This window comes from Winogradskyella sp. (assembly GCF_013213835.1).
Classification (GTDB): domain Bacteria; phylum Bacteroidota; class Bacteroidia; order Flavobacteriales; family Flavobacteriaceae; genus Winogradskyella.
In genome coordinates, this window is record NZ_JABSSU010000003.1 from 1 (window position 1) to 57,671 (window position 57,671).

Consider the following 57,671-nt stretch of genomic DNA (forward strand, 5'->3'; position numbering starts at 1 on the left):
AAAGAGTTAGCCTTATTAAGAACCTATGGTCTAGGTACACCAAAGATTTTATTGTCCGTATTATTAGAAGGTGTTTTTATATCTATCATCGGATTTATCTTAGGTTGGATTTTAGGTAGAATTGGAATTTGGTTTGTGTCTGAGTATATGCAAGGGACTAATGGCTATTATTTAGAGCTATTATCTCCAGATAAATTTGAGTTAATGTTCTTCGGCATTATCTTTGTAATAACTCTCGTAGCCACACTACTGGCTTCAGTATCAATTTTTAAATTAAACGTTGCTAAAACTTTATCAGATGCTTAGTAAAAAAATAGTCTTAGTTCTATCAATCATTTTTTTTAGTAGTTCGATAGTGACTGCTCAAGAAGAAATGACATGGTATGATTTATCTGATGTTAAATTCAATAGAGTTTATAATGAAGAATACGGTACATTTTTTTTGGTACCAGAATTCGGAGAAACCATAAGAAGTCTTGATGGTAAAAAAGTAAGAATAGTTGGTTATTTTTTAGATATAGCAGGTAATGGAGAAGTGCTTTTACTCTCTAAACAGCCTATGGCTTCTTGTTTTTTTTGTGGAGGTGCTGGCCCTGAAACTGTTATAGAAGTTAATTTTAAAGAAAAACCAGACTTTAAAACAGATCAGGTCATTGTTATTACTGGTACACTAAAATTAAATGCTGATGATGTTGACCAATGTAATTATATTATGAATGATGTTACTGGAGAACTTATAGACTATTAAAAACAAATTATATCTACATAAAAAAATCCGATTGCCTAAACAATCGGATTTTTTTATGTCTACAAGTAAAAGGAATTAACCCAATACTTCTGCAACTTTTTTACCTATTTCAGCAGGTGAATCAACAACATGGATACCACAATCTCTCATAATAGCTTTCTTAGCTTGAGCAGTATCATCACTACCACCAACAATAGCACCAGCATGTCCCATTGTGCGTCCTGCAGGTGCAGTTTCACCAGCAATAAAACCTACAACAGGTTTAGAGCTACCACTTTCTTGATACCATTTTGCAGCATCAGCTTCTAACTGACCACCGATTTCACCTATCATTACAACAGCTTCAGTTTCTGGGTCATTAATTAATAACTCAACAGCTTCTTTAGTCGTTGTACCAATAATAGGGTCACCGCCAATACCAATTGCAGTTGTAATTCCTAAACCTTGTTTCACAACTTGGTCAGCAGCTTCATATGTTAATGTACCTGATTTTGACACAATACCTACTTTACCTTGCTTAAAAACAAAACCTGGCATAATACCAACTTTTGCTTCACCTGGTGTAATTACTCCAGGACAGTTAGGACCTACCAATCTACATCCTTTGTCTTTAATGTAGTCGGCAGCTTTAATCATATCAGCTACAGGAATACCTTCTGTAATAGTAATAATAACTTTTATTCCAGCATCAGCAGCTTCCATAATAGCGTCTGCAGCAAATGCCGGTGGAACAAAAATAATAGTTGTATCTGCACCTACTTTTTCAACAGCTTCAGAAACTGTATTGAAAACTGGTTTATCTAAGTGAGTCTGACCACCTTTCCCTGGTGTTACACCACCAACTACATTGGTGCCATACTCAATCATTTGACCCGCATGAAACGTTCCTTCGCTTCCTGTAAATCCTTGAACAATTATTTTTGAATCTTTATTAACTAATACACTCATGGTATTTTTTATAGTTTTAAATTAATACTGTGCAAAAATAACAAGTTTTACACTCATTATTTCTGTTTTTATTTAAATAAATATTAAACTTTTTTTTGTTCAAATGAACTAAGGCTTGCTTCACTATCATCTGCCAGTTGGCTTATCTCATGACCACTAAAAAGCTTACCATCTTTTAATTCCCATATCGTTATAAAATGCGCAATAGGGTTTTCTGTGTCTGGTGTTTCAATAGTACTACCATACAAAGTATAACGTGTTGTTACAAAATTACCATCTTGTAACATGTGGCTTATTTCGGGTCTAAAAGATTCGTATGTATTATAAACATCCTTAAACATTGACTTAATTTCGGTAGCCACATATTCATTATAACCTTTACTACTATGCCAATGAATTTTGCAATCTTTATGAAGAAAATCATTTATAGCTTCTGCAGTATTTGCGAAATCTGTCTCATAGTATTTTTTTACAATGTTTTTTAAATCCATTTATTGTTTTTCTTTTAACAATCTTAAAATTTCGGGTATTTGCTTAATATTAGCAATCTCTTTATACTTAGTTCTGAAATCTTCTGCCGGAATCCCAAAATAATGTTTGTTTCCTTCTAAGGATTTACTAACTCCTGATTTAGCAGAAATGACTGTTTTGTCACCTATAGTAATACCACTCGTAATACCAACTTGACCCCAAATGGTCACTTCGTTGCCAATTACAACACAACCAGCTATACCAACTTGCGAAGCGATTAAACATTTTTCCCCAACTATAGTATCATGTCCTATTTGCACCAAATTATCAATCTTGGTACCTCTTTTAATGGTAGTATCGGCAGTAACACCTTTATCTATTGTGCAAGATGCCCCAATACCAACATTATCTTCTATGACTACTCTACCACCAGAAAGTAATTGATCAAAACCTTCTGGACGTTTTTTATAATAAAATGCGCTTCCCCCAAGAACAGTACCAGCATGAATAATAACATTATCGCCAATAATGGTATTATCATAAACACTTACATTTGAGTGGATGACACAGTTGTCACCTATAACAACGTTATGCCCTATAAAACAATTAGGTTGTATTACTGTATTATGTCCAATCTTAGCCGAGTCAGATATAGAAACACTTGAAGATTTAAAAGGCTGAAAGTGTTTAGTTAGCTTATTAAAATCTCTAAATGGATCTTCACTAACTAAAAGCGCTTTTCCTTCAGGACAGTCAACTTCCTTATTGATTAGCACAATAGTTGCGGCAGACTTTAACGCTTTATCATAATATTTTGGGTGATCTACAAAGACTATATCACCAGGTTCTACAACATGAATTTCATTCATGCCATGCACAGGGAAGTTGGCTGGACCTACAAATTCAGAACCGATTATTTTAGCTATGTCCTTAAGCTTATATGGTTTAGGAAATTTCATCTATTCCTTAATACGCTCTTTATAAGTCCCTTTTTCCGTTTCTATTTTAATTTTATCTCCTTCGTTAATAAATAAAGGAACGTTAACCGTGGCACCTGTTTCTACAGTAGCAGGTTTAGTTGCATTTGTAGCAGTATTTCCCTTTACACCAGGCTCTGTGTGAGTTACTTCCAATATAACACTAGCAGGCATATCAACAGAAAGTGGCATATTGTCTTCAGAGTTTATTTGAATGGTTACCACTTCACCTTCTTTCATCAAATCTGGTCTATCTAAAGCACCTTCGGTAAGTTGAATTTGAGAATAATCAGCTTCATTCATAAAATGGTAGTATTCACCATCGTTATACAAATATTGAAATTTATGTGTTTCTACTCTCACATCATCAATTTTGTGACCTGCAGAAAATGTATTATCAATAACTTTTCCAGTAGTAACACTCTTTAATTTTGTTCTTACAAATGCAGGACCTTTACCTGGCTTTACATGAAGAAATTCTATAATTTTATAAATATCATGGTTATATTTTATACATAAACCATTTCTAATATCTGAAGTACTTGCCATAATTCGTTTTTCGTAGTTTAATTTTATTTTTTAGTTTGATTTGAAATAGCCTTTCATAATTCCGCGGTGAGAATTCTTAATGAATTGAAGAATTTCATCACGTTCCGGTGTAGCTTCCATTTCAGCTTCAATAATCTCTGAAGCTTGAGTATTGTTGTAATTTTTTTGATACAGAATTCTATAAATGTTTTGAATTTCTCTAATCTTTTCTGTAGAAAAACCTCGGCGTCTCAAGCCAACAGAATTGATACCAACATAAGATAAAGGCTCGCGTGCAGCTTTTACATAAGGTGGTACATCCTTTCTAACCAGTGAACCACCAGTAACAAAAGCATGATTACCAACAGAAGCGAACTGATGCACAGCAACCATACCAGCCAAAACCACATTGTCACCAATTGTTACATGACCGGCTAGAGTTGTATTATTAGAAAAAATACAATAATCACCGACAATACAATCATGAGCTATATGACTATAAGCCATAATTAAACAATTGTTACCAACAACAGTTTTCATTTTGTCTGTAGTACCTCGGTTAATCGTCACACATTCTCTAATGGTAACATTATCACCTATTTCAACCGTAGTCTCTTCGTCGTTATATTTTAAATCTTGTGGAATTGCTGAGATTACAGCACCTGGGAAAATGTTACAGTTCTTCCCGATTCTGGCACCTTCCATGATAGTAACGTTACTACCAATCCAAGTACCTTCACCAATTACTACATTACTGTGAATGGTTGTAAACGGCTCAATAACTACATTTTTTGCAATTTTTGCTCCCGGATGTACGTATGCTAATGGTTGGTTCATGTTACTTTACTTTACTTATTTGCGCCATTAATTCGGCTTCTGCACATAATTTACCGTTTGCATAGGCGTAACCTTGCATATGGCAAATGCCTCTTCTTATTGGTGTTATTAACTCACACTTAAAGATTAGTGTATCACCAGGAACGACTTTTTGCTTAAACTTAACTTTATCAATCTTCATAAAGAACGTTAAGTAATTTTCAGGATCCGGGACTGTACTTAATACTAATATTCCCCCGGTTTGTGCCATTGCCTCAACTATTAAAACACCTGGCATTACTGGTGCACCTGGAAAATGACCTCTAAAGAACTCTTCGTTCATTGTGACATTTTTCATGCCGATTACATGATTATCAGTAAGCTCGTAGACTTTATCTAATAACAGAAATGGCTGTCTATGCGGTAGCATATTCATGATTTGATTTACATCCATTAAAGGTGCAGAATTCAAATCTATTTGCGGTACATTATTACGTCTCTCATTCTTAATGATTTTAGACATTTTCTTTGCAAATTGGGTATTTACAAAGTGTCCAGGTTTATTCGCAATAACTTTACCTCGTATTTTTGTTCCGATAAGCGCTAAATCACCAACGACATCTAATAGTTTATGTCTAGCCGCTTCATTAGGGTGATGCAACGTAAGGTTGTCTAAAATACCGTTAGGTTTGACAGCAATATTTTCTTTATTAAAGGCATCGCGTAGTTTATCCATTGTTTCAGCAGATAATTCTTTATCTACATACACAATAGCATTGTTTAAATCACCACCTTTAATTAAACCATGCTCAAGTAGCATTTCTAGTTCATGTAAAAAACTAAAAGTTCTTGAATCTGATATTTCATCCTTAAACTCTGAAATAGAATTCATAGTTGCATTTTGAGTACCTAGAACTTTGGTTCCAAAATCTACCATCGTTGTCACTTTATATGTGTTTGAAGGCATTAAAATAATTTCGCTACCAGTAGATTCATCGGTATAAGAAACCACATCTTTTACTACATACTCTTCTGTGAATGCATCTTGTTCTACAACTCCAGCTTCTTCTAATGCTTCGACAAAAAACTTTGACGAACCATCCATAATGGGTGGCTCTGATGCATTTAATTCAATTAACACATTATCTATATCTAAACCAACTAAAGCAGCTAATACATGCTCACACGTTTGAATGGTAACACCGTTTTTCTCTAAGCAAGTACCACGTTGCGTATTGGTCACATAGTTTGCGTCAGCCTCAATCTTTGGGCTTCCTTCTAAATCAATTCTTTCAAAAATAAAACCAGAGTTTTCTGCACCTGGTTTAAACACTAAAGTAACTTCTGTTCCGGTATGTAATCCTACACCTTTTAGAGTTATTTCTTTTTCAATGGTCTTCTGTTTATTTTCAGTTTTAATTATCGCCATTTACTTTCTTTTCAATTTCGTTTATATTTTTCACAATCTTAGGTAAATTTTTAAAGTATACATAAGATTTGTTGTAATCTCCATAAGTAAGCGCTGGTGAGCCTTGTAATACCTCATTATCTTTCACATTTCTGCCGATACCAGATTGCGCTTGAATTTTTACATTATTGCCAATAGAAATATGACCTACAATTCCTACTTGACCACCAATTTGACAATTCTCTCCAATTTTAGTAGATCCCGCAATTCCGGTTTGAGCTGCAATTACAGTATTTTTTCCTATTTCTACGTTATGGGCAATTTGAATTTGATTATCAAGCTTAACACCTTTTCTAATAACCGTAGAACCTAAAGTAGCTCTGTCTATTGTGGTTCCGGCACCTATATCTACATTGTCTTCAAGTATAACATTACCAATTTGGGGGACTTTTGAGTATTCACCTTTTTCATTTGGAGCAAAACCAAATCCATCTGCACCAATAATTGCACCTGAATTAATCACACAATTATTTCCCACTATACAATCTGAATAAATTTTCCCACCAGAAAATACTATAGTATTATCACCTATTGTAACGTTATCACCAATATATGAACTTGGGAAAATCTTTACATTCTTACCTATTGTAACATTATCACCTATATAAGTAAACGCACCAATGTAGATGTTATCGCCAATGGTGGCAGATTCTGAAACAAAACTAGGTTGTTCAACACCAGACTTGTTTAATTTTATTTGGTTGTAATATTCTAATAGCTTAGTGAATGCACCATATGCATCATCAACCTTAATTAATGTAGTTGATAATTCTTCCTCAGGTTCAAAATCAGAATTAACTATTGTGATAGATGCTTTAGTTTTATATATATATGACTTGTACTTTGGATTAGCCAAAAAGGTCAATGAACCATTCGTGCCTTCTTCGATTTTTGCGAGTTTAGATACTTCTGCATTAGAATCACCTACTACAGTTCCTTCTAAAATACCTGCAATTTGTTCTGCTGTAAACTTCAATGAATTGATTTTAAGTTAGAGCTTGATTTTCGCAAAAATAGAAAAAATGTATCACATTTTCTTTTTAGGATAACATATATAATATTTCGTTATTGGTTTAGAAAAAGCTTTTGAACTTAATTGATCTGAAGCCTTTACTATATCCTTGATTTTGCCTGACTTATACAATATTTTTATATGTTCTTTATTATTCTGGTATGCTTGGTTTGTTATTTTTCCATCAAACACAAAATATTCTGCCTCATTCTTCGAGATATCGTACTTTTCTATTAATTCTGTTTCATGAGTTTTTAACTCAGATCTTTTAATAGGCTTATTTCTGAATTTAATACGCAACAAATCTCTATTGATAATCATATCGCAGAGATTACTTAAAACAAAATCTTTATGAAATTGCCAATCTTTCAATGCAGAAACAAGGTCATAGTCGTCTAGATACGAGAAGGTCTTTAAAGTTTCCACATCAAAAGAACTCTGGTTAATATCACCTTTAAGAAAATAGTTTAAGGCATCACTACATTTTAAATTCACACCTTGATTTACCAATTCATTAGCTCTTTTTAGTACTCGAGTTATTAATTGCTCGGCAACCAAGCTAGTCTTGTGTAAGTAAACTTGCCAATACATAAATCGTCTTGCTACCAAAAACTTTTCTACGCTGTAAATTCCTTTTTCTTCTATTACTAATTCGTCATTTATAACATTTAACATAGTTATTAGGCGCTCACTATTAATATTTCCTTCGGCAACTCCTGTGTAAAAGCTATCTCGTTTTAAGTAATCTGCCCTATCCATATCTAATTGACTAGATATTAACTGACACATAAATTTTCTCGGGTATTCTCCTTTAAACATTTGAATAGCTAAAGTTAAACTTCCGTTAAACTCATCATTCAATTCTTCCATAAATCGAAGTGAAATCTCCTCGTGCGAAATGCCATTTACAATACTATGTTCCATGGCATGTGAAAATGGACCATGACCGATGTCATGCAATAGAATGGCAATAAGCAATCCATTTTCTTCTTCCTCAGAGATGCTAACATCTTTAAAACGAAGCACATTAATCGCATTTTGCATTAAATACATACTACCGAGTGCATGATGAAATCTTGTATGATGCGCACCAGGATACACCAAATATGATAATCCCATTTGGGTTATTCTACGTAATCTCTGAAAGTATTTATGCTGAATGAGGTCGAAAATTAATGAATTGGGAATCGTAATAAATCCGTAAATTGGATCGTTAAATATTTTGAGCTTATTCTTTGTAGGCAAAACTTTATAAATTCATTAATTAAAAAACAAATATACGTAACATGATAAACATTCTTTGGGTAGACGATGAAATAGATTTATTAAAACCGCACATCATTTTTTTAGAGAAAAAAGAATATCATGTTACAACGTGTCAAAGTGGTACTGAGGCTTTAGAAATTATTAATAACACTAACTTTGATATAGTATTTTTAGATGAAAATATGCCTGGACTTACAGGTCTTGAAACCTTAAATGAAATAAAGGAGAAACGTGCTAATCTTCCTGTGGTAATGATTACCAAAAGTGAAGAAGAATATATAATGGAAGAAGCTATTGGTAGTAAGATAGCAGATTATCTCATTAAACCTGTAAACCCAAATCAGATATTATTAAGCTTGAAGAAAAACCTTGATCATTCAAGATTAATTTCAGAAAAAACAACGTCTAACTATCAACAAGAATTTAGGAAAATCGCCATGGATTTATCTATGGTTAATTCTTATGATGAATGGGTAGAACTGTATCAAAAACTAATTTATTGGGAATTACAGTTAGAAAATATTGAAGACATTGGAATGACAGATATCTTAGAATCGCAAAAGACAGAAGCAAATATTCAATTTGGTAAGTTTATAGAAAAAAATTACGAAGATTGGTTTCAGCCTAATACCGATTCACCAGTAATGTCACATACACTTTTTAAGGAAAAAGTAGTACCAGAATTGAGTGATCAACAACCGACAGTTTTAGTTGTAATCGACAATCTAAGATATGATCAATGGAAAGCCTTCGAACCAATTGTTAACAATTATTATAAGAAGTCATCAGAAATATCATTCTACAGTATTTTACCAACAGCGACGCAATATGCCAGAAATGCTATATTCTCAGGTCTAATGCCTGCAGATATGGAGAGTCTTTTTCCTCAATATTGGAAAAACGATATAGATGAAGGAGGAAAGAACATGCATGAAGATGATTTTCTTAGAGAGCAACTTAAGCGTTTAGGATTGAATCATATTAACTACGAATATCATAAAATCACTAATTTAAAATCTGGAAAGAAACTCGTAGATAACTTCCGAGGACTCAAAAATAATGATCTAAGTGTTATCGTATATAATTTTGTAGATATGTTATCACATTCTAAGACAGAAATGGAAGTTGTAAAAGAATTAGCATCCAATAACAAAGCATATCGTTCACTAACTGTAAGTTGGTTTAAGAACTCTCCTCTACTTGAAATGATTCAGCTTTCTCAACAGTTAGGCTTCAAACTTATTTTAACCACAGATCACGGTACCATAAATGTAAAAGCGCCATCTAAGGTGATCGGAGATAGAGATACAAGCCTGAATTTGAGATATAAAACAGGCCGTAGTCTTACTTATCAAGATAAAGATGTGCTCGCCATAAAAAATCCTAAGTCCATACATCTACCGTCATTATCTATGAGCAGCTCGTTTATTTTTGCTAAAGGTGATATGTTTTTAGCCTATCCAAACAACTTTAATCATTATGTAAGTTATTACAGAAACACCTATCAACATGGTGGAGTCTCACTTGAAGAAATGATAATACCGTTTGTTGTTTTAGATCCTAAATAGTATAAAAAAGGGTTAACATTTGATAATCTTGAAATTGACAAACATCTTTAAAGTGTATTAAAAAACCGACGAAATGCACTTTTTTCTAGGTTTTATCATTTTTTATTTATAATATTGTTCTTCCAAATTATAATAATGACCCTTGCAAAACCTAAAATTCACATATCATTTAGATGAAATACATGAAGTAGCAAAGAAGGTCTTGAAAAATTTCACTTCAAAGACCATATTATTTCATGGTGATATTGGTGCTGGTAAAACCACATTTATCAATGCATTATTAGATGTTATGGGAAGTACTGATAGCGCTACAAGTCCTACATTTTCAATTGTAAATGAGTATGAAGTTTTGAATGACAAAGTATATCACTTTGATTTTTATAGAATTGAATCAATTGAAGAGGCTTATAATTTTGGAATTGAAGAATACTTAAATTCAAGTCAATGGATATTTGCAGAATGGCCAGAAAATGTTGAAGAACTTTTACCTGCCGATGCTCAATCAATTGAAATTAAAGTTATTGAAGAAAATAAAAGATCCCTCAAATTAACCATAGATCAAGAACGTTTAACCCTTAATACAGCCGAAACAGAAGTAAATTTATAGACAAATTTTCAAATAACATCTCTACGAGTAGATAGATGTGTTACGGGAAAACCGTAATTAAAATCTACAGTTTCATCGGATTTTAACAATTGTTGATTTCTAACCTATTATCTAACAAGATAACTTTGTGTTATAATTAATTAATTTAAATCCCTTGAATTATGAAAACTAAAAAATTAGTATTAGCAATTGCTATTTTCGGTGGAATGTTATTTACTGCACAGGCAACAAATATCATTGACTTAGATGGACAAAGTAAAGCACAAGTTGACAAAAGAAAACTCAAAGTTCCAACTTGGGGATAAGAAGTTTTACAACAAAAGAATTTTAATGGGGAGTTTAGTGGCTACAATGGTAGCCGCTACTCCTTTTTTGTTTTATCTATATGAATATGTACCAGATGAACAAGAATGGAACACAATCTTCGGTACATATAAAAGTGAGGGATATGGAAGTGCCAATGTTGCATTTTGGGTCCTATCCATGAAAATCATTCCCTTATTACTATCTTTAATTTGGTTTTTTACATGTAAGCATTGGTGGTATCATGTTTTAATCATACCAATTACAATGTTTTCTTTTCAATGCATTGGAGCCATAAACGATGATATTGTATTTATGGATGAATTTCAAATCATTTATCTATTACCAATCATGGCAATAGTATTTCCTTCAATATATCTTATTAGAGCGCGAATGTTTAATAAGATCAATGACCATGACAAAACCATGGAAGAATTAGAAGAAGAATTTATGATTAAACCTAAAACTGTTTGGGGAAAAGTAAAACAATACTTCTAATAAATTTGATCTAGAATAGAATAAACTGTGAAAGTGTTTTGCTATCTTGCAGATGACTTAATATTATCTAGCTAAATGAGTAAGCCGTTATCACCATTTACAAAAGCTCAATTATTACCACAAGAAGAGACACTTGAGATTCTTAGACAAAAAGGAGAACTTTTTATAGGTATTCCTAAAGAAACACATTTTCAAGAAAGAAGAGTTTGTTTAACTCCGGATGCGGTTTCTGCACTTACTGCTAACGGACACCGTGTACTTCTAGAATCTGGTGCTGGTGATGGTGCAAATTTTAAGGATAAAGATTATAGTGAAGCTGGTGCAGAGGTCACAAAAGATACTGCTAAAGTATACTCATGCCCTATTATATTAAAAGTTGAACCTCCATCATTAGATGAAATTGCACTTATAAATCCGCAAACCATATTAATCTCTGCCTTGCAGATAAAAACTCAGAGTAAAGATTATTTTGAAGCATTAGCTAAGAAAAGAGTTACTGCTTTAGCTTTTGAATACATTAAAGACGATGATGGTGCTTATCCAGCTGTGCGATCTTTGAGTGAAATAGCAGGGACTGCTTCTATTTTAATTGCCTCAGAGATACTATCTAATGTCAATGGCGGTAATGGACTTATGATGGGAAATATCAATGGTGTTCCACCTACTGAAGTAGTTATATTAGGCGCAGGAACTGTAGGTGAATTTGCTGCGAGATCAGCTATCGGTTTAGGTGCTAACGTAAAAATGTTTGATAGTTCTATCACGAAATTAAGATGTGTTCAAAATAATCTTGGTAGAAATATTTACACCTCCACGATGCAACCAAAAAGTTTATTGAAATCTTTGAAAAGATGTGATGTCGCAATTGGTGCTGTAAGAGGAAGTAATCGTTCACCAATCGTTGTTACAGAAGCTATGGTAGATCACATGAAACCTGGATCTGTAGTTATTGATGTAAGCATTGATATGGGTGGATGTTTTGAGACGAGTGAGGTTACCACACACGACCACCCAACATTTGAATATAATGGCGTTACCCATTATTGTGTTCCAAACATTCCTGCAAGATACTCTAGAACTGCCTCGGTATCAATAAGTAATATATTCACACCATACTTGTTAGAAATTGGTGAACATGGTGGATTAGAAAACGCTTTAAGATTTGATAGAGGTCTGAAAAATGGTTTGTATTTTTACCATGGTATATTAACAAATAAGTCTGTATCAGAATGGTTTGGCTTAGATTATAATGATGCCAATTTATTAATTTTCTAAAGCTACAATGAAATTTACTCAACGTCTTGCCTATTATTTAGGCGGTTTTTCAATTGGACTTATAATTCTAATGTTTTTTCTTAATGGAAAAGAAGCGTCATGTGACTACAGTCCGAATGCCCGAACCACCAAAAACATTTCCTCAAAACCAATTTTATATACTGATAAGACTTCAAAATTTGTTGACGAAAATGATTTAGATTCAGTCGCTATAGTTAATTTAATTAAATATGGAAATGTAGATTTTTCAAGAAGTAATACTAATTTAGATTCCTGTAAAATTTATGTTGTAGAAAATAGCTATAAATCTCAGAATCTTGAACTTAAACTAAGAAATTGTGATTCTACTGCGACACTTATAGACATAAAACATACGTTCAACTGATTTTATAAAATAATAGCTTTTAAAATTTAGTAGTGTCAATCTAAATTCACATATTTGAAAGCTATTTAATTAATGCTATTAACATGAAAATATTAGTAACTGGTGCAGCTGGTTTTATCGGATTTTTCACTTCAAAAGTACTTATTCAAAAAGGACATACTGTCGTAGGACTAGATAATATTAATGATTACTATGATGTCAATCTGAAATATTCAAGATTAAATGAACTAGGAATAAACAGAAATGATGCTGAAGTATTCAATGCTAAGTGTCAAAGCACAGATACTGGATTTTCGTTCATAAGACTGAATCTTGAAGACCGAGAAAATTTACCAAAGCTTTTTGAACAGGAAACATTTGATGTGGTATGTAATTTAGCAGCACAAGCAGGAGTTAGATATAGCTTAGAAAATCCTGAAACTTATGTAGATGCTAATCTAGTTGGTTTTCTTAATATTTTAGAATGCTGTCGACATAATAAAATTAAACACTTAGTATATGCAAGTAGCTCGAGTGTTTATGGTTTAAATAAAAAGATTCCGTTCTCTACAGATGATAATGTAGATCACCCAATCAGTCTTTATGCTGCTACAAAAAAGAGTAATGAATTAATGGCGCATACTTATAGTCACTTATTTAATATTCCAACAACTGGCTTAAGATTCTTTACGGTTTATGGACCATGGGGAAGACCAGATATGGCAATGTTTCTGTTTACAGACGCCATTGTAAATGACAGACCAATAAAAGTATTTAATCATGGTAAGATGGAGCGTGATTTTACTTATGTAGATGATATTGTAGAAGGTGTGGTGAGAATTTGTGAGGAAGACTCAGAAGTTCGCTTAACAAATAAAAAATTATATAAAGTTTATAATATAGGAAATAACAATTCTGTTAAGTTATTAGATTTTATTAAAGAAATAGAATTAAATCTTGGTAAGGAAGCTGAGAAAAATATGATGGATATTCAACCAGGTGATGTTGAAAAGACATGGGCTGATGTCGACGAGCTTATTAAAGATTATAATTACAGACCAAACACGTCAATTCAAAAAGGTGTAAAGTCATTTATAGATTGGTTTAAAGATTATTATTCTACCAATTAATAATTTTATCTTTACACAACTAGGAAAATTCAAAAACTTAAATTATAAAATAATCCAAGTCCCTAATTTTTAGATTATGAAGATTACAAAAATATGCTGTATAGGTGCAGGTTACGTTGGTGGTCCAACTATGGCAGTTATAGCTAAAAAGAATCCAAACATACAAGTAACTATTGTAGACATTAATGCTGAGCGCATTGCGGCATGGAACAATGAAGATGTTTCTCAACTACCAATCTATGAGCCAGGTTTAGCTGAGATTGTAAAAGAAACGAGAGGAAAGAATTTACATTTCTCTACTGAAATAGATAAGTCTATTGATGAATCAGAAATGATTTTTATCTCTGTAAATACACCTACTAAAACCTATGGAAAAGGAAAAGGTATGGCTGCGGATTTAAAATATGTTGAATTGTGTGCCAGAAATATCGCAGAAGTCGCTACAACAGATAAAATTGTTGTTGAAAAATCAACGTTGCCTGTAAGAACTGCTCAAGCAATTAAAAGTATTTTAAATAATACTGGCAATGATGTTAAGTTTGATATATTATCTAACCCAGAATTTTTGGCAGAAGGTACCGCTATAGAAGATCTATTAAGTCCAGATAGAGTTTTAATTGGTGGCGAGTCTGAGGAAGCTATTGAATCTTTAGCTAAAGTTTATGGTGCTTGGGTTGATGATGAAAGAATATTAAGAACTAATGTTTGGTCATCAGAGCTCTCTAAACTCACGGCTAACGCCTTTTTAGCACAAAGAATTTCTTCAATAAATGCAATCTCTGAATTATGTGAAAAAACAGAAGCTGATGTTAATGAGGTAGCTCGAGCTATTGGTATGGACTCAAGAATTGGACCGAAATTCTTAAGTGCTTCTATTGGATTTGGTGGTTCTTGTTTCCAAAAAGACATCTTGAATTTAGTTTACATAGCTAGATCTTACGGTTTGACTGAGGTTGCTGAATATTGGGAGCAAGTTATTACACTTAATGATCATCAAAAACGAAGATTTTCAGATAATTTAATCAGCACATTATATAATACTGTTTCTGGTAAAAAGATCGCTATGCTTGGCTGGGCGTTTAAAAAAGACACAAATGACACTAGAGAATCAGCTGCAATCTACGTCGCAGACCATTTATTAAGTGAACAAGCTCAAATCGCTGTTTATGACCCTAAAGTGTCTGAGCAAAGAATTCAAGCAGATTTAAATTACCTTAATACACGTTCTGAAGAGGAAAACCAAGAACTTGTAGATACGTTTAATAATCCTTATGAGGCGGTAAAAGATGCTCACGCAATCGCGATTATGACAGAATGGGATGAGTTTAAGACTTATGATTGGAAAAAAATCTACGATTCAATGAAAAAGCCAGCGTTCATTTTTGACGGTAGAAACATATTGAATGAAGAAGAGACTACTAAATTAGGTTTTGAGTATTCAGGTATTGGCAAATAAAATAACTTTTATCGCTTACATTAAATAAGAGCCAATGTGTGGTATATATTTAACTAATATTCCTTTTGAAAAAAATACTATAGAAGAAAAGCTTGACTCTATATCTTATAGAGGACCTGACTATACTGGTATCGAAAATATTAAGAATCTCACTTTTGGGCATTTGAGATTGGCGATTCTAGATTTAGACCCTAGATCTAATCAACCAATGACCTATGATGGCTTGACCATAGTTTTTAATGGTGAAATCTATAATTACAAAGAGATTAAAAGAGAACTTCTTGAACTTGGTTATGAATTTAAAACCGAAAGTGACACAGAGGTTCTTTTAATTGGTTATAAGCATTGGGGTAAATCTATTCTCGATAAGGCTAACGGTATGTTTGCCTTTAGCATCTACAACGTAGAAACGAATAAACTATTTTCAGCTAGAGATAGATTGGGGCAGAAACCATTTTATTATTCATGGAATGGAAAGGAAATTGAGATATGTAGTCAACTAAAGCCATTGTTAAGAGGGAAAAAGATAAACAAAGATGCTGTTTCTATTTTTTTAGACTGTATGTTTGTTCCAAGTCCATATACAATTGTTGAGGAAGTTTTTAAGCTTCCTCCTGGTAATTATATGGAATTAGATTTTAACACTAACGAATTACTAATAGAAGAGTATTGGAATTTAAAAAAAGTTGAAATTCAAGACATATCTTATGAAGAAGCTAAAAATAAATTACATGAATTACTTTGTGATGCAGTTAAAATAAGACTTCAGTCTGATGTCCCGATCGGATCTTTTCTTTCCGGCGGTATCGATTCCGCATTAATATCTAGTATTGCTTCTAAAGTTTCAGATAAAAAAATAAATACTTTTTCTATCGGTTTTAATGAATCAAAATTTGATGAGAGTAAAATAGCTGAGAAATATGCAGAAATAATTACTTCAAATCACAAAACAACGATTTGTAAACCAGATGACTTTTTAGATCTCATCCCTAAACTCGTAGAAGTGTATGATGAACCATTTGCTGATAGTTCTGCTTTACCTTCATTATTACTGAATAAAGTGACAAAACAATATGTCACAGTAGCATTATCAGGTGATGGTGGTGATGAGAGTTTTATCGGCTATGGGCACTTTGACTCTCTTGTTAAGAATAAACGCATTATGGACTTACCATATTGGTTTAGGAGATTAGTTGTAGCTTCTGGTGTATTAAAAGTATTCAAGATGGATTCTCACCGCATTATTAATGCTTTAAATACTAAAACAAGAAACGATTTTATAGAAAACATTTTTTCACGAAAAGGAATGTTATTAAAGAATAAAAATCAGACTTGGATGAAATATTACCAAGGTTATAAGTATTGGTCTAATATTTTTCTGCAAAAAGCAGCTGATTTAAACATAAAACTTTGGTTAGAGAATGACAGTAATGTTAAAGTTGATAGAGCCAGCATGGCTTATTCTGTTGAAGTAAGAAGTCCATTCCTTGATTATAGAATTGTAGAATTCGCTCGTATACTACCTATGCATTTTAAATATGAAAGTGGGAGGCAAAAAAGAATACTTAGAGACATTCTTAAAGATTATATACCAGAAAGCGTATTTAATCAACCCAAAAGAGGTTTTGCTGTTCCAATTGAGAAATGGATGCGTAAAGAATTAAAAGAAGAGTTTCTAAAAGCATTAAATGATGAATTTTTAAATTCTGTTCCTAATTTAAATGTTAAGAAATTTAAAACAATGCTAGATGAACACATGAATCACAATATAGACCATACTGCCAACATTTGGAAGTTATATGTACTTAGTAAATGGTATGTTGAGTTTAATTCAATAAATGAATTAAAATAGATTATTGTATAATTAATCGTTTAGACAATTCTCTATTAATATCTTCTAGCTTGATAAAGTAAAACCCTGGCTGTAAACCACTAATGTTCATTCTTGTCGTAGATGTAATATTCAGACTCTCATTAGAAATACGTTTATATTGAATTAACTTTCCTGTCATATCGTAAAGATAAACTCTACTTAATTCTACACTACCTGACAACTTTACATCAACATATTCAGAAGCAGGATTAGGAAAAACATCAAATGAAAAGTCCAATGTCTCACCAGGTATTACAGGATCCTCAACTTCAGTTTCACAGTCTGTGTCAACTGTTACGATAACACTATCTTCGTCAAAATCTAATGCATTAAAAACAGTAACAGTATATTCTGTCGTTTCAGATGGAGAAACAAAAATAGTTTGAGAAGTTTCACCGGTACTCCATACATATTCATCACCACCGCTAGCAGTTAATTGAACTGTCTCACCTTCACAAATTTCAACATCTTCACCTGCATCAGCCACCACTTCAGGAATGACGTTAACTGTAACTTGTTTATCATCATAACAATCTCCAACAAAACCTCTAACTTCGTAAGTTGTAGTTATAGATGGACTAACAGCAATATTTGGTTGGGTCGCACCACTATTCCAAAGATAAGTATTAGCTCCACTAGCTGATAATGTTACAAAATCTCCATCCATTATATTAACACTTTCACCATTTAATACGACAACTTCAGGATTAGGATTTACAAAAACGGTAACTTCGTCGGTATCTTCTTGAATACCCTGCGTTATTGTTACACTATAGGTAGTTGTCGATACTGGATTTACTGTAATAGATTGTGATGTTTCACCAGTACTCCATAGATAACTATCACCATTGTTGGCCGTAAGGACAATATTGGTATTATAACCTTCACAAACATCTTCGTCAACACCAGCATTAGCCACAAAAACGTCTTCAACTATTATAGTTACTTCGGACTCGCTTGAACATCCGTTAATTGTTCCTGTCACAATATATGTAGTAGTTTCTGATGGATTTACTGTAATTGAATTTCCGGTCATACCATTACTCCAAGTATAAGTATTTGCTCCCTCTGCGGTTAATGTTGCACTATTTCCTTCTACTATAGTAAAATCATCGGTAACTGTTATAATTGGTAACTCATTAACTGTCACTACAACAGAATCAGTGTCTGTATAGCCATATGCATCTTCAACGGTAACACTATACGTAGTTGTTATTGTTGGGTTAACAGTAATACTCGAAGTAGTTTCACCAGTATCCCAAAGATAAGTTCCACCTCCACTTGCTGTGAGCGTAATACTTTCGCCATTACAAATTGAAATATCGTCACCAGCATCGGCTATTACTTCTGGAATGATAATGACAGTAACTTGCTCTATGTCTACACAACCACCAGGGGCAGTCGATACAACCGTATAGGTGGTTGTTACCTCTGGTGAAACCTGAATCGATGCTGTCGACTCCCCATTACTCCACAAATAGTTATCACCACCAGTAGCAATTAACGTAGCGGTTTGACCTAAAAGTATAGCAACATCATCAGATACCGAAATATCTGGAGTTTCATTTACTGTAACGGTAACACTATCTGAATCTGAATTACCATAAGCATCTTGAGCTGCAACAGTATATGTTGTTGTTACAAATGGGTTCACTTCAATACTCGAGGTGGTATCACCTGTACTCCATAGATATGTTTCTCCGCCTGAAGCAGTTAAGGTAACTGTTTCTCCTGCACAAACTGTAGTATCTAATCCTGCATCTGCAATTACTTCTGGCACAACTGTAACTGTTATATTTAAGTCTGTGACACATCCATTAATTGAAGTCGAAGATACTGAATAAGTTGTTGTTTCATTTGGCGTTACGGTTATAAAAGGTGTTGTTTCACCTGTACTCCATAGATAATTATCACCACCGTTAACACCTAAAGTTGTTGAATCACCTACAATGATTACTATATCACCGCTAGAAGTAATATCTGGTGATTCATTTACAAAAACAGTAACTTCATCCAAACTAGAGCAATTTCCAGTGAAAACCTCTACTGTATATGTAGTAACCGAACTCGGTATTACTTCTATATTTGCAGTTGTTTCACCTGTATTCCATAAATAAGTATCACCACCACTAGCTGTTAAAGTAACGGTTTCGCCTTCACATATTGTTTGATCTTCTCCTGCATTAGCTATAGGCACAGGGTTTACAATTACTGTTACACTTGCCTGATCTGATTCTCCATTATCATTAGACACGGTTACAGTATATGTTGTAGTTGTATTAGGTGACACATCAATTGATGCAGTAGTTTCACCATTATCCCATAAATAGTATGTACCACCAGAAGCAGTTAGATTAATAGTTTGGCCTACACAAATTTCTTGGTCTTCACCTGCGCTTGCAACAAGCGCTTCAGCCAAAACCGTTATGACTGCCGAATCTGTAAAACCACCATCGTTAGATGTAAATGTTATTGTTACAACACCTTCCGAAACAGGATTCACAATACCATTTTCATCTACTGTAGCAATTGATTCATCACTACTGGTCCATATTCCCGTTTGGTTAGTTGCATCACTGGGTGTGAAAATTACATCTAAATCTATAGTTTCAGGAATTTGAATTTGACCTGCTTGAGGTGTCACTTCTACTCCAGTGACGTTAATTTCAGGAATACTATTTACATAATCCACTTGATTTAGATATTCCTCCAACCAAGTATATCCGCTTGGTGCAATATCATTATGATCTTGTCCAGCGGGTACATTAGTTTGAAACCAAACTTCAGGGATGTGCGGGTTTGAAATATAAAAATTACCAGATCTAGTATTTTCAGGGATAACAGCATAAGGGATTGAACTTCTGTCTGGATAGAAATTTCCAGCGGTTATATAGTCTGGTCTAGGTACAAATGAATCATTTATAATCTGATCTAAACTATTTACATCATTGGTGTCTCTGTATATATTTATCGTACCATCTGCATTTAAAGTTCTATATGCACCCACATCTCCATTTACTACTAAATTAGTATATGTTTCGTTAGCAGTTTTAATAGTAAAAGCCTCACCAACTAGAGCAAACTGAGTATTTGAAAAATATTGACTTGCTACAGGCGCATTAATAGTAAATTCTCCCGAAGAACCGTAAAAATAAGTCCACATATCACTATCATCAGTTAGAGGTGTTTCTCTTTGACCTGTAATAATATTACCAGAAGTGTGAACTAATGGGGAATCTCCTGTTTGCAGTTGCATTTTATGTAACTGAGAAATAACACCATCACCATACCATTCAGGCAATCTCAAACCACCATAAGATGGTTTGTAATAATTATTTATTACATTATGGTTTCCAGACTGAACAGTTCTCACCAATCTATTATTAAAGTTGTAGGCTACATTATTTATTACATCTGTCCTACCATTACCTTGAATATTTGGAAACCTATGTGAGATGTTACTAAAAACATTATTAATAAACGTATAATTACCTAGATCTGGTCCTGGAAATGATTCTCCCCTAGTGTCTATTCCAACAATTACTCCCGTTTTACTATCTTGAAGAAAGCAATTTTGAATTGTTACATTACCAGATTCACCTTGAGAGGTTGCCATGTCAAATGCTTCATCTTGTCCATGACTAAAAGTACAATGATCAAAAATAACATTACTACAACCAAAGAACCATCCACCATCACCATTATTATATGTGAGAGAGTTTCTAAATCTCACATATCTAACAATTATATTGTCTACATCCCAAAATTGAAACCATGACACTTTTAATGTAATACCACCATTTGGTGCTGTTTGACCAGCTATTGTGAGATTATCATATTGACTTCCTTGCAACAGCACAGACCATTCTGTTTCTTGTGTTGCATCAATCTCACCACTTACATCAAAAACTATTGTTCTGGTACCAGGAGTAGTAAGTGCATCTCTAAGTCCTCCAGATGCATCCCAATCTAACGTTGTGACATGGATAACTTGTCCTCCCCTTCCACCTGATGTGTAGGCGCCTGCACCTTTTGCAGTAGGAAAGGCTAATTGTTGCGAATAGATATTCGTACAGAGAGATAATAATAATATAATAGCACCTAATGGCGCTAAAGTAGGCTTAAGGGTTAACATGGTTAAGTCTTACTAATAGATTTGGAATATCAATATTAAGAAAAAATAGGTTAAAGAGCTAATAAAATCGTTTATCGGTTTATATTTGTTTAAATATTCGACGTAATGTTTTTTGATGTAAGAAAATAATGTCATAGCAAATTTAAAATTTTTTAAATATACGACTGTCATTGAATTTTGGATTTCAAAAAAACTCGTTATTTATCAACAAATAATTGTTGAAAAGCATAATACCATAGAAAAGACCTTAAATAGATAATAAATATTTAAAAAATAATTATAAGAATATTCTTTCGGAATTAATAAAAAAAAGCAGTTACAGTGGGTTTAGACAGTATTTGAAGAAAAATTAATTTTTGAAAGTGAATCGTGCATAAAATATAATTTTAAATAAGAATAATTAATAATTTAAGCATAATATTGCAATGCTTTAAAATATTTAAGGCGCGTAAAAATGATAAAGTCCTACACTAAAATACTTGCTAATAAACTTAATGAAGCACTAAGAAATCCAGTGTTGAAAAGTATGTTGATTGTTGGTGCTATTACTTTCTTAGTAAAAGCTTTAGCATTTTTTAAGGAAACAATTGTAGCTGGTAAGTTTGGACTAAATGAAGTTATAGATACTTTTATAATTGCTGCTCTAATTCCAACCTTTGTCAATAGTGTATTTATAAGTTCTGTTACAAATTTATTTATACCTAATTACATTGTAGAATTAAAGAATAAAGGAAATAAATCCAGTTTTCAGAGTATTGTCTTTATAATTGTTATACTCATTTCTTTAGTCTCATCAGTATTTATACTATTGTCCATAGATTACATTTTAGACATAATCTATCCTAATCAACCTCAAGAGAATTATCTATTAGTAAAAAACCAATTATTTATAATATTACCTTGCTTGTTTTTTTGGGGAATAGATGCAGTACTTGCAGGGTTATTAGAAGTAGAAAACCGGTTTTTAGTTTCTACTTCTGCTGGATTATTTCCTTTAATCACCATGATTGTTTTCCTATTTTGTTTCATTGATCAATTTGGTGAAATGGTATTAGCATATGGAACTTTAGCTGGTGCCATTGCCAGTTTTTTATATTTAATGTTCTTTTCTTTTAAATATAAATATGTTGCTATAGGAAAACCTATATTCAATAAGAACTCTAGACAAATGATTAGGCAGTTACCACCTAAAGTATCTTCTGGGTTTTTGTCAGTTATGAATAATTTTGTAGATCAATTTTTTGCTGGTCAACTTGTTGTAGGTTCACTGGCTGCTTTAAATTACGGAAATAGAATACCTGCTTTTTTTGTCGCCATAGTTATTATGTCTTTAGGAAATGTTTTGTTGCCTCATTTTTCTAGACTTGTTAGTGAAGATCTTAAATCCGCATATAATTATCTCTTTAAAGTGCTAAAATGGGTATTTATTTCTGTCTTAATTGTAAGTGTTATTGTAGGTTTCTTTTCTGAGTTTATTATAGAACTGTGGTTAGAAAGAGATCAGTTTACAAGTGACGACACCAATAAAGTCTCATTTATACAACAAATTTTGTTAGTGCATGTGCCTTTCTATTTATGCACATTAATACTTGTAAAATTTCTAACAAGTATTAATAAAAATAACTTTATGGCTTGGATATCTTTAGCCAACTTAATATTGAATATATTGCTAAATATAATTTTGATTAAATACTACGACGTCTTTGGATTAGCTATGAGTACATCATTGGTTTTAATAATTAGTAGTTGCTTCTATTTTGGTTACACATATAGACAATATAAAAAATTGAGTAGATGAAATTAGATTTTTTAGTTAATTCTCTTATGTCTGGCGGTGCAGAACGTGTACTGGTTCTTTTGGCCAATTACTTCAACAAAAAAGGACATGAGGTTTCTATCATTACTTTCAATGAACCAGATATCTGGAAACCAGATGAAGGCATAAAAAGAGTAAGGCTTCATGATGGAAAAATTAAAAACCATATGATTAGAAGTCTATTTAATCTTTTTAAATATTACAAAAAGAAAGAAAATAGACCAGATATTTTATTGCCATTTATTATTCATACAAACTTAATAGGAATAATTATAGGTAAACTATATAAAATAAAAACAGTAGCCGCTGAGCACAATAATCATCTTGAAAAAACTGATAAAATAGGCAAGTTTACTAGAAAATATGGTTATAGGTTTGGAAGTGCTTTAACTGTACTAACAAACTTTGATAAACCTTATTATAAGAAAAGAAAAGTAAATGTACACACAATGCCTAATCCTTGTGCATTTGATATCTACAAAGAAGAAAACAGAAATAGAAAAAAGCAAATTATCGCTGTTGGCTCATTAGACAGATACCATCATAAGGGGTTTGATAATTTGATTAAAATTGTATCACCTGTATTAAAAAATCATCCAGATTGGAAGTTACGAATTGTAGGTGGTGGAGAAAAAGGCTTAGATGTATTAAAAGATATAGCAGAGCAAGAAGGGGCTACAGACCATATAGTTTTTGAAGGATTTTCAAGTAAGGTCTCTGCAATTATGAGAGCGTCAGAAATTTTTATCATGACTTCTAGATTTGAAGGCTTACCTATGGTTTTAATAGAAGCAATGTCGCAAGGTATGGCTTGTATCTCTTACGATTGTATCTCAGGACCTTCAGACATAATAACTCACAATGTAAACGGTATTTTGGTAGAAAATCAAGATTCTGAAAAGATGAAAATTGCATTAGAAGAATTAATAAAGAATCCAGAGCAAAGAATAAAATTTGCGAAAGAAAGTATTAATTCGTTAGATAAATTTAATATTGAAGAAATTTACAATAAGTTTATAAACTTGTTTAAGTCGTTATAATACATGAATAAAAGATTGCTTATACATCTTTGTTTGTTAATACCTTTATTCTTTACAGTTTTAAACCTTCAGGTTTTAATATCTATTTTTATTAATGATACCATAGCTCAAGTTATAGCATACATGAACTTAGGTCTTATTTTAGCAGGAATAGGACTAATAATTAATATTAAAGGTGAATTATCAAAAACCGCTAGACTTTGGATAATTTTTTATACACTTTATTTTGTAATTGCTATTGCAGCAGGAGTGTTTCACAGAAATAGTTCTAGTGTTGTAGCTAGCATGATACCTCTATTCTATACCGTAGGTTTTTTTTATTACCTAAGTATTCTAGAAAATACAAAGATATTTGTTAGAGTTCTTATGATTTCTCTTTTTATCTCGTGTGTATTATGTATTTATTTTGATAGTATAAATTTTGATTTAGACAGAGGAGGCGTTCATATATATACAGTAGACAGAGCTCAAGGAGTGTATGGTGATGCCAATAATATGGCATTGGTTTGTAACCTAACATTCTTGTTTTTCTATAAATTTTTCAACCTAAAAAATAAATTCTTCAAAGTTTTGCGACTAGCAGTATTAGCTACTATTGCGCTTAGTTTGTTTAAAACATTCTCAACTACCGGACTTTCAGTTTTTATACTATGTCTAGTAATGCTTAACTATAAGTTTTTTACTGGTATAAGACTTATTCTAGGGTTAATCCTAATACCAATATTTTATGTGTTCTTGTTGAATTTAAATACTATTACAGCAGACATGAATTTAGTCGGTCAACAAAGAGATAAGGTTAATAATTTAGTTAATGTATTATCCTTTAATTTTGATAAAGTCGATGATTCAGGACGAGGAGATTTAGCTGCTGAAACACTACATTATATTTACAAGAATCCATTTTTCGGAAATGGTGTTGACTTCGGTGCATTACACGAAGTACATAATACCTATTTAGGTATTTGGGCAGATGCAGGAATATTTGTATTTATGTTTTTTATTATCATGCTGATTATGAATTTTTTAAGAGGATTTACCTGTATTGAAGAATATAAGTACTTTATTTGGGCTGTTTTAATTTCAATGAGTGTTTTTATGCTAAGCCTGCACAGTGTTATAAATCAGCCATATCTTATGGCAATATTTATATACATCGCTTATCAGATAGATAGCAGAAAACCGAAAATCGAATAAATTTCATGATTAATGAAAATTAACGCAGATAAAAGTATATAACTGTAATTTGCAGATAGTTTTTGATTATAAAATATAGATGCAACATATTTACACTACGATATCATAACATTAGATAACCATACTAAATCAACCTTAAATGCTATTTAATTCGTTAGAATTTTTCATTTTTCTTCCAGTTGTTTTTGTTTTATTTTGGTTCTTATTTAAGAAAAAACTTAAACTTCAAAATCTACTAATAGTTGTTGCTAGCTATGTTTTTTATGGTTGGTGGGATTGGCGTTTTTTATCTCTGATAGTGTTTAGTTCTTTTGTAGACTATACCATTGGTGTTTTACTTAAAAATGAAGAAGAAGAACGTAAACGTAAAATTTTATTATGGACAAGTATTTGTGTTAATATTGGTTTTTTAGGATTCTTTAAATACTATAATTTCTTTGTAGAGAGCTTTATAGATACATTTTCTCTTATAGGTGTAGAATTACATTCAAGTACACTAAATATTATACTACCAGTCGGTATCAGCTTCTACACATTTCAAACTTTGAGCTATACCATAGATGTCTACAATAAAAAATTAGAGCCTACTAAAGATATTATTGCGTTTTTTGCGTTTGTAAGCTTCTTTCCACAGTTGGTTGCTGGGCCAATAGAGCGTGCTACTAACCTACTTCCACAATTTTATAAAACACGAAAGTTTGCATACGAAAATGCAGTAGACGGATTTCGACAAGTATTATGGGGTTTTTTTAAGAAAGTTGTTATTGCAGATAATTGCGCTAAATATGCAAATCAAATTTTTAATGGTACGGAAGAATACTCTGGTAGCACTTTATTAATTGGTGCATTTTTCTTTGCATTTCAAATTTATGGAGACTTTTCTGGATATTCAGATATCGCTATTGGTATATCTCGTTTTTTTGGATTTAACCTTAAGCAAAACTTTGCTTTTCCATATTTCTCTAGAGATATTGCAGAGTTTTGGAGAAGATGGCATATGTCACTTTCCACATGGTTTAGAGACTATATTTACATTCCACTTGGAGGAAGTCGTGGTAGCTTAAGCCTAAAAATTAGAAATGTCTTTGTAATCTTTTTAGTTAGTGGTTTTTGGCATGGTGCTAATTGGACATTTATAGTTTGGGGCGCACTTAATGCTTTGTATTTTTTACCATTATTGCTTGCAAAGAAAAATAGAGTGAATACAGATTTGGTGGCTGAAGGTAAATACTTTCCAAAATTAAAAGAGTTATGGCAAATGTCATTTACATTTTTTATTACACTACTAGCTTGGGTGTTTTTTAGAGCAGATTCAGTAGCGCATGCGTTTAAATATCTTAAAGGTATATTTGACAGTTCGTTATTTTCTTTGCCAGAAGTATTACCATATACTGTTTTAGCTTTAGTAGCGCTTTTTGTCAGTGTTGAATGGCTAGGAAGACACGGACAATATGCTATAGAACGTATAGATTTTATTAAAAAACCTCTTAGATGGTCATTTTATCTTGTATTAATTATGCTTATGTTTTTATTCACAGGTGAAGACCAAGTATTCATATACTTTCAGTTTTAGTAGAAATGAAGAAATTCTTAAAAAAAATTATTATTGGATTATTAGTTTTTATAGCTGTTAACGCAATAATTATGGGTGTTTATGAATATCCATCATATAAAGCTATTCAAAATAAAACCCATAGAAACTATCTAAAATGGGACGCAATTCATAGTCCATCAAACTCGTTTGATATGATTATTATTGGTACAAGTAGATGTTATGCAGCTTTTAATCCTGTAGTTTTTGATTCTATATTGGATACAAACTCATACAACATGAGTACTTCTGCGCAAGATATTGCAGAAACGTATTATGCTTTAGAAGAAATCTATCAGCACCAAAAACCCAAATATATAGTACTCGATCTATTTTTTGAAACTGCAGACGAGAGTTATGATTACTATCAAATTTTTTCAAATTCATCTTTTTTTAAATCTAATAAACGAAAGTTCAGCTTAATATCTGACGGTTACGGATCATCAGGTTTTCTCAATTATGCAATACCATTGGTAAGATTTAAGAATTACATAAAGCAAGATGTTTCTAAACTCTTTAGTCGTAAAGAATCTTTAAGGGTTGAAGACAATTGGATAAAAGGACATCTGCATGACACACTCATCGTAAGCGATTCTGAAATATCTGCTTTTGGTCCAATATCTAATTTTGAAAACACCTCATTTAGTAAAGAACGTTTTGATAAATACTTTAATAAAATTAATGCTTTAGTTAAGAAAAACAATGCCAAATTAATTTGTTTAAGAGCACCTTATCCACCAACACGATTAAGTTTAAAGGATACTGATGATGAAGGCACTTATTTTAAAGAGTATACATCAAAAGCTCAAATTCCATTTTTTGACATAAACGCAAAAGAGAATTATGACGAGTTCTATGAGGATAAGGACTTTGCAGATTATCATCATGCTAATTATAAAGGTGCAAGAAAAGCATCACTAGAAGCAGCAAAATTCATAAAGCAAATTATTTACTAAATCATTATAAATAAGACAGATATGTAAAAATTTATCTACAGAGATTCATTAATTTTTATATTTATTCTTTAAAAATTTTGCAGATAGAAGTGTTTTAAGGTTTTTTGTAGAATAATTTTGAATATTGAATTAAGTTGAAACATCTTTATCATGAAATAAGAAACTACTAGTAAGTAGCCCCAAACCAATCCTCCAAAAATGCTATTTAATTCTATTGAATTTTTCATCTTCCTACCAATAGTCTTTGCACTATACTGGTTAATTGGTAGTAAACACATCAAAAGTCAAAACATATTGATTGCGATTTCAAGCTATGTGTTTTACGGTTGGTGGGATTGGAGATTTTTATTCTTAATCTTATTTAGTTCAATAGTAGATTACTCTATAGGTTTATTATTAAAAAAGAACTCAAAACCCACAAAGAGAAAGATGTTACTATGGATAAGCATCTGTATAAATCTAGGATTCCTAGGCTTTTTTAAATATTTCAATTTCTTTGTTGATAGTTTAGTAGATTCATTTACATTTTTCGGAAAAAGCCTAGAGATTAACACATTAAATATTATTCTACCTGTAGGTATTAGTTTTTACACTTTTCAAACTCTAAGTTATACTATTGATGTGTATAAAAATAAACTAGAACCAACGAGAGACTTTGTTGGGTTTATGGCGTTTGTTAGCTTTTTCCCACAATTAGTTGCTGGTCCTATAGAACGTGCCACTAACCTGCTTCCTCAATTTAACCTAGAACGAAAATTCACATATTCATTAGCTATAGATGGATTAAGACAAATGCTTTGGGGACTATTTAAAAAAATAGTAATTGCAGATAATTGTGCTAAATATGCCAATATCATCTTTAATAATTACGAAGACTATTCTGGTAGTACATTATTACTAGGTGCTTTCTTCTTTGCTTTTCAAATTTATGGTGATTTCTCAGGTTATTCAGATATAGCCATTGGTGTATCACGATTATTTGGGTTTAACTTAAAAAGAAATTTTGCCTTTCCGTATTTCTCGAGAGATATTGCCGAGTTTTGGAGAAGATGGCATATTTCGTTATCTACTTGGTTTAGAGATTACTTATACATTCCTTTAGGTGGTAGTAAAGGCGGAACACAAATGCGAATAAGAAATACCTTTATCATATTTGTAGTTAGCGGCTTTTGGCATGGTGCAAATTGGACGTTTATAGTTTGGGGAGCTTTAAATGCAATCTATTTTCTACCTCTACTTTTAATGAAGAAGAATAGGGTTAACACCAATCAGGTTGCAGAAGGAAGATATCTTCCAAACTTTAAAGAGCTATACCAAATGTTGTTTACATTTTTCATCACATTAATTGCTTGGGTATTTTTTAGAGCAGACAACGTATCTCATGCAATATCATATCTAGGAAACATGTTTTCGTCGTCATTTATAAATAAGTTAGATGTTTTTCCATCTACTATATTATTATTGGTATTCTCCTTTTTAGTTATAGAATGGCTTGGAAGAAGTGGTGAATATGCTATTGAAAAAGTAGATGGTATAAAGAAGCCTATACGTTGGGGATTTTATATGCTGCTAATTATATTAATGTTTGCTTTTACAGGCGAACAACAAGAGTTTATCTATTTTCAATTTTAAGGGAAAATGAAAAAGTTTACAAAAAATATTATTTTATTTTTTCTATTAATGCTAGTAACTGGTGAACTTACCGTAAGGTTTACTCATGCGGTTTCGGACATTCCACAACGTACAATAGATGAATTTGGGATTCAAAAATACAAACCTAATCAAAGAGGTTATTGGAAAGGGGGAGATCATACTTGGGTTGTAAATGAATTTGGTTGGCCAGGCATTTTACCAAAAAGTTATGATAACCTTGTTATGGTAATTGGAGATTCTTTCATAGAAAACTTTATGAATTCAAATGAATGTCATCAATCTGAATACTTAAAAAACATGTTGCCTGAATATAATTTTATGGAAACAGGTCGTTCTGGGATTTCGCTAATTGAAGCTATGGAAATTAGCAAACAATTAGATACTTTAAAACCTAAACAACATCTCATATATGTAAATGACCATGATTTTTATGAAAGTATAGTTGAAGTAAAGCCTATGGCTGACATTACACAACTGAGCTTAAAAGATAGTATGATTGTGTACGGCGAAATGAAAGCACCTGAATTAAAAAAAGTGCTTTACAATTGGAAATTGCTGTATTACTTCTATAACAGATTTCCTATTAGTGGCTCTGCTAACGAAGAACTAGAAGCAACACAAAAAGAGACGGAAACTATTCAGAAAACTCAGTATACAAAAGAAATTATAAAGCTTCTTAATTATATAAAAAGCAATTATAAATTAACAGATAAAACCTTAGTTTTTCACCCAAATTCTAACAAAACAATTATTAGTCTTTCAGAAGAAGCTGGTTTTAAAACCATTCTTCTAGATTCTAAAAATGATAAAACTTGGACTTTTGATTATGACTCACATTGGACGTGTTATGGACATGAAAGAGCAGCAGAACAAATTAGTATACAAATACCCTTTTAACTTCGGATAGTAAATTATAAATTAGAAAACATGTGTGGAATTTACGGTAGTACAGTAATTTATTCTGAATCTGAAATTAAAGACAAATTATCTAGAACTTCTTTTAGAGGTCCAGATCAAATGGGTTGGGAAGTTTATGAGCATAACAATCAAACTGTTTCATTTGGTCATAACAGGCTTTCTATAATTGATTTAGACCCAAGATCTAATCAACCTTTCAATTACCAAAATCAAGTAAAAATTGTATTTAATGGTGAGATTTACAATTTTAAAGACATAAAAGATACATTAGACAAAAAAGGACATAGTTTTAGTACCTCTAGTGATACAGAAGTTATTTGTGCTGCATATTTAGAATATGGTGAAGATTGTGTTCATCATTTCAATGGAATGTTTGCTTTTGTTATATATGATGTAGCGAAGAACAAGTTTTTCGGTGCAAGAGATAGATTAGGGCAAAAACCATTTTTTTATTATCATAAAGGAACTGATTTTGAGTTCTCTAGTCAGATTTCATCTATACAATTACATCATAAAAGTCTCAGTATATCTGAGAATGCTATAAGTTCATATCTTACTTGGGGAGCTATTCCAGATCCAATGTCCATATTCAATGAAGTTAAAAAATTACTACCAGGACATAGATTCAGTTTCAAATTAGACTCTGGAGAACTTAATATTGAAAAATACTGGGATATTGATTATAAAGGCACTACTTTATTTACTGGAAGTTATGATGAGGCAAAGTCAGAGCTAAAAAATTTATTGTTAGATGCTGTAAAAGTTAGAATGTTTGCAGATGTTCCTGTTGGCGTGTTTTTATCTGGTGGTGTTGATTCGTCTTTAGTAGCAGCTATGGCAGCAAAGTCTATGGATTCTGATGTAAAAACCTTTTCTGTTAAGTTTAATAGTAAGGGTTTTGACGAAAGTGTGTACGCACAACAGGTTGCAGACCATTTAGGCACGAATCACAATATTATAGAATGCGATTACAATGAAGGTTTAGATTTAATTGAAAACTTTCATCATTATTATGACGAACCATTTGATGATTCTTCAGCAATTCCTTCAATGTTATTAGCAAAGCATACAAAAAAGCAAGTAACAGTCGCAATTTCTGGTGATGCTGGTGATGAAAACTTCTTAGGTTATCATAGATATAACTGGATAAAACAAGGCAGTCAATTCATGAAAATTCCTTATCCATTAAGAGTTTTATTATCTAAGCTTACTAACCTAGCGCCAAACTATAGACTTAAGATTATTGCCAACTTTATGGCTTATAAATCTATTAACGATGTCTATTTAGATTCTAAAATGAATAGATTGTCACATGTTAGAAAAGATAGCTTCAACCCAGAAGATGTATATGATTTAAAATACTTGCTTCATACTAACAAAAATCTGTTAGAAAGAGCGTCAGATTTTGATTTAAAGACGTATTTAAACTGGGATATTAATACAAAGGTAGATAGAGCTACAATGGCATATTCTTTAGAAGCTCGTTCGCCGCTAATGGATTACCGCGTTGTTGAATTTGCAAAATCGTTGCCTACAGAGTTTAAATTCAAAGGGAAAAACCAGAAAAGAATTCTTAAAGATGTATTGTATGACTATGTTCCTAAAGAAATCTTTGACAGACCAAAAGCAGGTTTCTCTATACCTTTTAAAGTTTGGTTTAGAAATGAATTAAAAGATTATGTTTTAGAAGAACTAAATCCTAATAGTTTAAAGGACATTCCTCTTGTTAAAGCCGATTATGTAACTCAAAAAATTAATGAGCACATGAAAGGTAATGCAAATAACTATGGCTTAATATGGAAATTGTTAATCTTAAAGCAATGGCTAAACAATAACAAAGGATATGACATCAAATAAGAAGATAAATATCGTTTTTGCATTGCCAAATTTATTACCCGGAGGTGCTGAACGTGTAATGTCCTTTGTTGCACAAAAGATTGACCCAACAAAATTTAATACTAAATTAGTTATTGTTGGTTTTTCTAAGGACGCATCATACGATATTAAAGGTATTGATGTTGTATTTTTAGAAAAAGCAAGAGTATCAACAGGTGCCTTTTCTTTATTTAAATTCATCCGTAAATCCAAACCAGATATCTTAATAAGTGCTATTGGTCACTTAAACACTGTTACTGCATTATTTTCAATGTTCTTTCCAAAAACTAAGTTTATTGCTAGAGAAGTAAATGTACTTAGTGTTCTTGAGGATTACGAAAATGAAAGAGGACGAAAAACAATCTTAGGCTCTTTAGTAGACAATAGATTTAATTTTTTTGATAAGGTTATTTGTCAATCAAAAGATATGCTAAATGACTTTAACGAAAACTTCAATATCGATAAAAACAAGTTAGTTGTTATAAATAACCCTATCACTGATAATTTTAAAGTTAAAGAAGAACGCGAAGTTAACAAGCCTATTAGGTTTATAACTGTTGCTAGGTTAGATGGTGAAAAGGGGCACAATAGACTCTTAGAAGCTTTGGCAAAAGTAGATTTTGACTTCCACTACACTATAATTGGAAAAGGATCTTTGCGTGACGAGATTTTTTCACAAATAGACAAATACAATTTAAAGGATAAAATATCCCATATTCCTTTTACTAAAGAGATTGGTAAATATTTATCAGAAAGTGATTTGTACCTACAAGGCTCATATACCGAAGGTTTTCCAAACTCAATTATAGAAAGTTGTATGGTTGGCACACCTGTTTTAGCTTTCGATGCACCTGGCGGAATTAACGAAATTATTTATCCGGACGTTAATGGAAAAATAGTTAGCAATGTTGATGAGTTTATTTTAGAGCTTAACAACACAAATCTTAATTATAGTTTTAAACCTAAAGATGTAAGTAAATCTGTAAGTGAAAGATACAGTAGCGTAATTATCATTAAGAAATACGAAGATTTATTCACTCAAGTGTACAACGACAAATGAGATTAGGTGTTTTAATATATTCATTGGCAGGTGGCGGCGCAGAACGTGTTGTATCGTATTTGGTAACATTTTGCCATAATAACAAAATAGATGTGCATCTTATTTTGATGAACACCAATAAAAAGTACAAAATACCTGAAGGTCTTAATGTGCATTATATAGAAAAATCTCAAGACAATGAAAGCGGTATACTAAAAGCTCTAAAAATACCATTACTAGCTTTTAAATATGCTAAATTGGTGAAGAAACTACAACTTACACATAGCTTAAGTTTTCTTACTAGACCATGTTTTATTAATATTTTATCTAGAAAGTTTACGTCTCATAAGTTTAAGCTTATAACAAACGAACGTGCTTTTCCTAGCCTTCAATACAGTTACAAAGGACTACAATCTAAATTCAATAAAAAAATGATAAAAACGCTTTATAAAAAGGCGGATTTACTCATTTCTAATTCGCATGGAAATGCTCAGGATCTTATTGATAATTTTGAAGTTTCGTCGGATAAAATGAAGGTAATTCATAATCCAATAGACCTAGATAAAATTAAGAATATCGAACCTGAAAATGGTTTTTTTGATGATTCAAAATTCAATATTGTTACAGTTGGAAGATTAGATGTTGGTAAAAACCACAAAATGCTTATTGAAGCTGTTGGTAAATTAGAGAATTCAAGCACTAGACTTTATATATTTGGTGAAGGAAATATCAGAACCGAACTTGAAGAGACTATAGGTACTTTAAACTTAAAGGATCAAGTATTTTTAATGGGCTTTGATGCCAATCCGTATAGATATCTTAAATGTGCAGACCTATTTGTTTTTGGATCTAATCACGAAGGTTTCCCTAATGTGCTTTTAGAAGCAATAGCTTGCCAATTACCTATATTAACTACAAATTGCCAATCTGGACCAAGTGAAATCATGAAACTAGGAGAAGCTAAAGAAGATTTAATGATAACAGATTATGGCATTTTAGTACCAATAAAAAATGCAGATCTTATGGCAAAAGGAATCGCGTATTTTATAAATAACGATAGCTACATAGAAGAATGTAAACAAAACGGAAAAACTAGAATTAAGGATTTTGAAAAAAATTACATTCTAAGTAAGTATATAGAAACTATTAATAGTTGATAATTAAACTCTAGTAACTCATTACACAATGTGCGGAATTAACGGACTAATAGATAAAACCCAAATAAGCGAAGACAAAATGTCTTTCGTATTAAATAATATGAACGATCTCATATTTCATAGAGGTCCAGATGAAGATGGTGTTTTTGCAGAACAAAATGATGAGTTTTCAATAGGAATGGCAATGCGCCGTTTATCTATTATTGATTTATCATCAGGAAAACAACCAATATTCACAGACGATAAACAAATTGTAATTGTTTTTAATGGTGAAATTTATAATTACAGAGAAATAAAATCGAGATTAGAATCTGAAGGTGTAACATTCAATACCACAAGTGACACTGAAGTTATTCTTAAAGCCTACGAAAAATATGGTGTTGAGTCTTTTCAATGGTTAGATGGCATGTATGGTTTTAGCATATATGACAAGAAAAAGAATAAGTTGTTTATAGCACGCGATTTCTTTGGTGAAAAACCAATGTATTACACTCAAAACGACAAACAGTTTTTATGGGCTTCAGAATTAAAATCAATTATTGATACGGTTGATTATAAGCCAAATATCTCAAAAAAAGGATTAAATCTTTATTTTAGATTAACCTACATTCCTGCTCCAAATACCATTTATGAAGGTATTCACAAACTTGAGGCTAATCATTATTTAGAATATGATTTTGAATCATTTCAACACAGCATTCATAAAATCAACCACGAACCAGCACCAAAAACAGCAGAAATTTCTTTTGAAGATGCTAAGGCAAAAACAAAAGAACTGGTTTACAACAGTGTAGATAGCAGATCTATTGCAGATGTTGGCTTAGGAACGTTTTTGTCTGGCGGTGTAGATTCATCAATTGTATCATTGTGTTTATCTCAAGCAACTGACAAAAAAATTGATACATTTTCTATTGGTTTTAAAAAGGCAGCTTACGACGAAACCGATAAATCTAGAGTTGTAGCTAAAATGCTAGATAGTAATCATCATGAGTTTATTATAGATGAAGATGATTTAAAGCATAATATTCATGAAATTTTAGTGAATTTTGATGAGCCGTTTTCAGACACAGCAGCATTGCCTACTCACCTACTTTCAGAAAAAACTAGAGAACATGTAACTGTTGCGCTTACTGGTGATGGTGGCGATGAAGTATTTGGCGGTTACAACAAGTATTACATTGGTAAAATGAACAAAAAGTACACTAGTGTTGTACCTAAATTTCTACATAAAATTGTATCTGGTTTAAGCAATAAATATCTTATTGATAAAGACGATACTCGTGGTAGAAAGTTTCAGGTTAATAAATTACTGAATGCTATTAATTATGAGGGTGATTTTTATTGGGATATTATCTCATTAGCAAACACAAGCAATCAACTTGCTGAAATAATGCAAGACAACTTTTATGATGGTGATTTATTTAATGAATATAAAGAAGTTCTTGGTAAGCAAAAAGTTGAGAGTTTAACTGATTTTAGACTTGTAGATAAGATTTTGAGTCTTGAAGGCGGAATGTTAGCAAAAGTGGACCGAACAAGCATGCTTACGTCTCTTGAATGTAGAGCGCCATTTCTTAACAAGGAAATATGGGAATTTACAAATACACTTCCAGAAAGCTATCTTATGAAAGGCTGGAATAAGAAATATATTTTAAAAGAAGCTTTTAGAGATGAATTCCCAGAGAACTTCTTAGAAAAAGGTAAAAGTGGTTTTGGTTCACCAACAGGAGATTGGTTAAGACAAAGTTTAAGACAAGAATTAGAAAGCTACATAGAACCAGAAATGCTTAAAAAACAAGGCATTTTTAAAGTCGACGTTATCACCAAATTAGTCAAAGACCATTTAGATAGTAAAAAAGATAGCACGTTTAGAGTTTGGTCGTATTACTGTTTCCAAAAATGGTACAAATTTAATTTCTTGAAAGAAAGCTAAAACAATGGAAAAGAAAAGAATACTAATAATAGCTTCATTTGCGGGTTCGTTAATAAGATTTAGAGGTGATTATATTTCTAGCTTAGTTGAAAGTGGTTTTGAAGTATTTACTGCTGCACCAAGCTATACAGATAATGATATACAAGAATTAAAGAAAAGAGGTGCAACGCCAATAGAATTTAAATTACAACGTACTGGATTGAATCCTTTTAAAGATTTTAAATCTATTTTAGAGCTTAAGTCTATTATGAAGGATAATAACATAGATTTAGTATTTCCGTATACTGTAAAGCCTGTTATTTATGGTTCTATTGCAGCAAACCTTAACAAAACACCTGTTATTTCTTTAATTACAGGATTAGGGTTTGCCTTTACAGGTCTTACTCGTAAGGCTAGAATTTTACAACGCTTAAACGAAACACTTTATAAATTATCTATTAGAAAAAATAAGTTTATTGTTTTTCAAAATACAGATGACCATCAATTATTTGTTGACAGAAAAGTAATTTCCAAAAAGCAACCTGTAGCATTTGTAAGTGGTTCTGGCGTGAATCTTTCAGAATATTCCTTTAAAGAAAAGAATCCAACTGATAAAGTCAGCTTTTTACTTGTTGCAAGATTAATCAAAGAAAAAGGTATTGACCTTTATATGGAAGCTGCTAAAATATTGAAACCAAAATACCCAAAGGCAGAGTTTCATGTTATTGGTGCTTTAGAAACATCACCTAGTGCTATTAGTGAAGACGAACTTCATAAATTGCATGAAGCTGGCACAATTGTTTTTCATGGTAAGCAAATGAATGTTAACGAGCATTTACATAAACGAGATATTTTTGTACTACCAAGTTATTATAGAGAAGGGATCCCAAGAACTACCTTAGAAGCTTGCGCATGTGGAAACCCAATAATAACAACTGATTCCGTTGGTTGTAGAGAATCTGTAAAAGAAGGTGTGAATGGATTTTTAATTGAGCCTAAAAATTTAGATGCTTTAGTAAACGCTTTGGAATTCTTTATTAAAAATCCCGAAAAGATTAAGGAAATGGGAATTAACAGTAGAAAATATGCCGAAAAACGTTTTGATGTTAAAATTATTAATAATGATTTAATTCGCCTAATAGACAAAACATTGGCATAAAATATTAACCATAACTTTGTTTTATTAAAAGAGTTGAAAATTTGGTTAGAATTGTTACAGGTGTGATGAAATCAAAATTCATAAAAATTGATTATTTAGATATTTTCATTCTATTATTGATTTTTATTCCTTCTCTTAACCTATACTTTAATCTTGGGTTTGTATCAGTATTTATAAGTGTTCTATATCCTGTATTCTTTGGTTTAGCTTTTATAATTGCCCTTTATTCTATCTGGAAAAAAAAGTATGTATATGGATTTTTAATTATTACTTATTTTATTTTCTCCAATCTAAATTTGATTGAGTCGCTATCAACTGAAAAAGATTCAATAAGCATTTTAACTTACAATGTTAATGCATTTGATCATCCAAATAACATAACAACAGATGATGCACCTTCAGAAATTGTGAAATTTATAAATAAGACTAGTCCAGATATTTGTATTCTTCAAGAGCCAACTTATAAAGAAGGATTAAAAATTAAAGGTTATGATTATACATTTTTAGGATACAGAGACTCAATTGTAAAATCCTTTCTTACTATTTCTTCCAAATACCCAATCATACATCAAGGATTTGTAGATTTCCCTGAGACAAAAAATAGCGCGATATATGCAGATATAATTGCAAATGGTGATACACTCAGAGTTTACAATACTCATTTACAGTCGTACAAATTAATAAAAGATCTATCTGTTAGTGAGATTATAAATAATCTTAACATAAATTATAATAAGCAAATAGAACAAGCAAAAATATTAAAACAGCATATTTTGAATACAGACATGCCTGTACTAATATGTGGGGATTTTAATGCAACTGCTTTTAGCTTACCTTACCGAACTCTTAAACAAGATATGTTTAATTCTTTCTCTAACTACGGTTATAAGTTGGGAAAAACATATGAAATATTTAAGTATCCTATTAGAATAGATCATGTATTATACAATGATAAAATAGAATTATTAAAACATGAAAACTTCGAGTTAAAGTTTTCTGATCATGAGCCTATAATTGTTGAAATAGTCATTGAATAAATACTATTTCAGCATAGATCTAAAGGGCCAGCAAAAATAAACGATTAATTTTAGCAAAACAGGATCTAAAGAGTTTGTATAGGATTTTAGGGGATAGTTCATCAACTTTGACGCTCTTAAAATGATATATATACGTTTTAGAAAAAACACTGGATGTTTAAGTCCATATTTTTTAAAAAACCAATTACACTCGGTAATACAATTGAGTATGACTCCTCTTGCATTTTTTGAAGACATAGGTGTATTCATTATTGAACCTTCTACACCTGTATGATAAATTCTAAGAATTTGATTGACACATTTGGTTAAATAACCACTTTTGGCTACTAAATTCCAAACAATTCCTTCAGGTACAAATCCTATGTTTAACATTTCTGGATTTATTTTGATGCTTTTTAGAACATCCGTTTTTGTAAATCCCCATTTTTCACCAATAATCTGATGAGACATCCATGCGTCAACTGTATCACAATAATATGGATCTTTAGGAAATAATTCTCCTACCAATTCTCCATGTTGATCTTCGCATAAAACAGTCACAGCACCAACTTTAGGTTTTAATTCTTCAGGAGTATCATTATAGGTGTTATTAAAAACTTCTAAAGCATTTGGCACACACTCATCATCCCCATCAAAAGGCAATAAAAACTCACCTTGTGCTAAATTAATCGCTTGAAAAAAACAACTCATCTTGTGTTTATTTACATCATTATTGAAATAATGAATATTAAGATTTGAGGTTCTAACAATCTCTGTAATTACTTGATGAGAGTTGTCTGTTGAACCATCATTAATAACTAGCCATTCAAAATCTTTAAATGATTGACTTAATAAAGATTCGTGCACCTTTAATATTGATTTTTCACAGTTATATACTGGTGTAAAAACAGTAAACTTAAATTTATAAGATTCAGAAGGTTGTTTCTCGTAAACTGGTATTAATTCTTTGAAATTCATTGAGGTACAAATATTATCTAAAAAAGCAAAGAATATGTAATTAATAAACTATTCTATTGTCGCTAAACTACATTTTTTAATTCTATTTAAATAACTAAAAGGCATATAATATGAACATTTCAAGCCAATTCCTGTTTATAACTAAAGTTAACTATTCTTTGTTTGTATATGCCTAATATATACTTTCGTCACAACTATGACCAACGAATAACATGTACAAATTATTTTTTAAAAGATTTATAGATTTTATGGTTGCATTAATTGGACTATTGATTTTATCCCCAATTATAATAACGATAATTTTATTACTAACCATTGCAAACAATGGAAAGCCATTCTTTTATCAAACAAGAACTGGGAAAAAAGGAAATATCTTTACAATTGTTAAGCTTAAAACTATGAACGATAAAAAGGATAGCGAAGGGAATTTACTTCCAGATCATCAAAGAATTACGAAAGTTGGTGATATCTGCAGGAGATATTCTTTAGATGAAATTCCCCAGCTTTTCAATGTCCTGAAAGGTGACATGAGTTTAATTGGACCTCGTCCTCTTTTACCAAAATATTTACCAAGATACAGTAATGAGCAAAACCGCAGGCATAATGTTATGCCAGGAATTACTGGTTGGGCACAAGTTAATGGTAGAAACGCCATAAGTTGGGAAGATAAATTCAAACTAGATGTGTTTTATGTAGATAATCAGTCATTTATATTAGATTTTAAAATTTTGATAAAAACTATAAAGAATGTAATTGCTAAAAAAGACATAAATTCTTCTAGTAATCAACCTATGCCTGAGTTTATGGGAAATAAAAAGACTTAAGTGATATTAAGTTCAGTTACTTGATTATTACATTTTCATAAAGTTCATTTTTTGCTTTTAATTTTCGATTAGTAATTTCTGAATACTCTTATAATCAATTAAGTAAAACGTATAAATTTGCTTTTTATCGTGTTTAATTTTGTGATACCAAATTATTGATGCATCTTGGCTTAAGATTATTAATCGTGTCCCAAATCCCTCTAAAAAGACATGAGTTGAACAGTAGCTATTACTCAAGAATTTTGACTTATGAAACCTAAAATATGGCTATCATCTCCCCATATGGGTGGAGCCGAACAAAAATACGTCCAAGAAGCCTTTGACACAAATTGGGTAGCACCGCTTGGTCCTAACGTCAATGGTTTTGAACAGGACTTACAACTTTATCTGAATGAAAAAAGATATGTAGGAGCCTTGGCTTCGGGAACTTCCGCATTACATTTAAGTTTGATTTTATTAGGTGTAAATACACGAGATGAAGTAATTTGTCAAAGTAAGACCTTTTCAGCTTCTGCAAATCCCATTATATATCAAGGTGCAACACCAATATTTGTTGATAGTGAGTGTGACACTTGGAATATATGTCCAGATCTTTTAGAAACTGCCATAAAAGATAGAATCGCCAAAGGAAAAAAGCCAAAAGCCATAATTGCAGTTCACTTATATGGAATGCCTTATAAAGTTAATGAGATTCATAATATTTCAAAATCTTATAATATTCCAATTATAGAAGATAGTGCTGAATCATTGGGTAGTACATATCAAGGCCAAAAATGTGGTACATTTGGTGATATTTCTATTTTGTCATTTAATGGAAATAAAATCATCACAACATCTGGTGGCGGTGCAATAGTTACGAGAACTCAATCAGACAAGGACAAAGCAGTTTTTTTAGCAACACAAGCTAGAGACAATGCACCTCATTATGAACACTCTCATATTGGTTTCAATTATAGAATGTCTAATATTGTTGCAGGTATTGGTCGTGGCCAAATGCAAGTATTAGATAAGCATGTTAAAAAACGTCGTTCTAATTATGAATTTTATAAGCAGTCATTGAATGATATAAATGAAATTTCTTTTTTAGATGAACCTATTGGGAGTTATTCAAATAGATGGTTAACTTGTATATTGCTTGAAAACAAATCGCAAAGAGAAGATGTTAGATTGACATTAGAAAAAGAGAATATTGAATCTAGACCGTTATGGAAGCCTATGCATTTACAACCTGTTTTTGCTGATTTTCCGAGTTATATGAACGGTGTCTCCAAAGGTTTATTTGATAAAGGATTATGCTTACCAAGTGGGTCAAATCTTTCAAAAACCGATTTAATTAGAGTAACGACAACAATAAAAAAATATTTTAAAGTATGTTGATTCAGTTATTGCTCAAAATATCTCGACGTTATGCTTCGCAATGGATGGTGATGCTTTTCGATATTGGATTAACTCTGTTCACATTTATCGTTGCATATCTAATAAGATATAATTTCAAGTTGGAATTTGACTTTTTTATAGTAATAAAGCAATTTCCCTTTGTTGGAATCGTATCATTTATTAGTTTTTTGGCAGTAGGTTCACATAGAGGTGTTGTTCGTTACACTGGTTTTAAGGATATTTTAAATGTTGTTATAGGTGCAAATATTATTGCCACTTTACTTATTTGTTTAACCTTTATTAGCAGAAAATTCATTAATGGATATGAAATTCTTAATATTTCAGGCTCCATTATATATATACATTTGTTATTGAATATATTATTTCTAATAGGAAGTAAATTATTCATAAAGTCTTTATATAACCATATTACCCAAGACTTTAACATAATAACAAACGTTCTAATTTTTGGTGCTGGAAGTTCTGGTATGCTTACATATGATGCCATTAAAAATGACACAAAGAACGGGCTTGAAGTCGTAGGATTTATTGATGATGATGAAAGAAAGGTTGGTAAAAAAATTAATCTACTTCCAGTTTTAAATCTAAATAATATTGACCAAAAATATATAGCTAAAAACCATATAGAAGAAGTAATAATTTCAATTCAGAATATTGATTCTACACGTCTTTTACAAATCACTAGCGGTTTATTTACATTAGGTCTTAAAGTGAAAATTGTACCACCAGTTCAGAGTTGGATAGATGGCGACTTAAGTGTTGGTCAAATTAAGGAAGTTAAAATTGAAGATTTACTTGGCAGAGAACCTATAAATATAAAAAACCCCGATTTAGAAGAGCAATACGATAACAAAGTAATTATAATTACAGGTGCAGCCGGATCTATTGGAAGTGAAATATGCAGAAAAGTAAGTTTGTATAATTTCAAAAAATTAATTTTGGTTGACAATGCTGAATCTGCTTTATATGACATACAACAAGAGTTTAGACAATTAGGATTAAAAAATATTGAAGCTATTGTTGCAGACGTTCGAAACAAAACAAGGATAGATCAAATTTTTAACACCCATAAACCTAAGGTTGTCTTTCATGCTGCAGCATACAAGCATGTACCACTAATGGAAAACAATCCTTTTGAAGCAGTTAGTGTAAATATTGGCGGTACTAAAAATGTTGCTGATATTGCAGTTAAACATAGCGTTGATAAATTTGTTCTCATTTCTACAGATAAAGCTGTAAATCCAACCAATGTTATGGGTGCTACAAAACGTATTGCTGAACTTTATGTTACCTGTTTAAAAGGCAAAGGACATACAAAATTTATTACCACAAGATTTGGGAATGTTCTTGGTTCAAATGGTTCGGTTATACCTTTATTTAAAAAGCAAATTGAAAAAGGTGGACCTTTAACTGTAACACATAGAGAGATAACACGCTATTTCATGACTATTCCAGAAGCCTGTCAATTGGTATTAGAAGCTGCTGCAATGGGTAATGGTGGAGAAATATTTGTATTCGACATGGGAGAGCCAATCAAAATATTTAATCTTGCTAAAAACATGATTCTTTTATCAGGATTACGTTACCCTCAAGATATTGACATAAAAATTACTGGACTTAGACCGGGTGAGAAAATATATGAAGAACTTCTAGCTGATGGCGAAAACACTAAAAAAACCTATCATGAAAAGATAATGATCGCAAAATCTAGACGTTTAGACACAGAAAGTGCAGAAAAAAAAATAAATGCTTTAACAAGTACTAACACACTTACACAACCACTAGAAATTGTGTCACACATAAAAGCATTGATACCAGAATATATATCTAACAACTCTACATATGAAGTTTTAGATAAAAAAATAAATATGTAAATATAACTTACTAGCTAAATCACATTTAAAAATGAAAAACAAATTTATTTCAACACTAATATTTTGTTTAATACTTTTATCTTCTTGCGCCTCAAGAAAAGATGTTGTTTATTTTCAAGATGAGCCTTTGCAAGAAGATTCATTTGATAATAAACCTCAGCAAATTATTTATAAACCAGACGACATTTTAACAATAAATGTATCTGCTTTTGACCCTCAAACAGTTTCAGCTTTTAATTTACCAGTTGTAGCAAACGACCTAAGTGGTGGTCTTCAGGCTCAGGGTAATTTCCAACAACAAACATACTTAATAGATTATAATGGAGATATTGAATTCCCAGTGCTAGGTAAGGTCAGAATTTCTGGATTAACCAGACCTGAAGCTACTGATATGTTAGTCAAAAGAATAGCCGAATATGCTAAAGATCCCATTGTAAATATTAGGCTTGTTAATTTTACAATTACAATTATTGGAGAAGTGAATAATCCTGGGACTTTTACAATAATTGATGAGAGAATCACATTGCTGGAAGCATTAGGTATGGCAGGTGATTTGACAATATTTGGTGATAGAAAAACAATAAAATTAATAAGAGAAGTAGACGGGGTAAAAAAGTTTGCCGAAATAGATTTAACCTCTATTAATTCTATTAATTCTCCGGCTTATTATTTACAGCAAAATGACGTTATCTATATTGAACCTAACAATGCAAGAATAAGGTCATCTACTTATAATCAAAATAATGCAGTTTTAATTTCTGCCATTGGAACACTAACAACTATAGCAACGGTTTTTTTAGTAAATCGATAAATTTATATTATTAAAATATGAATTCTAATTCTTCAGATATAAAACAAACATTAGAAAACTTTTTATATTATTGGAAATGGATATTAATATCAGTCTTGTTTTCATTAATTTTTGCATTTCTATATTTACGTTATACTACTTTTGAATATAATGCTACTGCAACAATAAAAATACAAGACGAAGAACAATCCAAGAAATTACCTAGTTTAGAAGATCTCTCTAATAAAGGGTTATTTTCAGATGGCGCCGATAAAATTAAGGACGAGCTTATTACTATTAAATCAAGAACAATTGCAAAAAATATTATAAAAAAGCTCGAATTAAATATCCTATATTACGCAGAAGGTGATATTAAGGATATAGAACTTTACAAAAATTCACCAGTAACTATAAACTTTTTTGCAAGCGACTCAGTAATTGACAATGTCTTTGAAACAATTCATATAAAAATTCTATCTAACACCAAGTATCTGCTTATTGAAGATGATAAAAAATCGTTTTTAGACAAAAGTAATCTAGAAGGTAGAGAATACACTTTTGGTGATAAAGTTGAAACTAAATATGGTGGATATGTTATAATACCAAATGTTGATTCTGAATTACCATTAACAAGGGATCTTTTTATTAAAATAGACATTATACCAACAGATATACTTGTTAATATTTATACTGAAAAAGTAGAAATAGCATCTGAACCAGGTTCAACTATTTTAAAACTCAATATAAAGGAAACAGTTGCTCAAAAGGCTATAGATTATTTAAACCAGTTAATTACTGAATACAATAATGACGTTCTTGCAGATAAAGAAAAGGTAGTAAAAGTAACATCAGAGTTTATCAATAATAGGTTGGAACAAGTTAGCGAAGAACTTGGAAAAGTAGAATCTGATGCAGAACAAGTGCAAAAACAAAATAACCTCACTGCTTTAGGTACTCAAACTGAATTAAATTTACAAGCAAGAAAGCAGGTTGATCAACAAATTACACAAACTTCTACTAATATTCAAATGATATCCTATTTGCAAGATGAGATTAATGATAAAAGTAAGATGAGTGATTTGCTTCCTGCTGATATTGGTATTGGAGATGCAAATACGGCTCAGATTGTTAAAAGTCATAATGAGCTTGTTGTGCAGAGAGATAAAATATTAAGAAATTCAAGCTCTAAGAATCCTGTGATTATTGAGTTAAACAATCAGATTAAAGCACTAAAAATTAATCTGCAAAACTCATTACAAACAATAAAAGAGACCTCTGAATTAACATTAAATAATTTAACTGCTGAAAGCAATAGAATTAGTGGTCAATTATATTCAGCCCCCACTAAAGCAAGAAAATTTCGAGGAATACAGAGACAACAAAGTATTAAAGAAACTCTTTACTTGTTTTTATTAGAAAAAAGAGAAGAGTCAGCCATCAGATTAGGGATGGACTCACCAATAGCAAAAACCATTGATAAAGCCTATTCATCTTTTTTACCTATTTCACCCAATACTAAAATGACTTATATAGCCTCATTCATTTTAGGTTTATTTATTCCAATAGGTCTAATCTATATGATAAGTCTTTTAGATACTAAAATTTATAATAAAAATGATTTATTAAACACAGTTGATATTCCGTATTTAGGTGATATACCAAAATCTTCAAAAAAACAAAAATTGATAAAGAAAGTAGATTATTCAGCTAAAGCAGAAGCTTTTAGACTTTTAAGAGCTAATATCGATTTCCTTTTGAAAGACAAAAAAGATAGTTCAAAAAAATTATTTATAACTTCCACTAAAGCACAAGAAGGGAAATCTCATACGAGTACTAATCTAGCTTCATCTATTTCTTTTTCTAACAAATCTGTCCTCTTAATCGAAATGGATATTAGAGTACCTAAGATACTTGACTATTTAGAGATTATAGACAAACCTAAAAAAGGACTAACAGACTATATAGTTGACAAAACAATAAAACCGCAAAGTGTAGTTTATAAGCATAAGGATAATTCTTTCTTAGATATTATTCCTTCAGGAACCATACCACCTAACCCATCCGAATTATTAATGAGTGATAGAGTGACTGAATTATTTGAATATTTTGATGATAAATACGACTATATAATTGCAGATACCTCAGCAGTTGGACTAGTTAGTGATACTTTCTTAATTTCTCATTTTGCTGATATATTTATTTATGTTGTAAGTGCTGATAATGTTGATAAGCGTCAACTTGTACATGTTGCTCAACCACTGCATGATGAAGGAAGACTACCAAATATAAACATGCTTTTAAATGGTGTTAAACAAGGTGCTAAAGGTTATGGATATGGATACGGCTATGGTTACGGAAACTCTCCAGCCAAAAACAAGAAGAAATGGTATAAAATCTTCTCATAAAAAAAGAGCCTCAATAATGAGGCTTTTTTTATAGCTTTCGTCTTTTCTTCTCAGTCTTTAAAAGTGTTAACTCTCTGCTAGTTTGTCCGGCAACAGAAGTGTTTTCCTCAGCTCTTCTAATAAGATATGGCATTACATCTTTAACAGGCCCGAAAGGAATATACTTAGCAACATTATACCCTTGCTCGGCAAGATTAAAACTTATGTGGTCGCTCATACCATACAATTGTCCAAACCATACATTATTATCCTTTTTATCTATTGATAATTGATTCATTAAATCCATAGCTAAATAACAACTGTCTTCATTATGAGTACCAATAAATACAGAAATATCCTTACTATTCTTCAAAATATAAGAAAGCGCATTATTAAAACTTTCGTCAGACAATTCCTTAGTCTCACAGATTGGTGATTGATAACCTTTTTCTTCTGCTCGTTCACGTTCTTTTTCCATGTAAGCACCACGGACAATTTTCATTCCGATTTTAAAATTATCCTTTTGTGCTCTATCATGTAATGCTTTAAGATAGTCTACTCTATCCCATCTATAACATTGTAACGTATTATAAACAATTGCCTTTTCCTTATTGTAGATACGCATCATATCTTCTACCAAATCATCAGCCGCCTCTTGCATCCAGCTTTCTTCACCATCAATTAAAACTTCAACATCCTTCTCTTTAGCCAAGCTACAAACAGCATGGTAGCGTTCTACTACTCTATTCCATTCGTCTTGTTCTTCATTTGTAAAATCTAATCCTTCAGTTTTCTTTTCATATAAATAGAAGCGACCAAATGCAGTAGGTTTAAATACTACAATAGGCATCGCTTCTTTTTCATCACAAAAACGAATGATTTTTAAAATCTTTTCTACAGCATCTTCAAACTGCTGCTCAGTTTCTTTACCTTCAACAGAATAATCTAATACCGAACTTACACCTTTAGAAAAAAGATTATCTATTACAGGTAAGCAATCTTCTTCATTAACACCACCACAAAAATGATCAAATACTGTTGAACGTATAAGTCCTTCAATGGGTAAATTAGCTTTTAGCGCAAAATTGGTCGCTGCAGTACCTATTCTAACTAATGGTTGTGAAGAAATCATTTTAAATAAGAAATAAGCACGTTCTAATTCAGAATCTGATTTTAGACTGAAAGCTGTTCCAGTATTTTCAAATAGGGTTCTATCTATCATAATCTAATACGTATGCTACAAATATATTTATTATCTATCTTATATTTTTGTGAAAAATCTAAGTATTTTCACATATTAATTCTTTAGAGAATATCACATGGAATCAATAGTTACAAAAGACGCTGTAGTGCACTTTAATTCAGAGGTTTATGAAAAATTAAATAATTATATTAAAACAACAAATCCTTCCAAAATTTTCATTCTGGTTGATTCAAACACCCACGATTATTGTTTGCCGAGTTTTATGGCTGAATTAAATAATGGAGATATAAAAGTTGAAGTGATGGAAATACCAGATGGCGAAGATCACAAAACGATTGATATTTGTACAGGAGTTTGGGAAGCGTTATCACAGTATTATGCAGACAGAAAAAGTCTAATAATAAATCTTGGTGGCGGTGTTGTTACCGATTTAGGCGGATTTGTAGCTAGTACTTATATGCGAGGTATTAGTTACATTAATGTACCAACAAGTCTACTTGCCATGGTAGATGCTTCTGTTGGTGGAAAAACCGGTGTGGATTTGGGTACTTTAAAGAATATTGTTGGTGTTATAAGCGAAGGTGAAATGGTATTGATTGACCCTTCATTTTTAGCTACACTTCCACGAAACCATATGGTTTCTGGATATGCCGAGATGTTAAAGCATGGCCTAATCAGAGATAAAGATTATTGGAATACACTAACGCATCTCGAAGATTTAGACATTTCTCATCTTAATCAGTTGATTTATGATTCTGTAGTGATTAAGAATAAAGTGGTTACGGAAGACCCAACTGAGAAAGGTTTACGTAAGATTTTAAATTTTGGGCATACTCTTGGCCATGCCATTGAAAGCTACTTCTTAGGAATCGCTGATAAAGAACCACTACTTCATGGTGAAGCTATAGCTATTGGAATGATATTAGAGGCCTACATTTCAACTAAAGTATGTGGTTTATCTCTAGAAGAATTTGAATCTATTAAAACTGGAATTCTTAAAACATTCTCTAAAGTTGAAATAACCAATAGAGACCAAGAAGTCATTATAGATTTATTAAAATACGATAAGAAAAACAGTCATGGGACAGTGAAATTTGTTTTACTAGAAACTATTGGTCAACCTAAAATAGATTGTTTAGCTGATAACGAATTAATATTTGAAGCCTTTAAGTATTACAACACATACCTTAACATAAGCTCTTCATAAACAGATAGTAAAAACAAAGGCTCTTGAATTTTTCAAGAGCCTTTTCTAATAAAGATTTGCTATTAACCAATATTATAATTCATTAAAGATTGTATGCATCAATCTTTTCTTATCATTTATACTTTCTTCTAAAGAAATCATTGTTTCTGTTCTATAAACACCATCTATATCATCTAATTGAAAGATAACTTCCTTAGCGTGCATTGTATCTCTTGCTCTAATTTTACAGAAAATATTAAACTTTCCAGTAGTAATATGTGCCACTGTTACATAAGGAATACTTTCAATACGCTCTAAGACAAATTTCGTCTGAGATGTATTTTGAAGAAAAACACCTACATAAGCAATAAATGAGTATCCTAATTTCTTATAATCTAGAGTTAAAGAAGAACCTTTAATGATTCCTGCTTCTTCCATTTTCTTAACGCGTACATGAACTGTCCCTGCTGAAATCAATAATTTTTTTGCAATATCAGTAAAAGGAATACGTGTATTATCGATAAGCATATCGAGAATTTGGTGGTCTACTTCATCTAATTTAAACTTTGCCATAAATGTATTTTCTTTAAACTTTATGCAAAAATAAGAGAATTATATTAACAATAATGCACTTAAAATGTGTTTTTTTAAGGTTTTAGCAATAATTTCTCATTATTTATCAGTACGAAATCGATTTCGTTAGTAACTTTTAGTGCTTCATTTTTTGAATTTGAAACAATATTACCTTTTGCATCAATTTCTTTATGTCCAAAAAAGTTATCTAATTTTGAAATTGATTCAATCTTTGGGATAAAATCTATATTACCATTCACTAATCGTTCTTTAAACTGAATAGCAATATCTGCAAGTGAAGAGTTTTCATTCTCTCTAGCTTTTCTAATAATTACATCATAAAACTGCTTACTATTTTCTGGAATATCATAATAAGATTGATAATTATCACCCGAAACACCATCAGAAATAGATTTTAAACCTTTTAATATTGAAATAAACATCAAGCGTCTTACGTCTTCCCTATCGTAATCATTTGTGCAATGACCAGCTTCAAATAATACGGTTGGCACACCGTAATTCTGAAAAGTGTCACCAACACAATTCAAATTAAACCCATCGTCATAACGTGCTACACCATTTGGAATTTCATTTTGCAAAACTTTATTAATATCTGTAATGATTTCCATAGCAACCTTCCTGTTTGCTGTTAAAGACCTTTCTGCGTCTTGAGAAGGCGCTAAAAAAGAAACACTAGACGAGACATTAGTATTACCAACATTGTATATGGTACGCTGTCCGTGCAGGTTGAAGCAATAATCTGGCTTAAAATCGTCATATACCTGTCGCAAAACCAAACTCTCTGGTTGCGATAAATCTTGGGCATCTCTATTTAAGTCAATAAGATTGGCATTTAAACGTGTGTAGCGTTGTGCGCCATCAGGATTTAAGATTGGTATAATAAATAATGTACACTCGGAAAGTATCTTATTTGGAAGTTTATTTGTAGTCTCAAAAAGATTAAAACAATCAAATAAAGCTTTTGTAGTTGTAGATTCGTTACCATGCATTTGAGACCATAACAACACTTTTTTAGAGCCTGTTCCAAATTTCAAGGCATAGATTGGTCTATTTTCTACAGAATAACCAATAACGGAATACATAGATTTTGGAATCTTACTCAAGCATCTTTCAATGTCTGAATTGGTAATATATCGCCCGAATAATTCTGAAGTTTTTAATAAAGAATATAAGCTGTTTATGTTGTTTAAATTCATGACTCTTTTTTACTGTTTACAAATGTAACTATTATAATATTTACAATTGTAAACATAAACAATCAACAACAATGTTACATCTGTATACAGTAAATACTTTCAGTGTTTATTGATTGCTAAAATAGTAGCTATAATTTAAATTAGTTTAGTTAAAACAATAGTATAATGCTTTATATCAGTAATTTAAATTTGTTTAATTAAAGTGATTAGTTAGAAATTATTTTATTGTTTGCAGATTAATTATGTATAGTTTTTATAATTATTTACATTTGTAACATACAATATTAAATCTGTTTGTTTACAATGCTAAACGTTAGTGATTTTTCTAATAGACTTCAAAAAGTCATTCAATATTACGGTGAATCTTCATCTAGTTTTGCTGAAAAAATTGGTGTACAGCGCTCAAGTATTTCGCATATTCTGTCTGGAAGAAATAAGCCAAGTTTAGACTTTATTATGAAAGTGCTTCACGCCTATCCTGATGTAGAACTATACTGGTTACTAAATGGCAAAGGTGATTTTCCAAAAACACATTCAGAAGTTTTACAAAGTACAACGTCTACTCTAGTCGATGAGAGAAAAGAAAATAATGTTGAAACAAACCCTGAAGTCAAACAACCTATAAATGAATCGAATTCAGAAATAGAAAAAATTGTAATATTCTACAAAAACGGAACTTTTAAAAGTTATAAGCCTTAGTTTGAATTTGCTATTTCCTATTTTTGTGAAAAGGATTTAAATGAGATTATATTATTCACTTTTTGTTTTATTGCTTCTTTCGAGTTGTTATAATGTTGAAAGAAATTGTAAGGACTTTAAAACTGGCATCTTTAAATTTAAATATACCATTGATGGTGTAGAAAAAACAGGAAAGTTTATTCGTACTGATGATTTAAATATAGACATGTATGAAGGAAAAGTGGACACTTCTTCTGTACGCTGGATTAATGACTGCGAGTTTATCCTTAAAAAGATAAATCCTAAGACCAATGCAGACAAGGATGCAATACACATGAAAATCCTTACTACATCTAATAATTCATATACTTTTGAATATAAGCTTGCTGTAAAAAAACCAAATAGACCACAACGCACCGAAATAGGAACTGCAACTAAGATTGATTAATATGTTAGATTTTTTATTGACTACAGATGCCATCATGGCATTATTAACACTAACGTTTCTAGAAATTATACTTGGTATAGATAATATTGTGTTTATTTCTATTGCAGCTAACAAACTACCTGAAGAGAAGCGCAATAAAGTAACGAATATTGGTTTAATACTAGCAATGGTACAGCGTATTGTATTATTGTTTTTTGTGTCGTTTTTAATTGGCTTGAGCAAACCTTTTTTTGAATATCACGAAGATTGGTTAAGTGTTGCTGTAAGTTGGCAAGCTATTATTTTATTTGTTGGTGGTTTATTCCTTATTTATAAGAGTACGAAAGAGATTAGAGAAAAGGTTGAAACCCCAAAGCATGATGAAGATGCTGTGAAGTCCAAGAATATTAAATCATTGCAGCAAGCCATTGTTCAAATTCTAATTATTGATTTTATTTTTTCAATAGATTCGATTCTTACAGCTGTTGGTATGACAAATGGCTTACACCCAAATCATAACTATACGCTAGTATTAATGATTATTGCTGTTATCATTTCTATTATTGTAATGATTGCTTTTGCAAATCCGATTAGAATATTCATAGATAAAAACCCAAGTATGCAAATCTTAGGTTTGGCCTTTTTAATTCTTATTGGTTTTATGTTAATTACTGAAGCTGCTCACCTATCGCATACCGCATTTTTTGGTACTACAGTTGGCGCTATACCAAAGGGTTATCTCTACTTTGCCATAGCATTTTCATTATTTGTAGAGTTCTTAAACTACAGAACTAAAAAGAATAAAGAAGTTAAAGAAATAAGTTAAGTCTTATGTCTTTAAATAATAGAACTATTGGAAAGGCGATAATTATCGGAAGTATAGCCTCTAATTTCTTGGGCGTAGGCCTTATAAATGTTGTAACATTAATAATCGGTAATGTTATACTTAACAAAAATTCATCTAAGGAAGAAAAACAAAAATGGATGCTAATTTCCTTGATTGGGTATTTAGCATCCTATATACTTTTTGCTATTATAATTTATTTGATATTCATTCTAGCTTAGACTAAAACAAAGTCACCTGTCCATTATCATCAGTCTCTGAGGTTGAATCTGAATCATCACTAGCTGTTTTTTCTTCAGAATTAGCGGTTTCTTTAACCTCAACTTCTTGTTCATCAACAACTTCGAGCTCATCAGCATGTACTTCTTCTGGTGCTTCATATGGCAATGGGTCTAGAAGATTGATTTGATTAACTTTAAACTTAGACAACTGATTTCCTAAAGCATGTATCCCTTTTATTGCAATAAACTCTTCAAGGTTTACTGTGGCATTTTCTCTTCTGTCTTTTCCGCGTTCTTTAGCGTAAACTATTTCTGCAACTGGTTTCCAATCTGTTGATACAATCTCTAATTGGCTATCTGCATGTTCTGAAATAAAAACTTCTTCCTTGCTTTCGTTTTCAACAAGAAAACGTTTTACATAGTAGCGTTCTTTTTCACCATCATAATACACGGCTGAAATTGGCTTTTTAGGAATCCATTTTTCTAAGACAATCATGTCATCATCAAAATGTGCAGTCATTTCCGGAATAATCGTTTTTAAAATTCCAGTCTGTTTTATGATTAACAGTCTGTCTTCACCTCTAAATTCACCAAGCAAATCGCCTCTTCCATCTACATTGAGACGTTGTACGGTTTCATCGAACCAGATTTTACGTGGTTTTAAAGTAGAAACACCTTTTTCTTTTAATTCAACGCGTTTAATTGAATATTTCGTAACCAAGTTACCTTTAGATGTTCTGCCTTTTATTAAAATATCTGCGAAATCTACATCCCATTTTAGCTTTTTAATGCTGCCTACTTGGCGTAACATGATGGTTACCACTTCTGCTTCACCATTAGGGTTTGCTGAAAAATGCCATACCACAGAACCTTTATTTCCATTGGTAAGGTCGTATTCTCTATCTCGCGTAATAGAAGTTACGGCAAAACGCTTAATGTAAGAAGGTCCACCTTTTCCATCGCGATAAATTAAGTTGTAAATGGTACGTTTGTCTTTCTTTTTAAAGACTGCAACATGAATAATATTCTTACCTACAAAGGTTTTACTATCGACTTTAGTCACCATCATTTTACCTTCTTTAGTAAATACGATAATGTCATCAATATCGCTACAGTCGGCAACATATTCATCGCGTCTTAACGATGTTCCTATAAAACCTTCCTCTCTATTGACGTAGAGTTTCGTATTTCTTATAACCACTTTAGAGGCATCAACATCATCAAATGTTCTGATTTCAGTTTTACGTTCTTTGCCTTCACCGTAATCTTTCTTTAATCTTTGGAAATACGTAATCGCATAATCTATAAGATTTTCAAGATGATGTTTTATTTCAGCAATTTGGTCTTCTAAAGCATCTATTTTTTGTTGTGCTTTATCAATATCGAATTTAGAAATACGCTTAATTCTAATTTCAGTTAAACGTACAATATCGTCTTCAGTAACAGCTCTTTTAAGGTGTTTGATATGTGGTTTCAAACCTAAATCAATCGCATTGATAACGCCTTCCCAAGTTTCTTGCTCTTCAATATCACGATAAATTCTGTTTTCAATAAAAATACGTTCGAGTGAAGCAAAATGCCATTGTTCTTCGAGTTCGCTTAACTTAATTTCGAGTTCACTCTTTAAAAGCTGAACTGTATTATCCGTAGAACGTCTTAGCATTTCAGAAACACCAATAAAAATTGGTTTGTTGTCTTCAATGATACAGGCTAAAGGCGAAATAGACGTTTCGCAATTTGTGAATGCATATAAAGCATCAATAGTTTTGTCTGGTGAAATACCTGAAGGCAAATGCACTAAAATCTCTACTTCTGCCGCAGTATTATCTTCAATTTTTTTAATCTTGATTTTACCTTTATCATTGGCTTTTAAGATGGAATCTATCAATGAAGATGTTGTTGTTGTAAACGGAATTTCGGTAATAACTAAAGTATTCTTATTGTGTTGAGAAATTCTTGCTCTAACTCTAACCTTTCCACCTCGATTACCATCATTGTAGTTGGTAAAGTCTGCAATACCAGCAGTTGGAAAATCAGGCACTAACTTAAAACGCTTACCTTGTAAATGCTTTACAGATGCATCAATTAATTCTAAGAAGTTGTGTGGTAATATCTTTGTTGACAAACCTACTGCAATACCTTCTGCACCTTGCGCTAATAACAACGGAAACATTACTGGAAGATTCACAGGTTCTTTACGACGACCATCATAAGACGCTTGCCATTCTGTAATCTTAGGATTATACACAACATCTAAAGCGAATTTAGAAAGTCTTGCTTCAATATATCTCGATGCCGCCGCTCTATCACCAGTTAAGATATTTCCCCAGTTTCCTTGCGTGTCTATCAATAAATCTTTCTGACCAATTTGCACCATAGCATCAGCAATACTAGCATCACCATGTGGATGATATTGCATGGTGTGACCAACAATATTGGCTACTTTATTGTAACGACCATCATCTAAATCTTTCATAGAATGCATGATACGTCGTTGCACAGGTTTAAAACCATCTTCTATTGCAGGTACAGCACGTTCAAGAATTACATATGAGGCATAGTCCAAAAACCAATCTTTGTACATGCCTGTAACTTTGGTTATGGTTTCTTGGTTATCCTGATTATCGTTGTGTAATAAATCGTCGTTTTCTTCAATCATAGAATCTATGCGTTTTCTTCAACTAAATCTAGTTCTACTTTTAGGTTGTTTATAATGAATTCTTGTCTGTCTGGTGTGTTTTTACCCATATAAAATTTTAGTAAATCCTCAATAGTCGTATCCTTATCTAACATTACTGGGTCTAAACGAATGTCTTCACCTATGAAATGCTTAAACTCATCTGGTGAAATTTCACCAAGTCCTTTAAATCGTGTGATTTCAGGTTTTGGTTTTAATTTTTCAATCGCATTTACACGTTCTTCTTCGGTATAGCAATAAATAGTTTCCTTCTTGTTTCTTACCCTAAATAATGGTGTTTGAAGAATGTATAAATGACCTTCTTTTATCACTTCTGGAAAGAATTGTAAAAAGAATGTAATGAGTAGCAATCTAATATGCATACCATCTACATCGGCATCGGTAGCAATTACGACATTGTTGTATCTTAAATCTTCTAAAGACTCTTCAATATTTAAAGCAGCCTGAAGTAAATTAAATTCTTCATTCTCATACACCACTTTTTTTGTTAATCCGTAACAGTTTAGTGGCTTACCTTTCAAACTAAAAACCGCTTGTGTATTTACATCTCTGGATTTCGTAATACTACCAGATGCAGAATCACCCTCAGTTATGAATAAGGTTGTTTCAAGATTACGTTCATTCTTAGTGTCACCAAAATGGACACGACAATCTCTTAGTTTTTTATTGTGAAGACTTGCTTTTTTGGCTCTATCTCTAGCTAATTTTCGGATTCCTGAAAGCTCTTTGCGTTCGCGTTCAGCTTGAAGAATTTTCTTTTGAATCTTTTCAGCAGTATCAGGATTCTTATGCAGATAGTTATCAAGATATGTTTTTACAAAATCATTGATGTAAGTTCTAACGGTTGGTAATCCGCCACCCATATCCGTAGAACCTAATTTGGTTTTAGTTTGACTTTCAAAAACAGGTTCCATTACCTTAATAGAAACCGCAGCAACTACAGATTTCCTAACATCAGATGAATCATAGTTTTTACCATAGAATTCTCTAATAGTTTTTACTACTGCTTCCCTAAAGGCCGCTAAATGCGTTCCACCTTGCGTGGTGTTTTGTCCATTTACAAAAGAATGATACTCTTCAGAATATTGTGTTTTATGATGTGTTATCGCTACTTCAATATCATCACCTTTAAGATGAATGATTGGATACAGCTTTGCCTCATCATTAATATTTTCATCTAATAAATCCTTAAGACCATTTTCACTAAAATACTTTTCACCATTAAAAACAATAGTTAAACCTGGATTTAAGTACACATAGTTCTTGAGCATCTTAGCCACATACTCATTTCTAAATTTATAATTCTTAAAAATGGTTTCGTCCGGAATAAAAGATACTTTAGTTCCTTTTCTGCGCGACGTATCTTCTAAAAGCTCTTTATTCTTTAATTCACCGATTTCAAACTCAGCAGAAGCAGATTTTCCATCTCTTGTAGATTCTACTCTAAAATAGGTTGATAACGCATTTACGGCTTTTGTACCAACACCATTAAGCCCAACTGATTTTTTGAATGCTCTAGAATCGTACTTTCCACCTGTATTCATCTTAGAAACCACATCAACTACTTTTCCTAGTGGAATACCACGACCATAATCGCGCACAATCA

At 31.6% G+C, this 57,671-nt stretch carries 48 protein-coding genes (1 of these 48 running past the window's edge); 33 read left to right on the forward strand and 15 right to left on the reverse strand.

Going from position 1 to position 57,671, the window contains the following annotated elements:
* The coding region (locus tag HRU50_RS02860) for an FtsX-like permease family protein (RefSeq protein WP_296347974.1) at positions 1–306 on the forward strand (306 nt) is incomplete at its 5' end.
* Positions 299–748 carry a hypothetical protein gene (locus HRU50_RS02865; protein ID WP_296347975.1) on the forward strand — a complete coding sequence of 150 codons (450 nt, stop codon included), beginning with the start codon at positions 299–301 and terminating at the stop codon, positions 746–748. The genes HRU50_RS02860 and HRU50_RS02865, both read left to right, overlap by 8 nt.
* Positions 749–823: 75 nt before the next feature.
* On the opposite strand, the gene sucD is transcribed toward HRU50_RS02865, so the two are convergent.
* From sucD to HRU50_RS02905, 8 genes are all read right to left on the reverse strand, one after another.
* Positions 824–1,696 (reverse strand): succinate--CoA ligase subunit alpha, encoded by an 873-nt coding sequence (gene sucD / locus HRU50_RS02870; RefSeq protein WP_296347977.1) that lies wholly within the window; start codon positions 1,694–1,696, stop codon positions 824–826.
* A gap of 83 nt (positions 1,697–1,779) precedes the next feature.
* On the reverse strand, positions 1,780–2,187 hold the full coding sequence (locus tag HRU50_RS02875) for a nuclear transport factor 2 family protein (protein ID WP_296347979.1): 408 nt from the start codon (positions 2,185–2,187) through the stop codon (positions 1,780–1,782).
* A complete protein-coding gene (locus HRU50_RS02880; protein ID WP_296347981.1) occupies positions 2,188–3,126 on the reverse strand; it encodes a UDP-3-O-(3-hydroxymyristoyl)glucosamine N-acyltransferase in 939 nt (312 codons plus the stop codon).
* Positions 3,127–3,693, reverse strand: a complete 567-nt coding sequence (gene efp, locus HRU50_RS02885) for an elongation factor P (RefSeq protein WP_296347982.1) — start codon at positions 3,691–3,693, stop codon at positions 3,127–3,129.
* A gap of 30 nt (positions 3,694–3,723) precedes the next feature.
* Positions 3,724–4,509, reverse strand: a complete 786-nt coding sequence (gene lpxA / locus HRU50_RS02890) for an acyl-ACP--UDP-N-acetylglucosamine O-acyltransferase (RefSeq protein WP_296347984.1) — start codon at positions 4,507–4,509, stop codon at positions 3,724–3,726.
* A 1-nt stretch (position 4,510) separates the two neighbouring features.
* On the reverse strand, positions 4,511–5,917 hold the full coding sequence (locus HRU50_RS02895; RefSeq protein ID WP_296347985.1) for a bifunctional UDP-3-O-[3-hydroxymyristoyl] N-acetylglucosamine deacetylase/3-hydroxyacyl-ACP dehydratase: 1,407 nt from the start codon (positions 5,915–5,917) through the stop codon (positions 4,511–4,513).
* The gene (gene lpxD, locus HRU50_RS02900) at positions 5,904–6,932 is read right to left on the reverse strand and encodes a UDP-3-O-(3-hydroxymyristoyl)glucosamine N-acyltransferase (protein WP_296347986.1); all 1,029 of its coding nucleotides are present in this window, start codon (positions 6,930–6,932) and stop codon (positions 5,904–5,906) included. The genes HRU50_RS02895 and lpxD overlap by 14 nt, the downstream gene beginning before the upstream one ends.
* Before the next feature lie 51 nt (positions 6,933–6,983).
* The gene (locus tag HRU50_RS02905; RefSeq protein ID WP_296347987.1) at positions 6,984–8,213 is read right to left on the reverse strand and encodes an HD domain-containing protein; all 1,230 of its coding nucleotides are present in this window, start codon (positions 8,211–8,213) and stop codon (positions 6,984–6,986) included.
* 41 nt (positions 8,214–8,254) lie between these two features.
* Here HRU50_RS02905 and HRU50_RS02910 point away from each other — a divergent pair, with 41 nt between their 5' ends.
* From HRU50_RS02910 to asnB (HRU50_RS02950), 9 genes are all read left to right on the forward strand, one after another.
* Positions 8,255–9,802, forward strand: a complete 1,548-nt coding sequence (locus tag HRU50_RS02910; RefSeq protein ID WP_296347989.1) for a bifunctional response regulator/alkaline phosphatase family protein — start codon at positions 8,255–8,257, stop codon at positions 9,800–9,802.
* Between the two features lie 142 nt (positions 9,803–9,944).
* Complete coding sequence (gene tsaE / locus HRU50_RS02915) at positions 9,945–10,409, forward strand: tRNA (adenosine(37)-N6)-threonylcarbamoyltransferase complex ATPase subunit type 1 TsaE (RefSeq protein WP_296347991.1); 465 nt, start codon at positions 9,945–9,947, stop codon at positions 10,407–10,409.
* Between the two features lie 161 nt (positions 10,410–10,570).
* Positions 10,571–10,714 carry a hypothetical protein gene (locus HRU50_RS02920; RefSeq protein ID WP_296347995.1) on the forward strand — a complete coding sequence of 48 codons (144 nt, stop codon included), beginning with the start codon at positions 10,571–10,573 and terminating at the stop codon, positions 10,712–10,714.
* A gap of 25 nt (positions 10,715–10,739) precedes the next feature.
* Positions 10,740–11,210, forward strand: coding sequence for a hypothetical protein (locus tag HRU50_RS02925; protein WP_296347997.1), 471 nt, complete (start codon positions 10,740–10,742; stop codon positions 11,208–11,210).
* 75 nt (positions 11,211–11,285) lie between these two features.
* Positions 11,286–12,485: an alanine dehydrogenase gene (locus tag HRU50_RS02930; protein WP_296347999.1), complete on the forward strand. Its 1,200-nt coding sequence runs from the start codon at positions 11,286–11,288 to the stop codon at positions 12,483–12,485.
* 7 nt (positions 12,486–12,492) lie between these two features.
* Positions 12,493–12,870 carry a hypothetical protein gene (locus HRU50_RS02935; protein ID WP_296348001.1) on the forward strand — a complete coding sequence of 126 codons (378 nt, stop codon included), beginning with the start codon at positions 12,493–12,495 and terminating at the stop codon, positions 12,868–12,870.
* Between the two features lie 83 nt (positions 12,871–12,953).
* Positions 12,954–13,979 carry an NAD-dependent epimerase gene (locus HRU50_RS02940; RefSeq protein ID WP_296348003.1) on the forward strand — a complete coding sequence of 342 codons (1,026 nt, stop codon included), beginning with the start codon at positions 12,954–12,956 and terminating at the stop codon, positions 13,977–13,979.
* 76 nt (positions 13,980–14,055) lie between these two features.
* Complete coding sequence (locus HRU50_RS02945; protein WP_296348005.1) at positions 14,056–15,435, forward strand: nucleotide sugar dehydrogenase; 1,380 nt, start codon at positions 14,056–14,058, stop codon at positions 15,433–15,435.
* Between the two features lie 34 nt (positions 15,436–15,469).
* Positions 15,470–17,287 (forward strand): asparagine synthase (glutamine-hydrolyzing), encoded by a 1,818-nt coding sequence (gene asnB / locus HRU50_RS02950; RefSeq protein ID WP_296348006.1) that lies wholly within the window; start codon positions 15,470–15,472, stop codon positions 17,285–17,287.
* Position 17,288: 1 nt separating this feature from the next.
* Here asnB (HRU50_RS02950) and HRU50_RS02955 read toward each other — a convergent pair whose 3' ends face one another.
* Positions 17,289–21,443, reverse strand: coding sequence for an Ig-like domain-containing protein (locus HRU50_RS02955; protein WP_296348008.1), 4,155 nt, complete (start codon positions 21,441–21,443; stop codon positions 17,289–17,291).
* Positions 21,444–21,897: 454 nt separating this feature from the next.
* Here HRU50_RS02955 and HRU50_RS02960 point away from each other — a divergent pair, with 454 nt between their 5' ends.
* The 13 genes from HRU50_RS02960 to HRU50_RS03020 all read left to right on the forward strand — a co-directional run bounded on the left by HRU50_RS02960 (position 21,898) and on the right by HRU50_RS03020 (position 38,790).
* Positions 21,898–23,241, forward strand: a complete 1,344-nt coding sequence (locus HRU50_RS02960; protein WP_296348010.1) for a lipid II flippase MurJ — start codon at positions 21,898–21,900, stop codon at positions 23,239–23,241.
* Positions 23,238–24,299 (forward strand): glycosyltransferase family 4 protein, encoded by a 1,062-nt coding sequence (locus HRU50_RS02965; RefSeq protein WP_296348012.1) that lies wholly within the window; start codon positions 23,238–23,240, stop codon positions 24,297–24,299. The genes HRU50_RS02960 and HRU50_RS02965 overlap by 4 nt, the downstream gene beginning before the upstream one ends.
* A gap of 3 nt (positions 24,300–24,302) precedes the next feature.
* On the forward strand, positions 24,303–25,493 hold the full coding sequence (locus HRU50_RS02970) for an O-antigen ligase family protein (RefSeq protein ID WP_296348014.1): 1,191 nt from the start codon (positions 24,303–24,305) through the stop codon (positions 25,491–25,493).
* Positions 25,494–25,632: 139 nt separating this feature from the next.
* The gene (locus HRU50_RS02975; protein ID WP_296348016.1) at positions 25,633–27,066 is read left to right on the forward strand and encodes an MBOAT family O-acyltransferase; all 1,434 of its coding nucleotides are present in this window, start codon (positions 25,633–25,635) and stop codon (positions 27,064–27,066) included.
* A gap of 5 nt (positions 27,067–27,071) precedes the next feature.
* Complete coding sequence (locus tag HRU50_RS02980) at positions 27,072–28,040, forward strand: hypothetical protein (protein ID WP_296348018.1); 969 nt, start codon at positions 27,072–27,074, stop codon at positions 28,038–28,040.
* Positions 28,041–28,238: 198 nt separating this feature from the next.
* A complete protein-coding gene (locus tag HRU50_RS02985; protein ID WP_296348020.1) occupies positions 28,239–29,672 on the forward strand; it encodes an MBOAT family O-acyltransferase in 1,434 nt (477 codons plus the stop codon).
* A gap of 6 nt (positions 29,673–29,678) precedes the next feature.
* Positions 29,679–30,590, forward strand: coding sequence for a hypothetical protein (locus tag HRU50_RS02990; RefSeq protein WP_296348022.1), 912 nt, complete (start codon positions 29,679–29,681; stop codon positions 30,588–30,590).
* 30 nt (positions 30,591–30,620) lie between these two features.
* Positions 30,621–32,468: an asparagine synthase (glutamine-hydrolyzing) gene (gene asnB, locus HRU50_RS02995; protein ID WP_296348024.1), complete on the forward strand. Its 1,848-nt coding sequence runs from the start codon at positions 30,621–30,623 to the stop codon at positions 32,466–32,468.
* Complete coding sequence (locus HRU50_RS03000; protein WP_296348026.1) at positions 32,455–33,546, forward strand: glycosyltransferase; 1,092 nt, start codon at positions 32,455–32,457, stop codon at positions 33,544–33,546. Before asnB (HRU50_RS02995) ends, HRU50_RS03000 begins: the two co-directional genes overlap by 14 nt.
* Positions 33,543–34,682, forward strand: coding sequence for a glycosyltransferase (locus HRU50_RS03005; RefSeq protein ID WP_296348028.1), 1,140 nt, complete (start codon positions 33,543–33,545; stop codon positions 34,680–34,682). The genes HRU50_RS03000 and HRU50_RS03005 overlap by 4 nt, the downstream gene beginning before the upstream one ends.
* Positions 34,683–34,710: 28 nt before the next feature.
* Entirely contained in the window at positions 34,711–36,615 is a 1,905-nt protein-coding gene (asnB, locus tag HRU50_RS03010; protein WP_296348030.1) for an asparagine synthase (glutamine-hydrolyzing), read from the forward strand.
* A gap of 4 nt (positions 36,616–36,619) precedes the next feature.
* On the forward strand, positions 36,620–37,753 hold the full coding sequence (locus HRU50_RS03015) for a glycosyltransferase family 4 protein (protein ID WP_296348032.1): 1,134 nt from the start codon (positions 36,620–36,622) through the stop codon (positions 37,751–37,753).
* Between the two features lie 41 nt (positions 37,754–37,794).
* A complete protein-coding gene (locus tag HRU50_RS03020; protein ID WP_296348034.1) occupies positions 37,795–38,790 on the forward strand; it encodes an endonuclease/exonuclease/phosphatase family protein in 996 nt (331 codons plus the stop codon).
* Positions 38,791–38,793: 3 nt separating this feature from the next.
* Here HRU50_RS03020 and HRU50_RS03025 read toward each other — a convergent pair whose 3' ends face one another.
* Entirely contained in the window at positions 38,794–39,747 is a 954-nt protein-coding gene (locus HRU50_RS03025) for a glycosyltransferase family 2 protein (RefSeq protein WP_296348036.1), read from the reverse strand.
* A 212-nt stretch (positions 39,748–39,959) separates the two neighbouring features.
* On the opposite strand from HRU50_RS03025, the gene HRU50_RS03030 reads away from it, so the two are divergent.
* The 5 genes from HRU50_RS03030 (at position 39,960) to HRU50_RS03050 (ending at position 47,038) form a co-directional block, all read left to right on the forward strand.
* The gene (locus tag HRU50_RS03030) at positions 39,960–40,571 is read left to right on the forward strand and encodes a sugar transferase (protein WP_296348038.1); all 612 of its coding nucleotides are present in this window, start codon (positions 39,960–39,962) and stop codon (positions 40,569–40,571) included.
* Between the two features lie 249 nt (positions 40,572–40,820).
* A complete protein-coding gene (locus HRU50_RS03035) occupies positions 40,821–41,948 on the forward strand; it encodes a DegT/DnrJ/EryC1/StrS family aminotransferase (RefSeq protein WP_296348040.1) in 1,128 nt (375 codons plus the stop codon).
* A gap of 188 nt (positions 41,949–42,136) precedes the next feature.
* Complete coding sequence (locus HRU50_RS03040; protein WP_366927333.1) at positions 42,137–43,843, forward strand: nucleoside-diphosphate sugar epimerase/dehydratase; 1,707 nt, start codon at positions 42,137–42,139, stop codon at positions 43,841–43,843.
* 31 nt (positions 43,844–43,874) lie between these two features.
* Complete coding sequence (locus HRU50_RS03045) at positions 43,875–44,654, forward strand: polysaccharide biosynthesis/export family protein (RefSeq protein WP_296348045.1); 780 nt, start codon at positions 43,875–43,877, stop codon at positions 44,652–44,654.
* Between the two features lie 17 nt (positions 44,655–44,671).
* Positions 44,672–47,038, forward strand: coding sequence for a tyrosine-protein kinase family protein (locus HRU50_RS03050; protein ID WP_296348047.1), 2,367 nt, complete (start codon positions 44,672–44,674; stop codon positions 47,036–47,038).
* 28 nt (positions 47,039–47,066) lie between these two features.
* Here the strand turns inward: HRU50_RS03050 and HRU50_RS03055 are convergent, their stop codons facing one another.
* Positions 47,067–48,239, reverse strand: coding sequence for a proline dehydrogenase family protein (locus HRU50_RS03055; RefSeq protein ID WP_296348050.1), 1,173 nt, complete (start codon positions 48,237–48,239; stop codon positions 47,067–47,069).
* Positions 48,240–48,336: 97 nt separating this feature from the next.
* On the opposite strand from HRU50_RS03055, the gene aroB reads away from it, so the two are divergent.
* Positions 48,337–49,428 (forward strand): 3-dehydroquinate synthase, encoded by a 1,092-nt coding sequence (gene aroB / locus HRU50_RS03060; RefSeq protein ID WP_296348051.1) that lies wholly within the window; start codon positions 48,337–48,339, stop codon positions 49,426–49,428.
* A 72-nt stretch (positions 49,429–49,500) separates the two neighbouring features.
* Here the strand turns inward: aroB and HRU50_RS03065 are convergent, their stop codons facing one another.
* Entirely contained in the window at positions 49,501–49,980 is a 480-nt protein-coding gene (locus HRU50_RS03065) for a winged helix-turn-helix transcriptional regulator (RefSeq protein WP_296348053.1), read from the reverse strand.
* A 74-nt stretch (positions 49,981–50,054) separates the two neighbouring features.
* Complete coding sequence (locus HRU50_RS03070; RefSeq protein ID WP_296348055.1) at positions 50,055–51,197, reverse strand: M14 metallopeptidase family protein; 1,143 nt, start codon at positions 51,195–51,197, stop codon at positions 50,055–50,057.
* A 303-nt stretch (positions 51,198–51,500) separates the two neighbouring features.
* Between HRU50_RS03070 and HRU50_RS03075 the strand changes: the two genes are divergently transcribed.
* From HRU50_RS03075 to HRU50_RS03085, 3 genes are read left to right on the forward strand one after another with little or no spacing between them, the layout of a single operon-like run.
* On the forward strand, positions 51,501–51,896 hold the full coding sequence (locus HRU50_RS03075) for a helix-turn-helix transcriptional regulator (RefSeq protein ID WP_296348058.1): 396 nt from the start codon (positions 51,501–51,503) through the stop codon (positions 51,894–51,896).
* Between the two features lie 40 nt (positions 51,897–51,936).
* A complete protein-coding gene (locus HRU50_RS03080) occupies positions 51,937–52,323 on the forward strand; it encodes a hypothetical protein (RefSeq protein WP_296348060.1) in 387 nt (128 codons plus the stop codon).
* A 1-nt stretch (position 52,324) separates the two neighbouring features.
* The gene (locus HRU50_RS03085; RefSeq protein WP_296348062.1) at positions 52,325–53,128 is read left to right on the forward strand and encodes a TerC family protein; all 804 of its coding nucleotides are present in this window, start codon (positions 52,325–52,327) and stop codon (positions 53,126–53,128) included.
* 240 nt (positions 53,129–53,368) lie between these two features.
* On the opposite strand, the gene HRU50_RS03090 is transcribed toward HRU50_RS03085, so the two are convergent.
* Positions 53,369–56,026: a DNA gyrase/topoisomerase IV subunit A gene (locus HRU50_RS03090; protein WP_296348064.1), complete on the reverse strand. Its 2,658-nt coding sequence runs from the start codon at positions 56,024–56,026 to the stop codon at positions 53,369–53,371.
* 5 nt (positions 56,027–56,031) lie between these two features.
* Positions 56,032–57,671: the 3' portion of a DNA topoisomerase IV subunit B gene (locus HRU50_RS03095; protein ID WP_296348066.1), read on the reverse strand. The gene runs 220 nt beyond the window's last position; the window shows 1,640 of its 1,860 coding nt (coding positions 221–1,860); its start codon lies off the right edge, out of view; its stop codon occupies positions 56,032–56,034.

Excerpts from the sequence above, each read along its gene's own strand:
- HRU50_RS02865 (WP_296347975.1), top strand. The coding sequence starts at position 299 with ATGCTTAGTAAAAAAATAGTCTTAGTTCTATCAATCATTTTTTTTAGT.
- sucD (WP_296347977.1), bottom strand. The coding sequence starts at position 1,696 with ATGAGTGTATTAGTTAATAAAGATTCAAAAATAATTGTTCAAGGATTT.
- HRU50_RS02875 (WP_296347979.1), bottom strand. The coding sequence starts at position 2,187 with ATGGATTTAAAAAACATTGTAAAAAAATACTATGAGACAGATTTCGCA.
- HRU50_RS02880 (WP_296347981.1), bottom strand. The coding sequence starts at position 3,126 with ATGAAATTTCCTAAACCATATAAGCTTAAGGACATAGCTAAAATAATC.
- efp (WP_296347982.1), bottom strand. The coding sequence starts at position 3,693 with ATGGCAAGTACTTCAGATATTAGAAATGGTTTATGTATAAAATATAAC.
- lpxA (WP_296347984.1), bottom strand. The coding sequence starts at position 4,509 with ATGAACCAACCATTAGCATACGTACATCCGGGAGCAAAAATTGCAAAA.
- HRU50_RS02895 (WP_296347985.1), bottom strand. The coding sequence starts at position 5,917 with ATGGCGATAATTAAAACTGAAAATAAACAGAAGACCATTGAAAAAGAA.
- HRU50_RS02910 (WP_296347989.1), top strand. The coding sequence starts at position 8,255 with ATGATAAACATTCTTTGGGTAGACGATGAAATAGATTTATTAAAACCG.
- HRU50_RS02920 (WP_296347995.1), top strand. The coding sequence starts at position 10,571 with ATGAAAACTAAAAAATTAGTATTAGCAATTGCTATTTTCGGTGGAATG.
- HRU50_RS02925 (WP_296347997.1), top strand. The coding sequence starts at position 10,740 with ATGGGGAGTTTAGTGGCTACAATGGTAGCCGCTACTCCTTTTTTGTTT.
- HRU50_RS02930 (WP_296347999.1), top strand. The coding sequence starts at position 11,286 with ATGAGTAAGCCGTTATCACCATTTACAAAAGCTCAATTATTACCACAA.
- HRU50_RS02935 (WP_296348001.1), top strand. The coding sequence starts at position 12,493 with ATGAAATTTACTCAACGTCTTGCCTATTATTTAGGCGGTTTTTCAATT.
- HRU50_RS02940 (WP_296348003.1), top strand. The coding sequence starts at position 12,954 with ATGAAAATATTAGTAACTGGTGCAGCTGGTTTTATCGGATTTTTCACT.
- HRU50_RS02945 (WP_296348005.1), top strand. The coding sequence starts at position 14,056 with ATGAAGATTACAAAAATATGCTGTATAGGTGCAGGTTACGTTGGTGGT.
- asnB (WP_296348006.1), top strand. The coding sequence starts at position 15,470 with ATGTGTGGTATATATTTAACTAATATTCCTTTTGAAAAAAATACTATA.
- HRU50_RS02955 (WP_296348008.1), bottom strand. The coding sequence starts at position 21,443 with ATGTTAACCCTTAAGCCTACTTTAGCGCCATTAGGTGCTATTATATTA.
- HRU50_RS02960 (WP_296348010.1), top strand. The coding sequence starts at position 21,898 with ATGATAAAGTCCTACACTAAAATACTTGCTAATAAACTTAATGAAGCA.
- HRU50_RS02965 (WP_296348012.1), top strand. The coding sequence starts at position 23,238 with ATGAAATTAGATTTTTTAGTTAATTCTCTTATGTCTGGCGGTGCAGAA.
- HRU50_RS02970 (WP_296348014.1), top strand. The coding sequence starts at position 24,303 with ATGAATAAAAGATTGCTTATACATCTTTGTTTGTTAATACCTTTATTC.
- HRU50_RS02975 (WP_296348016.1), top strand. The coding sequence starts at position 25,633 with ATGCTATTTAATTCGTTAGAATTTTTCATTTTTCTTCCAGTTGTTTTT.
- HRU50_RS02980 (WP_296348018.1), top strand. The coding sequence starts at position 27,072 with ATGAAGAAATTCTTAAAAAAAATTATTATTGGATTATTAGTTTTTATA.
- HRU50_RS02985 (WP_296348020.1), top strand. The coding sequence starts at position 28,239 with ATGCTATTTAATTCTATTGAATTTTTCATCTTCCTACCAATAGTCTTT.
- HRU50_RS02990 (WP_296348022.1), top strand. The coding sequence starts at position 29,679 with ATGAAAAAGTTTACAAAAAATATTATTTTATTTTTTCTATTAATGCTA.
- asnB (WP_296348024.1), top strand. The coding sequence starts at position 30,621 with ATGTGTGGAATTTACGGTAGTACAGTAATTTATTCTGAATCTGAAATT.
- HRU50_RS03000 (WP_296348026.1), top strand. The coding sequence starts at position 32,455 with ATGACATCAAATAAGAAGATAAATATCGTTTTTGCATTGCCAAATTTA.
- HRU50_RS03005 (WP_296348028.1), top strand. The coding sequence starts at position 33,543 with ATGAGATTAGGTGTTTTAATATATTCATTGGCAGGTGGCGGCGCAGAA.
- asnB (WP_296348030.1), top strand. The coding sequence starts at position 34,711 with ATGTGCGGAATTAACGGACTAATAGATAAAACCCAAATAAGCGAAGAC.
- HRU50_RS03015 (WP_296348032.1), top strand. The coding sequence starts at position 36,620 with ATGGAAAAGAAAAGAATACTAATAATAGCTTCATTTGCGGGTTCGTTA.
- HRU50_RS03025 (WP_296348036.1), bottom strand. The coding sequence starts at position 39,747 with ATGAATTTCAAAGAATTAATACCAGTTTACGAGAAACAACCTTCTGAA.
- HRU50_RS03030 (WP_296348038.1), top strand. The coding sequence starts at position 39,960 with ATGTACAAATTATTTTTTAAAAGATTTATAGATTTTATGGTTGCATTA.
- HRU50_RS03035 (WP_296348040.1), top strand. The coding sequence starts at position 40,821 with ATGAAACCTAAAATATGGCTATCATCTCCCCATATGGGTGGAGCCGAA.
- HRU50_RS03045 (WP_296348045.1), top strand. The coding sequence starts at position 43,875 with ATGAAAAACAAATTTATTTCAACACTAATATTTTGTTTAATACTTTTA.
- HRU50_RS03050 (WP_296348047.1), top strand. The coding sequence starts at position 44,672 with ATGAATTCTAATTCTTCAGATATAAAACAAACATTAGAAAACTTTTTA.
- HRU50_RS03055 (WP_296348050.1), bottom strand. The coding sequence starts at position 48,239 with ATGATAGATAGAACCCTATTTGAAAATACTGGAACAGCTTTCAGTCTA.
- aroB (WP_296348051.1), top strand. The coding sequence starts at position 48,337 with ATGGAATCAATAGTTACAAAAGACGCTGTAGTGCACTTTAATTCAGAG.
- HRU50_RS03065 (WP_296348053.1), bottom strand. The coding sequence starts at position 49,980 with ATGGCAAAGTTTAAATTAGATGAAGTAGACCACCAAATTCTCGATATG.
- HRU50_RS03070 (WP_296348055.1), bottom strand. The coding sequence starts at position 51,197 with ATGAATTTAAACAACATAAACAGCTTATATTCTTTATTAAAAACTTCA.
- HRU50_RS03075 (WP_296348058.1), top strand. The coding sequence starts at position 51,501 with ATGCTAAACGTTAGTGATTTTTCTAATAGACTTCAAAAAGTCATTCAA.
- HRU50_RS03080 (WP_296348060.1), top strand. The coding sequence starts at position 51,937 with ATGAGATTATATTATTCACTTTTTGTTTTATTGCTTCTTTCGAGTTGT.
- HRU50_RS03085 (WP_296348062.1), top strand. The coding sequence starts at position 52,325 with ATGTTAGATTTTTTATTGACTACAGATGCCATCATGGCATTATTAACA.
- HRU50_RS03090 (WP_296348064.1), bottom strand. The coding sequence starts at position 56,026 with ATGATTGAAGAAAACGACGATTTATTACACAACGATAATCAGGATAAC.